Below are 57671 nucleotides of genomic sequence, written 5' to 3'. Positions count from 1 at the left end.
CGGTATCAGACGCTTGCGCGGCAGGCCGGGGGCGTTGCGACTACTGCCGTCGATGCCGCCAAGTCCGATCCTGCGCCGCCGTGGCTCGCGTTGCTCGATTCGTTGAAGTCGAATGGACGCATTTCGCTGGTGAAGGCGCCGCACGGCGTCGAGATCGGTATCGACGCGAAGATTCTGTTCAACGTCGGCGATGCGCGCTTGCTGCCCGATTCGTCGCCGGTGCTGAACCAGATTGCGCAGGCACTGAGCGAGTATGCGACGGGCGACATCCTCGTTGAAGGTCACACGGATAACGTGCCGATCGCGAACGCGAAATACGAATCGAACTGGGAGCTTTCGTCGGCGCGTGCGGGAAGTGTGGTGCGCTATCTGACCGAGCGCGGTGTCGCGCCGCATAGGCTGGCGGCGATCGGGCGGGCGGATACGCAGCCGCTTGTTGCGGGGGACGATGCTGCTTCGAGGGCGCGAAATCGGCGGGTTACGATTTTCGTTGCGTATTGATTGGATTGCTCGCGCTCACCCAAGATCTAAACCTGAGGGAATGTATAGATGTCGACCGAGAATAATGCCGGGGCCGCTGCCGATCGGGAGGACAAGCGAACTGCTCGTGGTGTCGTCAGGCTGTTGGTGCGTTTGCTGACAGCTGATTTGTCGCTTAGAAACCTGATCATCGAGACGATTGTGCTTTCCTTGGCGATTGCATTGGCCTGCCATTACTGGCTGGGGCCGTGGATGACCACCCATGGTGATTACGCATGGTTGAGCCAGTGGCGCTGGACGCCGTTGCCGGTGGCATTGGGGTATCTGGTGTTGATTGGAGTCATACGGCATCGGTCGCTGATGGCGGCGCATGCGGCATTTCGCGAGTTGCCGAAGGGCACGCCGGACGAGAAGAAAAGTCAGCTCAAGAACCGGGTCGAGAGAAAGCGCAGTCTGTACAAGATGATCGGTGAAGTATTCGCTGCGATGTCGGTACTCAGCGCCGTATTTTCGCTGATGGGTTCCTATACGTCGTTCGACGCGCGATTTTTGCGACCCGGCCACGCTGCTATTGCAGCGGATCTGGCACGGATCCGCGTATTGACTGAGCGGACGTGCCGCATGGGTGTGACGGCGGACATATGCACGACTCCACCTTCCGTAAGCCAGATGATTGGAATCATCGAGAAGGAAACCGACCCGATCGACCGCCGGGCTGCGGTAATGGAGATGCTGGAGCGTGTCCGTCCGTTGCTGGCCACGATTCAGGATGTCGGGCATGACGAGCTGGCGCGTCTGCTCGAGAAGGTCGATGCTGAAATCCCCGACGAGGCGGAGTTCTCGTTACTTCAGATGGCCATTGCATCGTTTCTGGTTTTGACGGTGACTATTGCGGTCGGTTTCAAGCTCGCTGTTGCCGTGTATGAGTACCGGCTCACGTTCTTAGCCATTGACGACGGTGCGAAGCAAGCGGTCATGCCCCATGTTTCACGGTGTACGAATGTGCCGCAGGTTGTCGAATCACAGGAGTCGTCAAAATAAACAGCACGAATGCCGCTGGGGCTGAGATATATCGAAGCTTGCATGACGAACATCTGAAGTCAGCGATGCGATTCTGCTCCCGCCTGCCGATAACCCAATCTGGCTCAGACCGAGCGGTTATCGAGGGTTCCCCATGCATTTCTGGCGCAAGCTTTCCATTCAGAACAAGCTGATTCTCAGCATGACGAGTTGCCTGCTCGTGTTCGTCGCGATTTCGAGCGGGCTCAGCGTCCGTCTGATCGGCGACGCGGTGCGCGATCGCGTCGTCCACGAAGAGCTGCCGACTGCCGTGAACGGCATTCGCGCCGACGTGCAGCGCCAGATGGCCGGCCCGATCGCCGCGTCGCGCATTCTGGCGCGCGATGCATTCCTGCTGCAATGGGAAGCCGACGGCGAACCCGATGCCGGTACGCGCAACTGGATTCAGCTCGCGAAGAACGTGAAGGACGAGCAGAAGGCCGCGTCCGTGCAGTGGGTCTCGGTGAAGAGCGGCAACTACTACAACGAAGCCGGCCTGCAGCGGAAGGTGACCGACAAGGATCAGTGGCTGACCAGCTTCCTGTCGTCTGGCAAGGCGTTCGACGTGAACATGGATCGCGAGGTGACCGTCGGCGGCTACATGATGTTCATCAACAGCCGCATCGAACTCGACGGCGTGCCGATCGGCGCGGCGAGCATGAGCCTGTCCGTCGATGCGCTTGCGAAGGGTATCTCGGCTTACCGGATCGGCGAGACCGGGTTTGCGTACCTCGTGCGTCCCGACGGCGCGATCATGATGCATCGCGATACGTCGCTGATCGATGGCAAGCATTTTCTGAAGGGTGAACCGGGGCTGCCGGGCGGTGCGTCGTCGACGCTGCTTGCCGGTAAGCCGTATGCGTACCTGAGCTACGAGGGGGATGGCGGCGCGCGCTTCATCGCGACGTCGTTCATTCCGGAGCTGAATGCGTATGTGGTCGTCCAGGTGCCGCAGGCCGAACTGCTCGGGCCGGTGACGCGTGCTATTCGTAGCGCGGCGCTGGTTGCGGCGGTGGTGGGGCTCGGGGTTGCGCTGCTCGTGATCTGGCTGGTGGGCCGCGCGATTGCCGCGCCGATCCGCCGCGCGGCGACGCTGCTGTCGGAGATCGCCAGCGGCCAGGGCGATTTGACGCGCCGGATGACGGTCGAGAGCCAGGACGAGATCGGGCAACTGTCGGATGCGTTCAACCGGTTCGTGTCGTCGCTGTCGACGCTCGTTCATCGGATTCGGGCGGCTTCGGCTTCGATTGCGACCGGGTCGGCGCAAATTGCTTCGGGGAATGCTGATCTGAGCGAACGCACCGAAGGGCAGTCGAGCAACCTGGAGCGGACGGCTTCGTCGATGGAAGAGATCACGGCCGTGGTGCGCAACAACACCGAGACGGCGACGACGGCCGCGAAGATGATCAACGGTACTTCCGATACGGCGGCGCGCGGTGGGCAGGTGGTGGGCGAGGTGGTGACGACGATGGAGCAGATCAGCGATGCGTCGCAACGGATCTCCGAGATCATCGTGATGATCGACAGTATTTCGTTTCAGACGAATATTCTGGCGCTGAATGCTGCGGTGGAGGCGGCGCGGGCGGGGGAGCAAGGGCGGGGGTTTGCTGTTGTCGCTTCGGAGGTGCGGAATCTGGCGCAGCGCAGTGCGCAGGCGGCGAAGGAGATTAAGGCGCTGATCGAGCATAGCGCGGGGACGGTGAGTGCCGGGTCGCGGCTCGTTAGTGAGGCGGGGAAGGTGATGAGCGATGTTGTGTCGCAGGTTCAAGGCGTTAGCGCGATGATGAGCGAGATTGCCGAGGCTAGCCTGGAACAGAGTGCCGGGATCGATCAGATCGGGGATGCGGTGCAGTCGCTCGATCAGATGACGCAGCAGAATGCTGCGCTGGTCGAGGAAAGTGCGGCGGCGGCGGAGAGTTTGAAGCAGCAGGCGGGGGAATTGACCAGGCTGGTTTCGGCTTTTAAGGTGGATGAGTAAGGGCTGGTTTGTGGTTTGGAATGGGGGACGGCTGCCGTGGGTTCACGGCAACCGTTTTTGCATGTCGGTGGGATCCGACGACGTTTATATAAATGAAACGCATTTCCAGATTGAACGTTGGGGTGGAGCAGTAGTGCTTGTCGCTGTCATTGGTGGAGCGAGGTGGAAGCTGGTCGGATCGCCAATGGATTCTTATCTTGGATGGCATTGTTCATAGGAAGCACTGTTTCGGTACGACCATTGTCTGTATTCGGCCAAACTCGGCGAGTCGTCAGCACCGAAATCTGAGCGCTCAGACGTAAGCGCTTGCCCTCGAAACGGTCATTCGATTCTCTGCATAGTGTCAAACTTGGGCCCGTCGCTAGTCCTCTAGCAACTATTCACTACGTGTTCGGGTGACTCTGCCGCCTTGTCTCGATACGACCCCCAGCTTGGAAAGCCGATGCTTGCCTCTCTGTCCGCACCAAATGAACCGTAAAACGCCAACGATGTGTCGATAGCAGTAGGCGTGATTGCAGTCGTATTTCGGCGAAGGGGAAAATTTGACGAGCGATGTCGGAGCCTGGGAATAATTTTGATGACAGTGACATTAGTTCTAGAGAACGCAGTATCATTGGGCAACTAACGGCTACGCGTACGGGGCGGGGCCGGCTTTCGAGAGCGCCACCAGAATTCTGGAGCCAGTTGGATTCGGGGGGCGCAGTGGATAGTCAGGAAAAGGACTGAGCATCGGACGTGGCCGAAGAAAAAACATTTACCGAGAAGACCAGCGCCGGGGACACAAGTATTGGTTTCGACTACCAACACTATTATTTCCTCTATCGCATCTTGAATCTGGGAACAGGTCAGTCCGTTGGTCTTGAAATCAAGGACGATGTCCACACCGAACTTGGCACCGATTTCAACGTCCTGTATCAGCTGAAGCACACCGTCCAGACAAACGCTTCCGGTGCGCCGATTGCACTGGCTGAACTGGATGCGGACCTATGGAAGACCCTCTATAACTGGTCACAGATAATTAGCGATAAGATCGACGGTCGTAAGGAGGTTGCTGCCCAGCTAGCATTTGTGGCAAGGACAGAGTTTCACCTCGTCTCGAATAAGTCGCTAAGTAAGAAAAATACATTTCTGCAACTACTTGTCGAATTTCAGGAAACCGGAAAATTTGAAGCGCTTGATGCGCATGTTAAATCTCTATCTAAAAAAACTGAGAATGAGGATATCAGGAAGTACATCCATTCAGTTAGAGGCCTCGATGAGCGTGTTCGGAAAAAATTTCTTGATCATGTGCGATTTGAACTGGATGTTGATAACATCATTGGTAAAGTCAAGAATTCAATTCGAGAAAAAATTATCGAGCCAGGGAAAATAGACGCTGTTTTTGAGCGATTGGATTCCCGCATAAGTAGTGAAAATTTCCTCGCTGTGAAAAACGGCTCGGCGCTTAGCATCAGTTTTGAGGAATTCGCTACGAGGTATGGAAAAATTTTCGAGGATGCCAGGAACAAGAAGCTTGTGCCACACCGCTTTCAGCCCGTACTGCCGGATGATATATTTGCGCAAAAATTCATCAAACGGTTGATCGAGATTGGGGCGCTCTCTGCTGCGGATGTCGAGCGAGCTGTGGACTATACGCGGCAGAAAATAAGATTGTCGACAAACCTAGAAAGGTGGGTTCAGGATGGAAATGTTGTCGGTGACGAGGTAGACGACTTTCACAATGAAGTTTTCAGTCGCTGGGACAACGAGTTTTACGGATTGTTCGATAAATGCTCCAGCATGGACGAAGTTATTGATTCCGCATTTGGGCTGCTAAGGCTGCTTAGGCGAGAACGCTTCAAGTTAAGCGACACCGAGCTTGATACTCAACTGAGCAATGGCGAACTCTACTACCTCTCGGACATCGGCCGTATCGGCTGGCATAGGGATTGGGCCGACAATGACTAGACGTTGGTCGGGGTACAACAATGCAGGTATTTGCGCGACAGCCATATTGGCGGTGCTCGCGCACTCGGAACGGTTGTCCGTCTCGAAAGCGCTATTGATCATGCCGCTTGTGATGCACGACGTGACAGTTCGATATCTAGGGAACGGGAACGTTGCTTTCAGAGAGGTTGCAAGTCTCGTTGCACACAGACCTGACTTGTTTGCGAATTTCAACTCGCGTTTTGAGGAGAGCGTTGCCGTGTCGGTGAATGCAATCCAATGGATTGTCGCGGCAGGCTACGCAAGCTTTGATGGAGCGCTTATTCTGCTGCGGTCACTGGAAATCGACGCAAGTTTCGGAAAACGGGGACAGCGAATCGCAAAGGCGTCCGGGCATATTGCAGCCATCCTGGCGGCTCCGGTTGACGAACTTTATTTGAACTTTAGGGTGCAGCTTTGAATTTCGGGTTCGATTCCATCACGCTGTGGTCCAGGGGCGGCGAGCGCCGCAGTCTGACTTTCGTTCGAAATAGGGTGAATGTGCTTTCGGGTGAAAGTCACACTGGCAAGAGCGCCCTCTTGGACGTTATCGACTACTGTTTCCTTGCAAGTTCACACAAGCTTCCCGATAGCGTCATCAACGAGAACGTTGAATGGTACGGGCTGAAGTTTTATGTGAACGACAAAACTTATGCGCTCGCTCGCAAAAGCCCGCGCGGGAATAATGTGTCGGATGAGTATTACTTCTCGTCGCTTGGTACTGTGCTGGATTTTCCAGTTGTGAATGCGCGCGAAGACGACATTAGGGAGATACTCGAAGCCGAGTTCAAAATCGACGAGAAGGTGACCATTCCCTATGGCGGTAGCGCACTACGAGCCAACTCGAAGGTGTCGTTCAGATATTTTTTCCTATTTAATACTATCTCAGAAGACATCATCACCAATAGCAAGGTGTTTTTTGATAAGCAGTCCGAGGACCGCTACCGCGAAGCATTGCCGCGAATCTTCGACATGGCATTGGGGATTGACGACCTTGCAAATATGGCGGCACGCGAACGCAAGGAAGCACTGGAAAAGGAGCTCGCTCGAGCCGAACGGAAGAACTCCCAGCTTCGCTCGGGACGCGACGACTTCGATAGTGAAGTTCGTGAGATTGCGGCTAAGGCGGCAGAGTACGGAATTTTCGACGGCAATCCTGAAGCAATCTCGCGCGAAGTAGTTAGGCAAGCTATTGACGATGCAGCCTCCGCCGAAACGGGGCGAGCCTTGGACCGCTACGCTGTGGTGAGCGCCGAGCTATTCTCCGTTGAGCGCCGACTCAGGAAGCTCAAGCAGTTCACATCGGAGTATCGTGCGTATAAGGAGACGCTGAAAGGAGCCGAAGACAGCCTACTTCCAATCGAGCAACTCATCAAACGGGCGCCGACGCTGGTGAAGTCGGAGATATTCGACGACCTCATAAGCAGCCTGAAAGCGGACCTGTTAGCGGTTAAGAAGTCCACAGCGACGAAGCAGCCAGTTGACGGTCAGATCGGTACGATGGTGCGTGCTCTCGAACTCCAGCGGGACGTGCTTGAGCGGGAACTTACTGGTCTGCCGCGAGAACCGCAATCTTTTGCTACTGAGCGGGAAAAGTGGTTGTTTGTAGGAGAGGCGAAGGGGCGCTTCAGCGCATATGAAGCGGTAGCTCCGGTCACCGTTTCCAGGGAGTTCACGGTTCCGACCGGTGGGCTCCAACAACAGATAGATGCTATTCATGTGCGCGACGTCGATGAGACTCGCGCGGCCGTCATCTCGATGATTAACGAGATTGCGCAGGGTTATTTGACCGACACCGGCAATGCGCTGGCGAACTATTCAACCTATCAGACAGATTTTGCATACGGGGAAAAGCGCCTCCGGCTTCGAAAACCGCGTTCAAGCCTCATCGAAAACGTTGGCAGCAGTTCAAACCACATGTTCCTGCACCTGCTGCAATTTCTCGCACTTCACGAGGTAGCGATCAGCCACAAATCGCCCTTTGTGCCCAGCTTCCTCGTCATCGATCAGCCGAGTCGACCTTACTACCCTGACGAAAAACCGAAAGACGACGTTGTTCTGAGCAACAGCGACAGTGAGAAGGTATCCATAGCATTCCGGCTTCTTAATGACTTCGTGGCGCACGTGAATGAAGAGTACCAGGCCGAATTTCAAATGATTGTGTTCGAACATGTGCCTAGGACGACGTTCGCGGGAATGGACTATGTGCATTTGCTACCGGAGTTCCGCAATGGCGAAGCATTGATTCCTCAATCCTGGCAAGCGGGTTAATTGCGCCGTCACCAGGTCGTCCGGTTCGGCGCGTGTGAGTTCCGCAGCGAAACAAGTAGCAAGCACGCCTCAGGCATGCAAACGACAGACACCCCATTGAGGAATAATGGCCGCAGTATCCGCACGCCATTAGGTCGGGTGACCGGCAAAAAGAGTCCCGTGACGAGCAGGCAGTTGGCGAGCAAGGCGGTTAGCGGACGCTTGTCGGCCAGCCATTGCGGTTGACGTTTGCTGGTATGTTGTCAGTTTGATGGTTGCTTCGCTCATACTGCGGCCCTTGTAACATTACCGGCCCGGCCAGCGGCAGCGGGCCGACTTCTGCCGGATGCAGTCGACTCGACGCCGAACATCTGGCCAGGAAGGAGACACATGAAATACGAACTTCCGGCCGATCACGGCCTGTCCAGTGTTATTGAGCAGCATCTTCTCTTCAGGGATGCGAGCGGTGGCCCTGCGATCAGCGACGTTCAATACGAAGCGCTTGCAGCTGGTGTGGCACGCGGGGAAAGTGTTCTTGTTGTCTCGCCGACATCCACCGGGAAGACGCAAATCGCGCTATGGGCAATCGCCGGTGGGCTCGAAAGAGGTTGTAATACCGTTTATCTGGTTACCCACCGCGCGCTGGCCAAGCAGAAGTTTGAAGACTTCAAGACGCAGTTGCTTGGCCCCTTCCTGGGCGGCAACGCCGCCTCGCTGGTAGTGGCGACAGGCGACTATGTCGAGGACGCCGAGGGCATCGTCCCCAGCGAGCCGCTTCGAGCACCGCTACTTGTTGCGACTTACGAAAAGTATTTGGCCCTGCTCTCAGCATCGGGCGTGCCGAGGGACATGAGCAATACGGTTGTCGTGTGCGATGAAATTCAACTGCTTGGCGACGTGTCCAGAGGCCAGAATGTCGAGATCTTGCTCACGCTGCTGCGCAATGCCGGGTGGAGGCAGCTTGTTGGGTTATCAGCAGTGCTTCAGCAACGAGATGCGAATGATCTCGCGAACTGGCTTAGCGTCAAATTGGTGGCACTGAACGTGAGGGAGAAGCACCTTCGCTACGAGTGTTGGACTGAAGGCCGAATGGTCGTGGCGAGTTCTGACAAGCCAGACCAGACCGAAGAAGCGGCCCTGCCGGCTGGCGTTACGCTCGATCCGATAGCCGCAGTGATGTCGCTTCTAGGTCAGAAGGACTCGCCACGCCCAGTCATTGTGTTTTGCATGAAAAAGCAGGACACGTATGACCTTGCAAGACGGTTCGTTGAAACGGCCTACAAAGGTCAGAAGGGGCAGATGTCCCTTGCCTTCGACGGTCTACCTGCAACATCGGCAAACGAGTTTCTTGCGGGCATCCTTGAGCGACGCGTAGCTTGCCACACCGCCGACCTGACGGACGAAGAGAGGCACGTCGTTGAGACACATCTTCTCGGCGATCGACTAGATGTCGTTTTCGCGACCAGCACTCTGGCGGCGGGCGTCAACTTTCCGCTTGGAGCAGCGGTATTCGCGGGATGGTCTCGTTGGGACAGTGATCTGCGAACCCGCGTTCCCATAGAGGCTAGCGACTTTCATAACATGGCGGGGCGAGTAGGCCGCATGGGTTTTGCGCACGACCGTGGCCGTGTCGTCTTCTTTGCATCTACGAAGCACGAGCTTGGGGTCGCCTCCAAGTATCTTGCGCTAGGCGAACTGCCGCCGATTGAACCGCGGGTTCAGCCTCAGCGCTTTAATCAGCTCGCGTTGCAACTAGTCGCATCCGGTCTTTGTGCAAGTCAGGATGAGGTTGAGCGCCTCGTATGTTCGTCCTTCAGCGCTCTGCGCGAGGAAGACCGTAACACGGAGGCATTCAAGCGCTGGCCTGAATTGCTAAGAGGTGCAGTTGCTGGCCTGATCGATATGGGGTTTGTCGTCGCCACGTCCACCCGCAGGCTGGCGGCCACGCCGCTTGGCAAGGCCATCGGCCACAGCGGATTGCTTCCCGAGACGGGGGTCTTTCTGCTTCGATATCTAGTCGATAAGGCCAACGCACTCGTTCAACTCCTGCCTACTGCTACATCAGCCGGCGATACACGCAGGTTGGCGTTCTTGCTGTTCTCAGCGTGTCTCGCCAGTCCAGAGTTTCGGCCACAAGGCGGCGTGAAACCCACCCGTATTTTGCCGTATCCGCTTGATGCCGTTCCCTTGGTGGACGCCGATGGATACAGAGCTGATTTGGCGGAACCGATGTGGAACGCCGACATCATGCCCATCAACGGAACCTGGCTTTCATGCGAGTGGCTGGATGGAGTGGCAATCCGAACGCTAGAAGGAACGCTCGAGAACCTAAGAGCAGGCATGTTGCACGAGCTGTTCCGCAACTTAGGTTGGGCGTTGCAAGGGATGGCAGAAATAGCTGCGGCTGCCTGTGACAAGCGCGTTCCGCCGTCGAACCGGCCGGTCTCTCTGCATGTTGACGATGGAATGCTGGATGTCCTAGCCCGTCTTCCCCGAGCCATTCGACGCCTCAGCTACCGCCTGACGGAGGGACTCCCTGATGATGTCTTATGGATGGCTGGCTTGTGCCCTCCTGGCTCGCCATATCAGCTCAGGAGAGAAGAGGTGCTCGCACTACGTGCAGTGGGGCTCACTACCCCCGAGGTTCTGATGCTCGGGTCGCAGGACGCGGACGCGGCTCGGGTCAAGGCGCTCGCCGGAGCAAAGCCGGACCCCCAAGCGAAGGCGAATTGGTTGCGCGATGCGTGCCGCTCCTGGAAGACCAATCAGCGGGTCAGAGCTGCGGAAAGGCAGGCTAGGCGGGCGAAGAAGTGTCCGCGTGCAGACTTCGTCGAGCGCTTCTATCAGGCCACAGGCAATGACTTCGAGCGAGTGTTCGAAGACGCGCTTGCCTACCTGAAGTTGGATTGCAAGCGACTGGATGACAAGACGAAAACGGGGGCTCCAGACTATCTTGTTCAGTTGCCAAGTTCGCCGCCGCTTGTCGTCGAACTTAAGTCCCGCGATGCGGGCAAACTCGTCGACTACAACCGCGCCGTTGAAGTGTTGGCTGCGTCTGAGGTCCACGGCTACAAGGACGTCTTCTGCGTGACGCTTTGTCAGCCTGGAGTTGATCCCAGCGTTCCGACCGTTATCGCATCATGTGGCCGACTATCCGTTATCGAGGCTGTAGACCTTGGCGAAGCGCTCTTACGATATTGCGAGGGGACTCTCTCGGGTGAGCAGTTGTATCGTTGGCTAGCTACTCCAGGGCAATCACTAGCTGCCGACCTTCCATATCGAGAATACGCGTAAGCATGCGAAGCCGGCTCGCTGGGACCGGAGGACCGCACCGCTGCTTAGCAGTCTTTCGCAAACAGACGTCGGTGACCGCTTCGGGGGGTAACGGTCAATCGTATCTGCTCCGTTCGGTTTTCGCGATTCGATGAACATCCAGGAGCGTAACCGGACGAATTCTCAGCATCCGTCTTGTGTTGCGCACACCTATGCCTAACGGCCAATCCCCTCATTTCCCCATTTCTGAGATGCCAGCCCGACTACACTGGTTATGAAGCTCATGCTTCTCGCCATCGTGGAATCGAGCCCCTTTCCCACCGATGGTCGAAAGAAAGCCGTCTTGCCCAACAAGACGTAGCGAAAGGGGAAAAAGACGGGGAAACCCAAGGCAACAAAAAAGCGCGGGCCGCATGGGCGGCAACCCATACGACCCGCTGACCACCACCAACTCGAACCAGGAGTCGGAAATGGCTGACACCAATACTAAGCCACGTCGCAGAAAGAACAAACCCGTCAACATGCAGAAGACGTTTGAGCTGGTCCTGCGCAACTACCCGGACCTTCCCAAGCGAGGCTGGCCGTACCTGCCGTGGATGAAGGCGATCGATATCAATTTCAAGATCTTCGGATTCAAGCCAGGCGACCGCGTGTACCTCAATGTCTGCGACGCCAATCGGACGATCACGATCACGCCGGACTACGGCCAGTTGGCGCTGCGAGAGCAGCCGTACCACGATCCTGACGGTGGACCGTCGCCGCTATAACGCTTGCAAGGGCTGCTTGATGCGGCTCTAGCGAGTGGAATGCAGGGCGTTGTCTGAACACGACGGACTGCCGGGGCGACACCGCCCCGGCCATTGCCGCGACCGCCGCGATTTACACCTCCAGCGACTTTCAACAACTGTCACGACCGCAAGGCCCGTGAGGCCGCACCGCGCCTGCCGAAATAGCCGAATGGCCTCACATCACCGCCTGTCAGTACGCCGCTTCACAACCGCTCCCCGCTGCAATACATACTCGACCCGCGCCCCTTCATCAACCACGACCCCGATATCCTCGAGCGGATTCCCGTCCAGCACGACGAGATCGGCGATCGCCCCAACGGCAACCACCCCAAGCTGCCCCGTCATATTGACGATCTCCGCCGCCACCGTCGTTGCCGCTCTGAGCGCTTCCAGATTCCCGAGCACCTCAGCCCGAATCCGAAACTCACCGGACTGAAACGTGTGCATTTCCCCGAGCAGATCCGAACCGAACCCCATCCTTACGCCGGCTCTCGCATAGATCTCCAGCGACTCGCGTCCCTTCTGCTGAACCGAAGCCACCTTCGCCACCGAATCCGGCGGCAACCCGAGTTGCGCGCCATGCTGCGCAAGCGCGTCATACGTCACGAGCGTCGGCACCACGAACGCCCCTCGCTCGTGCATGAGTGTCGCGGCCGCTTCATCCACGAGATTCCCGTGCTCGATCGTCCGCACGCCGCATCGCACGGCCCGCGCAATCGCTCGCCCCGTATACGCATGCGCCATCACATACGTATTCGCGGCCTCGGCCTCGTCGACGATCGCCCGAATCTCGTCCTCCGAATACTGCGTGTTCGCAATCGGATCGGTCGGCGATGCCACGCCGCCTGACGCCATGATCTTGATCTGCGTCGCGCCCTTTTGAATTTCTTCACGCGCCGCGAGCCGCACACCTTCAACTCCATCGACCACCCGAGCAATCGCCCCCGTTCGAAAGCAGCACGAACAAGGCTCCAGCAAATCCCCCCGAGGCCGGAAATCCCCATGCCCGCCGGTCTGCGACAGCGCTTTCCCCGACGGAAAAATCCGCGGCCCCGAAACCAGCCCCGTCTCGACCGCCTGCATCAGGCTCCAATCCGCGCCCCCGGCATCCCGCACGCTGGTAAATCCACGCGACAACATCGCATCGAGAATCGGCAGCGACCGAATCGCCGCGAGAATATTCGGCTGCGTCGCATTCGCGCCAAGGTTCGCATTCGACGCCAGCACATGTACATGGCAATCGATGAACCCGGGCATCACGGTCTTGCCGCGCACGTCGATCACCTGCGCATTCGGCAAATCCACCGGCCGATCGGTGACTTCGACGATCCGCTCGCCTTCGATCACGACATGATGATGTTCGAGCAACACGCCTCGTTCGAGGTCGAGCACGTTGCCGCCTTGAAGCACGGTAATGGTCATGGGGAAAAATCCTTATCGAGTCGTGGAGGCCGCACGCTTCGCATCCTTCACGAAGCGCGTGCCGACGAAGCTGACGGCCGCCGCGAGCATCACGTAGAACGCCGGCGCCATGTTGCTGCCGGTGCGGGCGATGAGCCACGTGATCAGGAACGGCGCGAACCCGCCGAAGATCGTCACCGCAAAGTTGTACGCAACGGATAACCCGGTCGACAGCACCTTAGTCGGAAACAGCTCCGCGAACGCCGCGAGGATCGGCCCCGTATAGGTCGCGATCAGCACGCCGAACACGGCCTGGAACACGATCATCGACGCGAACCCGGGCGCATGGTTGATCCACGAGAACATCGGCCACGCCAGCACGAGGATCGCGAGCGCCGAGCCGGACAGGAACACGCGCCGTCCCCACACGTCGGCGAGTCGCCCGACGATCGGTGAGCAGCACATGATCATCAGCCCGCCGACCATGCCGGCCGCGAAGCCGGTCGATTGCGGCAAATGCAGCGTGCGCACGGAATAGGTCGGCATGTAGAACAGCAGCACGTAGGTGCAGACGGTCCACAGGATGACCATCGAGAAACTCGCGAACGTCTCGCGCGGATACGTGTGCAGCACTTCCTTCAGCGGCGAGCTTTCCTTCGCCTGCGATTCGACGGCGCTGAACGCGGGCGTCTCGTCGATATGGCTGCGAATGTAGTAACCGACCGGCCCGACGATGATCCCGAGCAGGAACGGCAGCCGCCAGCCCCAGCTATGCAGCGCCTGCGTGTCGAGCGATGTCGTGACGAAGGTGCCCGTCGCCGCACCCAGCAGCACCGCGAAGCCGATGCTCGACTGGATCCAGCTCGAGTAATACGCGCGCTTCTCCGGCGGCGCGTATTCGGTGAGGAAGGCGGTGGCGCCGCCCATCTCGCCGCCGGCCGAGAAGCCTTGCAGCAGCCGCGCGACGACGATCAACAGCGGCGCGGCGATGCCGGCCTGTTCGTAGGTCGGCGCGATTCCGATCAGCGCGGTGCCGGCCGCCATCAGCAGGATCGTGAGCGACAGCGCGGCTTTGCGACCGACCTTGTCGGCATAGACGCCGAGCACGATGCCGCCCACCGGCCGCATGAAGAAGCCCACGCCGAACGTCGCGACGGTGAGCAGCACGGACGTCAGTTCGTTGCCGGTCGGGAAGAACAGTTTCGCGATGATCACCGCGAAAAAGCTGTAGACGGTGAAGTCGAACCATTCGAGGCCGTTGCCGATCACGGTCGCGACGATGGCGCGTCGGCGCTGTTGCACCGCCGCATCGACGGAAGGCGCGGCGCGCGGGGAAAGCGTTCCTTGCATGGTCTCTTCCTTTGTCAGGAGACGGGACGGCTGCCCCGCGTGAATTCCATGCTAAGGAACGCTGCAATTTTTTCTGAAACGAAAGATTCGCATGCAGGCATGCGCTGCACGCATGCGTCGCGCTCGGGGCATTCAGGCCCCGGTCTGTTGCTCCGCCTGTTCGAACAGCCAGCGGGTGAACAGGCGGGCGGCCTGGTTCTGCGCGCGGTCGTTCGGCGAGATCACGTAATAGCCGCCGCCGTGGCTCGCGGACGCTTCCGTCACGCGCACGAGCAGGCCGGCTTCGATGCATGCGTCGATCATGTAACGCCAGCCGAGCGACACGCCTTGACCGAGAATCGTCATCTGCACGATCTGCGGATAGGAGTTGATCGTGATGTCCTGCGGTTGCGCCTTCTGCCGGTCGACGTCGTTCATGTCGAACCATTCGGACCACGACATCCATTGGCGCTGGCCGTCCTCGAGGCGCAGCAGCGTTTCGTTCGCGAGATCGGCCGCGTCGAGCGTGCGGCCGGCCAGATAGCCGGGCGCGCAGACGGGGAACACTTCTTCGTCGAACAGCCGGCGTGCGGTGTATTCGGCCGGCGCCTGCTGGCGCACGTAGTAGACGCCGACGTCGAATTCCGCGGGCGACATCGATGCAAGGCTGTCGCGCACGATCAGGCGCAGCTTGATGTTGGGATACGTGGCGCGAAAGTTCGGTAGCCGTGGCGTGAGCCACAGCAGCGCGACGCCGGACGAGCACGCGATCGTCAGTTCGAGATCGCCGTACGGTTTCATCACGTCGTGCGTGGCTTGCGCGCATTGCGTGAGCAGATGGTGGACTTGTGCCGCGTATTGCTCGCCGGCGATCGTCAGCCGCAGCGAACGGTGTTCGCGAACGAACAGCGAGCGGCCGAGGAATTCCTCGAGTTGCTGGATCTGGCGGCTGATCGCGCTTTGGGTCAGGTGCAGTTCGGCGGCGGCTTTCGTGAAACTCGCGTGCCGCACGGCGGCTTCGAACGCGATGAGGCACTGAAGAGGCGGCAGAGGCGTGATGCGCATGGCGGGGAGGGGAGTCGATGGCGCTGCCGACATGATACGGGTGGACCGAAAGGAAATCACAAGGCGGAAAGGGCGCTGCCAGCCGCCGCATTCATGCGAAGATTGAACGCAACACGCGCCCGATTACGCCGCGTGGAATGCCCACCACCGCCATTTCACCCCACCAAACCACCATGGACCGTTTCGAGAGCGTGTCGGTGTTCGTCGAGATTGTCAGCACTGGCGGTTTGAGCACCGTGACCGAGCGGCTTGGTCTGTCACCGGGCATGGTCGATAAGCATCTGAACGCGCTCGAAATGCGTCTCGACGTGAAACTGCTTCACCGCACGACGGTGGCGACGTCATCTGGCAGAGGCCGGAGCGTTATATCTGGAGCTAAGCCTGATTATTGTCGAGCCCGTTACATCATTAACGGCGACAATCCGACAGGTTCGGGCCATCCAGGTAAGGCCGAAGAACATCAATTTTTTTGCAAAGAAGTCCAAGAGGCTTATCGGGGAAACAAAATGATTGCCAAATTTATCGTTGGAGTGAGCCTCGCATTGACATTGACGGCAAATGCAATGGCAGGTGGCTATGAAATTCCCGGTCTGGAGGTATGTGATGCCAACTCCGTTACAATTAATTGCCCCATCCGATTGGATGGCAATGGATTTTTCACTGATAGATTTAGTGGCGCGCGATTATATTATGGCGTCGATCTGAAAGGACTTTCGAGTGATGCCACGCTTTATGGAAGCATGACAAAGCTGATTCTGGAATACAGCAATGCCTCGTCATCAAAAAATTGGACCGTTTTGATTTTTTTCATACAAAAACGGTGTAATGCGGATGAAAAATTATATCTCGCTCTCAAGAGCGACACTGGAAAATGGTGAGCGTTGGGGTGGGCAAAGTTGTCGCGGTGATGTTGTGTTGCCCAAAGGAGAGGCAGTTCTGGAAAACGCTTTCAAGACTTTGTGTAATGGGAGTGTAAATAATAATTCTCTAACCTCACCCAACACGGCGGCAATCAGAGTTGCCAATCAGGTTGGCCTTGTTGTAACGGTACCGGCATACGATGCGGACACTAGAATCTGGTCGGAAGCAACATACGCGTTTCCTTCCAATAGCATGCCTGATGCAAGGGCATTGCTTTGTCTCGCGGGTTGCAAGGTGGATGCGGCATATCAGTATTTGGGTGGATGGATCGGAAAGAATTTCTGGATTAGCGCATTCTTTCCTGAAGATCGGAACGGTGCGGTCGATGGTACCTATATGTATCTGAAGAAGGAGACGCTCATCGACGTCAAGGGTTCGATAAAAAATGGGGAAATGAATTTAACGGAATATTCGGCGCAGGGGGATCGGCCTGTCGCGACGTTCAGGGGGAAGCAATTTGGTGATTCGTATGTTGGTACTTGGACGTCAAAGAACAAAAAATATGATTTTTTCCTGGCTACACAATTTTATTGATTACCCTGTCATGCGGCATCGCTTTTCCTGGGGCACTCGTCGCTATGTCATATTCATGCGAAGATTGAGCGCAAATCACACTCGCCCGAGAACGACGTGACCCGATCGAACCCTGAGAGCAAACCGGAAACGGCTCATCCGCCCTGGATGCCCGTCGCGCTGGCCGAACTCGGCATTCGCCGCCATCCGCCCGGCAGCATCAACCCGCGCATCGTCGAGTACAACAACCAGACGAACCTGGTTGGCTACGACGACAAAATTTCCTGGTGCTCATCGTTCGTAAACTGGTGCATGGCGCATGCCGGATTTCGCGGCACCGGCTCCGCGCTGGCGCGCTCGTGGCTCGAATGGGGCAAACCGCTGGAGCGCCCGGTCTACGGCTGCATCGCGATCCTGACGCGTGACGACCCGACGAGCTGGAAAGGGCACGTCGGTTTCTACCTGCGTCACGACGACGAACACGTGCACCTGTTCGGCGGCAATCAATTGGAAGAAGTGCGCGAACTCGCGTACCCGTTGAACGAAGTAATCGGCTATCGCTGGCCGGCCACCGAATGACCATGTAGTGGCAGCGCACACGAAACATCGAACAACACCTGTGCCGCCGCTGCTAATCTGTCGAACACGCCGCATTGATTCACCCGGAGCCCGTCGGCGCGCGAATCCGCAGTCGCCGACCTCCGCACCCACAAGGAGCCAGCAGTGCAAACCGGTAATCTCCGTCTCTACGTCGATGCGCAATACACGAGCCCTTATGCGATGTCGGTCTTCGTCGCGCTCGAGGAAAAATCGCTGCCGTACGAACTGGTGACCGTCGATCTCGGCAACCGCGCGCATTTCGCGCCGGACTATGCGGCGACGTCGCTGACGCAACGCGTGCCGACGCTCGTGCACGACGATTTTGCGCTGTCGGAATCGTCGGCGATTACCGAGTACCTCGACGAGACCTTCCCGGGCACTCGGATCTATCCGGCCGATCCTCGCCAGCGCGCGCGGGCGCGGCAGGTGCAAGCGTGGCTGCGCAGCGACCTGATGCCGATTCGCACGGAGCGGTCGACCGAAGTGTTGTTCTACGGGCCGTCGAGCGAGCCGCTGTCGAGTCTCGCGCAGGCCGCTGCGCAGAAGCTGTTCGCGGCTGCCGACAAGCTGCTCGCGCCGGGCGCGGCGAACCTGTTCGGCGAGTGGAGCATTGCCGACGTCGATCTGGCGGTGATGCTGAACCGTCTGGTGCTGAATGGGGATCCGGTGCCGCAGCGCCTCGCCGACTATGCGCGTGCGCAGTGGGAGCGGGCGTCGGTGCAGCGCTGGGTGAAGCTGAAGCGGCCGCCGTTGTAATTCGCGGAAGCACGAGGCATGTCGGCGGCGCGAAAAACGACGCAGCGCGCCGGCACGCCGTATGCACCGAAAATCGGCATGCTAGATTAAGTCGGCTTTTCCTTTTCACGACGAATTCACCCGAACCGCCATGAGCTATCTTCCCCAACTCGCCGCAGTCGGCGGCGTGATGTTGCTGGCGTGCGTCAGCCCCGGCCCCGACCTGATCGCCGTTTCATCCCATGCGCTCGGCAGTCGCCGCGCGGGCCTGCTGGCCGCGTTGGGCATTGCATCGTCGCATGCGGTCTGGGCGGCGATGGCGATTTTCGGGCTCGGGCTGATCGTCGCGAAGCTGGCCTGGCTATATGAGGCGATCCGCATTGCCGGTGCCGCGTATCTGATTTACCTCGGTATCAAGACGCTCTCAGGCTTGCGACAGTCGGCGCAGCAAGCGGAATCCCCGAGCCAGTCGGCCGTCCGCGGCGGCGTGTACGCGTATCGGAAAGGGCTGCTCGTCGGATTGACCAATCCGAAGGGCGCGGCATTCTTCGGCAGTCTGTTCGTCACGCTGTTGCCCGCACACGCGCCGGCATGGGTGCATGGCGCGACGCTGGCCGTGGTCGTCGCTGTCTCACTGACGTGGTTCTGCACGGTCGCCGTGCTGTTCTCGACGAACCGTGTGCAGACGGGTTACGCGAAGCTGCGCAAGCCGATCGACGCGGTGATGGGGACGATCCTTTTAGGGCTCGGCGCGAAGCTGGCGCTGGACCGGTAACGCAGCGATGAATCGATCCTCATCGTGCTCCTGCTGGCGGCAGGCGTGTTCGTTGCGACCCGATTCTGGCGCATGCTCATCACGCGGATCATCACCGTTATCGTGGGGCTGGCTATTGCGGTGATCGTGGATTACTCGATTGCGTTGATGACGGTCCAGTGTCTCGGATCGTGCGGCTGAATAGCGGGGCCGGCAAGTATCGAGGCCGGCGCTGCATCGCGATTCTCCTAGTTTTTCGCCACAGCCTGAGGGCCTGTCAGGAATTTTGTGTTTAAGGCATAACATGCTCCCAAGGAGAGTGTATGCCTCGCAAACCGAAAGCCCAGCCGGCAGTTCTGCCGGCGATTCCGGCCGAGCTGCTTGAACAGTTCGGCAACGGTCCGATGACGGCTGAAGCCATCAATGCCGCGACGCTGGCGCTCAAGAAGGCGCTAATCGAGCGTGCGTTGGGCGGCGAGATGAACCATCATCTCGGCTACCCTGCCGGAGCTGCCAGGCCGGCCAACGTCACGAATCAGCGCAACGGCAAAGGGGCCAAGACCGTTCTGACCGAAGACGGGCCGATCCGCATTGAGGTGCCGCGTGACCGCGACGGCAGCTTCGAACCCATCCTGATTCCCAAGCACGAACGGCGCTTCACCGGCTTCGACGACAAGATCGTCGCCATGTATGCCCGAGGCATGACCGTACGCGAGATCCAAGGCTTTCTGCTGGAACAGTACGGTACCGAGGTCTCGCCCGACTTCATCAGCTCCGTGACCGACGAGGTCATGGCCGAAGTGACGGCCTGGCAGGCCCGACCGCTCGAGCCGATGTATCCGGTCGTGTTTTTCGACGCACTGCGGGTCAAGATTCGCGAAGACGCCGTCGTGCGCAACAAGGCGGTGTACCTGGCGCTGGGCGTGCTGCCCGACGGCACCCGGGAGATCCTGGGCCTGTGGATCGAGAATACCGAGGGTGCCAAATTCTGGATGAAGGTGTTCAACGATCTGAAGACGCGCGGCGTTCACGACATCCTGATCGCGGTCACTGATGGTCTTAAGGGCATGCCCGAAGCGCTGGCGGTAGTGTTTCCGGCCACGACGCTGCAAACCTGCATCGTCCATCTAATCCGCAACAGCCTCGATTACGCCAGTTGGAAAGACCGCCGCGGATTGGCCGCCGCGATCAAACCGATCTACGCCGCTCCCAGCGCGGAAGCCGCTCAGGCCGAACTCGATGCGTTTGCGGATGGTCCGTGGGGTCAGAAATTCCCGACCGTCAGTAGCGCGTGGCGCAACGCCTGGGATCGCGTGATCCCGTTCTTTGCGTTTCCGCCGGGTGTGCGCAAGATTATCTACACGACGAACGCGATTGAAAATATCAACTCGCAACTGCGCAAGATCATCAAGACCCGTGGTCACTTCCCGACCGACGAGGCCGCCACCAAACTCATCTGGCTGGCCTTGCGCAACATCACCGCGAATTGGGGAAGCGCTGCTCATGACTGGAAGACGGCTATGAACCAATTCGCTATCCTTTACGCAGATCGATTCGTTCGGCCTTCCGTGTAATTACTCCACCCGCCTTGAACACGGAAATCCTGACACCCCCCAGCCTGAGTTTCCGGCTGCGTCCCACCCGCCCCATCATTCCTGCTCCACCCACCCCCCAGCGACCGATACAACGCAACCGCCGCCAGCGCGTGCTCGCGCTTGACCTGATTGAGCGAATCCGAATCGCGCAAATAAACCTCCTGCGCCGAAAGCACGTCGAGAAAATCCGTCGCGCCGCCCTTATAGAGCTGATTCGCCAACCCAAGCGCCTTATCGGAAGCCGCCAATGCATTACCCAGCCTCCGCGTCGCCTCATCGGAGCTAACGAGATTCGCCCGCGCATCCTCGACTTCCCGCAACGCTTGCAGCATCGTCTGCCGTAGCCCGAGTTCCGACTCGCGCATCCGGCTTTCGCTCTGCGAGATATCGGCGGTAATCCGACCCGCGTTGAAGATCGGGCTCGTCGCGCTCAGCGCCGCGCTGAACAGGTTATCGGTCAACGTCGGCAACCCGAGATAGGATGCCGCCAGAATCCCGTCCGTCAAATTCAACGAAAACTTCGGATAGCGTTCGGCCTTCGCCACGCCGACTTGCGCTGCACGCCGCTCGACCTGAGCGTAGGCCGTCAGCACATCCGGCCGCCGCAACAGCGCCTGCGAAGGCAACGTCCCCGGCGCGCCAACCGGCGGCGCCGGAATCTCCCCGGCCTGCGCCAACACGAGCCGATCGACCGATTCCGGCGTGCGCCCCGAATACACGGCAATGAGGTTGAGCTGATGCGATATCTGCGCCTGCGTCGGCGGAATCCGCGCTTCGAGCGCATCGAGCTGGTTCTGCGCGCGGGTCACGTCGAGTTCGGTCGACAGCCCGAATGCTTGCCGCTTGCGCGTGAGTTCGAGCGCATGCTGCCGGATCCTCGCGTTGTCCTGCAGGATCTTCAATTCCTGCTGCGCCCAGCGCAGATCGACATACGCGGATGCCGCATCGGCAGCAAGCGCGAGCCGCATCGCATCTTCCGCATGCTTCTGGCCAACCAGTTCGGCCTTTGCGGCCAGCAGATCGAGTCGCTCGCCGCCGAACACGTCGGGCGACCAGCTCAACGCGAGCCCCGCACCTGCCTGCCGCACATAGCCGAGTGGCGGCGGCGTGTTCTGCCGCGCGTCGGCCGCATGGGCGGTCGCGTCGAGTTCCGGCAGCAGCACCGAGCGTTTCTGCACGGTCAGCGCCTGCGCCTGCTTCACGCGCTCGGCGGCGGCTTGCAGATCGAGGTTGCCGTCGAGCACGGTCGCGATCAGCCGGTCGAGCGCGGGATCGCGGAATTGCGCCCACCATGCGGCGGCGTCGATGTCCGCGCGCGGCACGTCGGTATCCCAGGCGGTGGGCGCGAGCGTCTGAACGGAATCGTGCAGGGCGGGATGCTGCGCGGGCTGCACCGCACATCCTGCGGCGAACGCGCTGACGGCGAGGGCGACGAGTAGCTTTTTCATGACGAGGCCTCAGTGCGCGTCCGGCGGCGGCGCGTTCAATGTAATGGGTTTGGAAAACACGACGGCAAGCAGCGCGACGACGAAGCACAGCGACAGTGCGTAGTACGCATCCGCATAGGTGAGCGTCAGCGCCTCGCGATAGATCAGCCGATGCAGGTTCGCGAGGCCGGCCTGGGCGGTATTCAACGTATTGCCGGCCACCGATCCCCAGTACGCGGCCTGGCGATCGAGCAGCGATGCGACCTGCGGTTCGCCGGCGCTCACGTGCTCGTTCAGCCGCAGATAGTGAAAATTCAGCCGGTCGTTGAGCATCGTCGCGCTCACGGCGATACCGATCGCGCCGCCGAGGTTACGCATCAGGTTGAACAACCCGCTCGCCGATTTCAGCCGCGACTGCGGCAGCGAGCCGAGCGCCATCGTCACGATCGGCGGCACGCTGAACTGCTGGCCGATGCCGCGCAGCGCCTGCGGCAGCAGCAGTTCCCCCCAGCCCCAGTCGTGCGTGATCGGCGTGTACAGGTAGCAGCCGAGGCCGAAGCAGATCAACCCGAACACGAGCAGCGCACGCATGCTGACGTAGCGCGCGGCGAACGCATACGCGCACAGCGCGACCAACTGGAACGCGCCGACCGACAGCAGCGCGATGCCGATCTGCAGCGAACTGAACGCGCGCACCTGCGCGAGGAACAGCGGCGTCAGGAACACGGTCACGAAGATCCCGATGCCGGTCACGAACGACAGCAGGCTGCCGATTCCGAAGTTGCGCACGGCGAGCGCGCGCAGGTCGACGATCGGATCGTCGGCGGTCAGCGCGTGCACGATGAACAGGAAGCCGCAGATGCCGGAGATCCATGCGCAGATGACGATCGCGTCGTCGCCGAACCAGTTCTTGCGCGGGCCTTCCTCGAGCACGTATTCGAGGCAGCCGAGGAAGCCCGACATCAGCACGATGCCGAGATAGTCGCCGCGCTTGATGAGGCTGAGATCGGGCGCGTCGATATGCACGTAGCGCGGCACGAGCGCGGCCACCGCGATGCCCGGCACGAGGTTCAGGTAGAACAGCCAGTGCCACGACCATTGGTCGGTGATCCAGCCGCCGATCACGGGGCCGATCGCCGGGGCGAGCGACGCGAGCGCGCCGATGGTCGTCGATGCGATCAGCCGCTGCTTGCCGGGGAACAGCACGAACGCGGTGGTGAACACGGTCGGGATCATCGCGGCGCCGAGCGCGCCCTGCATCCCGCGGAACAGGATCATCGAGTTGATGTCCCACGCGAGCCCGCACAGCATGCTGGTGATCGTGAAACCGATGGCCGATGCGACGAACAGCCAGCGCGTCGACATCACCTTCGACAGCCAGCCCGACATCGGGATCACGATGATCTCGGCGATCAGGTAGGCGGTCTGCACCCACGACAATTCGTCCTGGCTCGCGGACAGCCCGCCGCCGATATCGCGCAGCGACGACGCGACGATCTGGATGTCGAGTGTCGCCATGAAGAAGCCGACGCACATCAGCGCGAACGCGAACACGCGCTGCCTGGTCGGTTGCGACGCCGGGTCGCCGGAAAACGCGGTGGTCATCGTCGGCTCCCGCTCAGTGCTTGCGGTCGGTATGCACGGTCACAACCGCGGACAGGCCGGGGCGCAGCACCTGCTCGATGCCGGGCTGCGGATCGAGATGTACGCGTACGGGCACGCGCTGGACGATCTTCGTGAAGTTGCCGGTCGCGTTCTCGGGCGGCAGGACGCTGAAGGTCGCGCCGGTCGCGGGTGCAAGGCTGTCGACGCGGCCATGCAGGCGCGTGCTCGACGCATCGAGCGCGACGTCGACGCGATCGCCCGCGCGCATCTTGCGCAACTGGTCTTCCTTGAAGTTCGCGTCGACCCACAGGCCGGCGGCCGGCACGACCGTCAGCAACGGCACGCCGACGTTCGCGAGCATCCCGACGCGGCCCGTGCGGTTGCCGACGTAACCGTCGACCGGCGAGCGGATCGTCGTGTATTCGACGTTGAGCGCCGCGACGCGCTGCGCGGCGAGCGCGGTGTTCACGCGGGCCCGCGCATCGGCGAGCTGGGCGCCGAGCACGTCGAGCTGCCGCTTCGAGGCGAGCAGCGCGGCGTCGCTGCGTTCGACGGCCGCGCCGGCCTTCGAATAATCGGCGTCCGCGCGCTCGACGATCTGGTTCGATACGGCGTCCGACTTAACGAGCTCGCGGTAACGCACGCGGTCCGATGCGGCGCGCGTCAGCTCGGCCGACGACGCGTTCTTGTCCGCCGCGTGCTGACCGATCACCGCGAATTGCAGTTGCTGCTTCGCCTCGAGTTCGGTCACGGCGGCGCGCGCGCTGTCGACTTCGGCGCCGGCCTGCGCGAGCTTCGCGTCGTAGTCGCGCGCATCGAGCTGCACGAGCACGTCGCCGGCCTTCACGCGCTGGTTGTCGGTCACGAGAATCTTGTCGACGAAGCCGTTGACCTTCGGCGCGAGCACCGTCACGTCGCCGCCGACATACGCATCGTCGGTGCTTTCCTGGAAGCGCAACACGAACAGCCAGTCGATCGCGGCGGCCGCGACCACGACGACGACGGCGCCCACCGCGATGCGCATCCACGGCACGCGGCGTTGCTGCTTCGCGGGCCGCTCGGTCGTGGCTGCTTCGCGTGACGAGGCAGCGGCTTGGGTCGTATCCATCGATTCACCTATGTATATGCACTGTTCAAAACGATCGACGGCACGGCATCGATCGGGGAAGGGGCTAGCGGTCCGGCAGGTTGTGCGTGATCCGGAACAATTCGTCTCTCAGTCGGGCCGCCTGCGTCGACCCGAAGCACCGCTCGAACGCCTCCTGCGCGGCGAGCCAGTGCACATGCGCGTCGGCGATCTTCGTTTCGCCGTGCGCGGTCAGCGCGAACGTCTGGCCGCGGCAGGGCGGCTCGATGCGCCCCGTCACCAGTGCCGCGCCGACGAGCGGCTTGAGCGCGCGCAGCAGCGCGGTGCGTTCGAGCACCAGCACGTTCGACAGTGTCGCCATCGTCAGGCCGGGCCGGTCGCGCAGCAGGGCGAGGATGCTGTACTGCGACGGCGTGACGCCCGCCCGCGACAGGTAACGCTCGTAGAACTGCGAGATCCGCCGGGCGGCTTGCCGGACCGCGAAGCAATCGTCGTCGTTGAGCGTGGTCTTGTGCATGTGCACATGTTAGGTGGCGAGACGACGCGAAGCGAGCGGCGCGGTGGGATCAGATTGGTGTCGTGGCTGTACCAATCGGCGCCGGAACGGCGCATTCGCGCGCCGGCTCAAGCCGCCGCCGGAACGCTCCAGCCTTCGCGGTCGCAATACGCGGCCGTGTAGTCGATGAACGCCTTCACCTTCGCGGGCAGCAGCGCGCGGTTCGCGTATGCGAGCTTGATTTCGACGAACGCATCGACGAGATCGGCGCCTTCCAGCAACTGCACGAGCGCGCCCGACGCGAGTTCGGCCTCGACGAGCGTTTTCGGGACGATGCCGATGCCGAAGTCGTGCATCACCATTTCGCGGTTGAACACGGGGCTGTTCGACGAGATGTCGAAGCGGTACGGCACGGTGAGCGTGTCGCCGTCGACCCGGAACGACAGCGCCGGGCGGCGCAGCGACGGCGAGATCGGCACGAACGGATGATCGGCGAGGTCGGCCGGCGTCTCGGGGCGCGCATGCGCTTCCAGATACGCGGGCGTCGCGACGATCACGACCGGAATGCGCTCGACCAGCCGCACGACGGTCGATTCGCTCGTCAGCATGTACGGCACGACGATGCCGATGTCGTAGCCTTCGCCGACCAGGTCGACCGGGCGCTCGGTCAGCGTGACGTCGAGGCGCACGTTCGGATGCGCGCGCTTGAAGCCGGCGATCAGCGGCACGAGCCGGTTCAGCGCGGCCGTCGTGTGCGCGACGAGGCGCAGCAGGCCCTCGGGCTCGCGCGTGTGCGTCTGCGCTTGCACTTCGAGTGCGTCGAGCTCGTCGAGCACGGCCGCGCAACGCTCGTAGATGCGCTCGGCCGTTTCGGTCAGCGATACCTGGCGCGTGGTCCGGTGCAGCAGCCGGCTGCCGAAGCGCGCCTCCAGATCCGCGACCGCGCGCGATACGACCGGCCGCGCGAGGCCGTGCATGTCGGCGGCGCGCGTGAAGCTGCGCATCTCCACCACCGACCGGAAGATGCGCAGCTTGTCGATGTAGTCCATGTCCGTCTCCTTGACGCGATGGCCGGCCGCCGGCCCCGTTACGGCGGAGTGTACATTGACTTTATGCATATGCACATATAGATTGCCGAACATGAACGACACCTCGATTGTCCATGCGTGCAACTGTCTCGCGCTGCGTCAGGCGGCGCGCTTCGTCACGCAACTGTACGAACGCCATCTGGCCCCGGTCGGCATCACGCCCGCCCAGTTCTCGATCATGGCGAATCTCACGCGCCAACCCGGCCTCCTGATGAGCGAACTGGCCGATATGCTCGTGATGGATCGCACGACGTTGCTGCGTGCGCTTAAACCGATGCAGCGCGACGGGTTTGTCTCGACGGCCGTGTCCGAGCACGATGCGCGCGCGCATGCGCTGCACCTCACGAAGCTCGGCGAGCGCACGTTCGCGCAGGCGAAAGTCGCGTGGCAGGCCGCACAGGACGAATTCGACACGCAGTTCGGCCGCGATCGCGCGAAGGCGTTGCGCGATGAGCTGTTCAGTTTGACGGCGGAGCGCTAGGCGAGGCTGGCGGTTCGGTGGGGCTGTGGTCAATTGGTGCGAAATTCTAGCCATTGGAGGCCGTCGGAGCTTTTGGTCGGGGCAATTGGTTTTATCGAGGCCCGGTTTTACCGTAATCTGGACAGTTTTTATTTTCCAGTTGTAAAGTCCACTGACGGATTTCACGGGCCGGCGCCGCCGGCACGCGTCAGAGGAGCAACCGATGCTGCAGTTGAGTGACCGCGACGACGCGATGTTGCGCGGGGATTTCGGCGACGGCGTCGCCCGCGCGATGCGGATCGTCGCGCGCACGGCGCACGTGATGTCCGCGCCGCACCTGATCGACATCACGTCGGCCCATATCGACGGCTGTCTTTACCACGGCCAGACCAGTCTGGATTTCGTCGACTATTTCGTCGAGACGGGCGCGAAGGTCGCGGTGCCGACCACGCTGAACGTCGGGTCGCTCGACCTGATCCATCCCGAGCTGTACCACGGCGACCGCACGATCCAGCGCGATGCGCAGCGCCTGATGGACGCGCATTTGCTGCTCGGCTGCGAATCGAGCTTCACGTGCGCGCCGTATCAGCTGAAGAATCGTCCCGCGATGGGCGAGCAGATCGCGTGGGCCGAATCGAACGCGATCGTGTTCGCGAACTCGGTGCTCGGCGCGCGCACGAGCCGCTACGGCGATTTTCTCGATCTGGCCGCCGCGATCACCGGGCGTGCGCCGTATGCGGGGCTGCATGTCGACGCGAACCGCGCCGCGCGGATCGTGTTCAATGCGCCGGATCTCACCGGCCTGCCGTCGCGCGACATCTATTTCGCCGCGCTCGGTTTGGCGGTCGGCAAGATCGCGGGCGCGGTCGTGCCGGCGATCGTCGGGCTGCCGGCGGATACCACCGAGGACGAACTCAAGGCGCTCGGCGCGGCCGCCGCGTCGAGCGGCGCCGTCGCGCTGTTCCATGCGGTCGGCGTGACGCCCGAGGCGCCGACGCTCGACGCCGCATTGCACGGGCACGCGGCGCAACGCACGGTCGATATCGCGATGGCCGATCTCGACGAGATTCGCCGCACGCTGAATCACGGCGCGGCCGGCGACGCGCTCGTCGCGGTCGCGCTCGGCACGCCGCATTTTTCACTGGCCGAATTCCGCACGCTCGATACGTTGCTCGACGCATTCGACGGCAAGCCGGCCTGCGATTTCTACGTGAACACGAGCCGTTTCATTCTGTGGGAGCTGGAGCAAGCCGGCCTCGCGGAGAAATTCGCCGCGCGCGGCATTCAGATCGTCGTCGATACCTGCACGTACATCACGCCGGTGATGAAGCAGTTGTCGGGGCTGGTGATGACCAACTCGGGGAAATGGGCGTCGTATGCGCCCGCGAACATCGGCGTGACGGTCGCCTACGGCAGCATGCGCGAATGCGTGCGGTCCGCGTACGAAGGCAAGGTGCGATTCGATGACTGAAGCGACGGGCAACTTCTTGACGGGCGACACGCTCGTGCCGGGCAGCGCGTGCGCGCGCCCGTTCATCCTCGACAAGCCGCTCAGCTTCTGGGGCGGCTACGACTCGGGCGCGGGCAGGATCGTCGATCGCGGGCATCCGCAGGCCGGCGCGAGCCTCGCGGGCAAGGTGATGGTGATGCCGCACGCGAAGGGTTCGAGTTCGAGCAGCAGCGTGCTCGCGGAAGCGGTGCGCAACGGCACGGGGCCGGTCGGGATCGTGCTGAAGGAGCGCGACCTGATCATCTCGATCGGCGCGATCGTCGCCGCCGAGCTGTACGCGATCGCGGTGCCGGTGGTGTGCGTGAGCGATGACGTGTACGACGCGATCGTCGCCGCCACGGGCAGCGTGCGGATCGAAGCGGGCGAGGGCGACGGCGGCGCGCGGATTTATCTGGGCGACGATGCGCGTTCCGGCGGTTCCGGTTTGACCTGAACGAGCGGCGCGCGTCGACGGCGAGTCGGGCGGTGGCTGCGGCGATGCGATTCCGGGCGTGCAGCGTCGTTCGCGCGCGCAGTGGCCGCGCGCGGCCCGATCAGATGAAGCGCACGTGCCGGGTTTCGTCCTGCGTGAACGAGAGTGCCTGCGTTGCCGCGTTCATTTCGCGTTTGCCGCCCGGCTGCGCCAGTCTTCTGATTTCGGGCCACAGGATCACGCCGAATAGGATGCGCAGGATCGCACTGAGCACGCAAAAACCGATTGCACTCGCGCTGATCAGCGCGAACACGTCGAACGTCGACTCCGTGCTGAGCGTCACCGCGGATACGATCCCGCTCATCACGGCGGCGGCGACCACGCAACCGAACATGACGACGAGATCGGTCCGGGCGCTGGCGACCTTGGCGGGGCGCAGCAGATAAGTCGAACCGTCGGTCATGTTGCGGATCCCGTAGACGATCGGGTGATCCTGGCCGTCGGCATAGGCGACGTTCAATCGATCGCCGGCGGCGATGAACAGGCGCGTCGTCCGGTTGGTCCTGAACACGAGCGGGGACGCGAGCGAATCGAGCTGAAGCGTGATTTCCTCGATACTTTGGGTGGTCGCGCCCAGGTTGTTGCTCCAGACCTTCGTCTCGATCGATTGCTGGCCGATTGCCGTCACGCGGCCGGATGCGGTCTGCATCGCATGGTTCGTCATGGGCGGCTCCGCGCCCCGTCGAAGCCGGACGGTTCGCATGACCAGCTATCCTGGGCTTCGCGTCGCTGTGGCTGGAAGATCAGGTCGGACAAGCCGCCGACGGCGAGCAGGCTGCCCGTCAGACTGACGATGGCGGCGACGGTGGACAGTGCCGAGACGAACGCCCAACCGGAATGAAGTGCCGCGGCAGCGATACCCAGGCTCAGCACGAGCAGGCACGACGCCCAGGCAAGAAGCGTCAGGTTCCGCCGTTTTTGCGCGATCACGTCGTACGGCGCGATGGCAAGGTTGCCGCTCCTGATCCAGGCGATCCGGCGACGGCCGCGATGCTCGAACGTGCAGGCGCGCACCGACATGCCGGGCCTCAGTTGCCCGATCTGCTTGAACGCTTCCGGGTCGAGGTCGTTGGCCGTGACGAAGTAGCAGACGTTCTGCATCGTCAGACGGTATGACGGGGTTTTCCTGACATCGGCCTTGACTCGGACGAGGTTGGTATCGACGCGGTCGATCGTGGCCTCGATCAGGGTGGTGCGATTGGGCATGGGTCGGGGAGGGCGCCGGTCCGTGCGGTGTCGTTTTGATGTGGCGCCCATCATACGCCAACGGCTTCGCCGACCCTCCGGTATTGCGGGCGACGGGTTGCGCGGCGTGCGACGCTGAAGACCGCGCGTAGCCGCAGCCGCCCCCCTTTCGTCGACGGCCCGGCGCTATTCGCGCACCCATGCTCCGGTTGCCGCCGACACGACTACGCCGGCCGCTGCTTCCCGATACGCGCTCGGCGTCTGCCCGGCCCAGCGTCGGAACGCGCGCGTGAAATTCGCCGGGTCGGTGAATTGCAGCCGTTCGGCGATCGTTTTCAGGTCGAGATCCGACGCGGCGAGCAACTGCTTTGCATCCCGAAACCGCGCTTCGTCGAGCAAGCGCCGATAGCTCGATCCGGCTTCCTCCAGCCGGCGCCGCAGCGTGCGCGTCGACACGAGCAGCGCGTCGGCGAGCGTGTCCGGCCCCGGATAATCGCCGGCTGCACGCGCCAGTTCCGCCCGCACGCGCTCGACCAGATCGCCTTCCTCCTGACGCACCTGCGCATATTCGTGCTCGACCTGCACGAGCGCCTGCCGGTGCGCGACTTCGTCGGCGAGCGGCAGCGGCCAGTCGAGCGCGTCGCGTGCGATCCACAGCGCATTCGCCGCGCAGCCGAATGCCACGGGCGGCAACTGGTGGCGATACCGCGCGAAATAAGCCGGCTCCGGCCACGCGAACCGCAGCTCGATCGGCGGCGCGTCGCGGCCGGACCATTGCGAGATGTTCTGCGCGAGCCCCGTCAGCACGAATTCGAACATCACGTGGTGCTGCAGCACGGGGTTCGCCTGCACGCCGTGCAGTTCGAGCGTCGCGCCGCGTTCGTCTTCCGCATAGGTCAGCCGGTATTGGCGATTGCGCATCCGGAAGTAGCGCTGCGTGACCGACAGCGCTTCGCGGATGTCCCGCGCGGTCAGCGTCGCGTAGCCGAGAAAGCCGTGCACGGTCGGCTTCAGCAGCAGCCCGAACGCGAGCCCGATGCCCGGATCGCCGCCGATTTCGATCGCGTTGAGCACGAGCCGCCCCCATTGCGACGGCGCGACGCGTGCGTCCGGTTCGGCCAGCACCGCGTCGCGCAGGCCCGTGCCGGCACGCACGGCGGCCAGATCGACGCCGCGTGCGGCCAGCGCCTGCAGCAGCAGGCGCGTATAGGCGACCGGAATCGTCGGCCGGCGCAGCCCGAGGCGGTCCTTGCGAGACGGGGAAGTCATGTCGATTTGGCCGGAAATGACAAGCATTATGGCTGTTTGCCCCCTCACGTTCAAGGCGGCGCGCGCCTACGATGGCAGGCATCGCTTATTGGCCGACATCATGACGACTCCCTTTCCCCACCTGCTCGCACCGCTCGATCTCGGCTTCACGACGCTGAAGAATCGCGTGCTGATGGGCTCGATGCATACGGGCCTCGAGGACAGCCGCAAGACGCTGCCGCGCCTCGCCGAATATTTCGCCGAGCGTGCGCGCGGCGGCGTCGGCCTGATCGTGACGGGCGGCTTCGCGCCGAACGTGGCCGGCTGGACCAAGCCGTTCGGCGGCACGCTGATGACGTCGGCCGCCGCGCGCCGGCATCGCGAGATCACCGGCGCCGTGCATGCGGAGGACGGCAAGATCGCGCTGCAGATCCTGCATACGGGCCGCTACGGTTATCACCCGTTCGCGGTCGCGCCGTCGAAGATCAAATCGCCGATCTCGCCGTTCGCGCCGCACGAACTGAGCGCGCGCGGCGTCGAGCGGCAGATCCGCGCGTTCGTGCGCTGCGCGAAGCTGGCACGCGAAGCTGGTTACGACGGCGTCGAGATCATGGGCTCCGAGGGCTACCTGATCAACCAGTTCATCTCGATGCACACGAACAAGCGCGCCGACCAGTGGGGCGGTTCGTACGAGAACCGCATTCGCTTGCCGATCGAGATCATCGAGCGCACGCGCGAAGCGGTCGGCCGCGATTTCATCCTGATCTACCGGCTGTCGATGCTCGACCTGATTCCGGACGGCAGCGACTGGAGCGAAACCGTGCAGCTCGCAAAGGCGGTCGAGCGGGCGGGCGCGACCCTCATCAACACGGGGATCGGCTGGCATGAGGCGCGCGTGCCGACGATCGCGACGTCGGTGCCGCGTGGCGCGTTCGCGTGGGTGACGAAGAAGATGAAGGGCGAGGTCGGCATCCCGCTCGTGACGACCAACCGGATCAACCGGCCCGAAGTGGCCGAGCAGATTCTCGCGGACGGCTGCGCGGACATGGTGTCGATGGCGCGCCCGCTGCTCGCGGATGCCGAGTTCGTCGTCAAGGCCGCACAGGGCCGTGCCGACGAGATCAACACCTGCATCGGCTGCAACCAGGCGTGCCTCGATCACGCGTTCAAGAACCGAATCGCGTCGTGCCTGCTGAACCCGCGCGCGTGCCACGAGACGGAGCTGAAATACACGCCCGCGCCGCAGCCGAAGCGCATCGCGGTGGTCGGCGCGGGGCCGGCCGGGCTTGCATGCTCGACGGTACTCGCGCAGCGCGGCCATCAGGTCGACCTGTTCGACGGCGCCGCCGAGATCGGCGGCCAGTTCAACATGGCGAAGCGGATTCCGGGCAAGGAGGAGTTTCGCGAAGCACTGAGCTACTTCGGCAGGCAGGTCGAGCTGACCGGCGTGAAGCTGCACCTGAACCGCCGCGTCGACGCGAGCGACCTGATCGCGGGCGGCTACGACGAGATCGTGCTCGCGACCGGCGTCGCGCCGCGCGACCCGAAGATTCCGGGGCAGGACGGGCCGAACGTGCTCAGCTATATCGACGTGCTCGCAGGCAGGCAGCCGGTGGGCCGGCGCGTCGCGGTGGTGGGCGCGGGCGGAATCGGCTTCGACGTCGCCGAATATCTGGTGCAGGACGGCGAATCGCCGGCGCTCGATCTCGAAGCATGGAAAGCGGAGTGGGGCGTGACCGACCCGGCCGCGACGCGCGGCGGCGTGACGCGTGCACAGGTGTCGGCGCCGGCGCGTGAAGTGACGCTGCTGCAGCGCAAGGCCGCCCCGCTCGGCAAGGGGCTCGGCAAGACGACCGGCTGGATTCACCGTGCGACGCTGAAAATGAAGCAGGTGAAGATGATCGGCGGCGTGAACTACGAGCTGATCGATGCGCGCGGGCTGCATGTGTCGTACGGCGAGCAGCGCACCGATCACGAACTGATCGAAGCCGACACGATCGTGCTCTGCACGGGGCAGGAGCCGCAACGTGCGTTGCTCGCGCCGTTGCAGGCCGCCGGGCGCTCGGTGCATCTGATCGGCGGCGCGGAACTGGCCGCCGAACTCGATGCGAAGCGCGCGATCGATCAGGGCTCACGGCTCGCGGCGCGGCTCTGACGGGGCGGATGCCCGATGATGCGATGACGCGGCGGCGCGTGGCCGCGATGGCGTGTGCTGCCCCGGGAATCCGCGTTTGCACCGGCGTGGCCCTGACCGGAAGGGAAGGCCGCGCCGGCCGTCGTTACTCCATCTCGACGCGTTGCGTCTCGGTCTCTTCCGCTTCGAGCATTGCCTTGACGATCAGATAGACGGCCGGCAGATCGTCGTCGTCGCGTTTCCAGTCGACGGCTTCCTCGATGTCCGCCGCGACCATCCGGCTGTCGCGCAGCCGGATGAACGCGTCGACGACGGTCGGATCGTTGCGGTTCAGGAAACCGGCGTTCGAGAACGCCAGCTCCTCGACATTCAACAGCGCCTGCCAGCTCATCGTGCGGACCGCCGCCGGATGGCTGCGCCGCCGCAGGCCGAGCGCCCGCTGGGCGGGCGCGCCGACGACGCGCTGAAGATCGACGACCGCCTGCCGCGCGGCGCGCTCGAAGTGGCTCGGGTTGAAGCCGGGTTGCTCGGGATCGAATGCGGATGACTGGAACATGGTCGCCTCACAAAAGTCCGTCCGTCGATGGGTGACGGAATTCGGGTCAAATGGTTCAAAAGCACTGTAAATATATACAGTGTTCGAGGCGGTTTCAAGTCGCCGATGAAGAATCGCATCGAAGGGCGACGCGGTCATGACGAAGCCGATCGACGCCGGCCGCCGGGCGCCGTCCAGCATGCCCGTTCCTTGCCGCGCCGGATCCGGCCGCCGGATTCGATCTACACCGCCGCCGCGATGGTTTCGCGCAGCCATCGATGCGCCGGATCGCGATGCACGCGCTCGTGCCACAGCATCGACATTTCATAGCCGGGCACCTCGACCGGTGCGTCCACCACGCGCAGCGCGGGCACGTCGCGCACCAGCCGCTCGGGCAGCATCGCGACGAGGTCGGTGCTCGCGACGGCCGACATCACGAACAGGAAGTGCGGCACCGACAGCACGACGCGCCGCGCGGCACCCACCTTCGCGAGCGCTTCGTCCGTCACGCCGAGGAAGCCGCCGCCGTCCGGCGACACGATCACGTGCTCGAGCGCGCCGAACTGCGCGAGCGTGGGGCGCCGCTTCAGCTTCGGATGACCGGCACGGCCGATCAGCACGTAACGCTCGACGAACAGCGGCAGGCGCCGCATGCCCGGCGGCGACGCTTCGGTCATATGGAACGCGAGGTCGATGCCGTTTCGTTCGGTATCCTGCTCGATGCGCGGCGGCACGAGCTCGATGACGGCCAGCCGCGTGCCGGGCGCGATCGAACGCAGCGTGCGCAGCGCGGGCAGCACGATCGTCGATTCGCCGTAGTCGGTCGCGGCCACGCGCCATGTGTTCGTCGCGGTCGCGGGATCGAACGGCGCGGCCGGGAGCACCATGCGCTCGACCGCTTCGAGCACGTCGCGCAACGGCTCGCGCAGCGCTTCCGCACGTGCGGTCGGCCGCATCCCGCGCGGCCCCGGCAGCAGCAGCGGATCGCCGAACACGTCGCGCAGTTTCTGCAACTGCACGCTGACCGATGGCTGCGACATGTTCAACTTCTCGGCCGCGCGCGTGACGTTGTGCTCGGCGAGCAGCACGTCCAGCGTGACGAGCAGGTTCAGATCGAGCCTTCTGAGATTATTCATGGCTATACCTGGAATATCGGAAATTCATTTCCAATATACCTGCGGCAACGGCATCCTGCAGTCAGTCAATTCAATCCACGGAGTACCGAACATGAATGTGCTGATCGTCTATGCCCATCCGGAGCCGCGTTCGCTGAACGGCGCGCTGCGCGACTTCGCCGTCGGTCATCTCGAAGCGGCCGGCCACGCGGTGCAGGTGACCGACCTGTATGCGATGAACTGGAAGGCGGCATTCGATGCGAACGACGTGACCGATCGTGCGCCCGACACACGCTTCGATCCGGCGCTCGATTCGAAGCGCGCGTTCGCGGCGGGCACGCAGAGCGAAGACATCGCGCGCGAGCAGGACAAGCTGAAGTGGGCCGACGCGGTGATCCTGCAGTTTCCGCTGTGGTGGTTCTCGATGCCGGCGATCATGAAGGGCTGGTTCGAGCGCGTGTACGCGTACGGTTTTGCCTACGGCGTCGGCGAACATTCCGATACGCACTGGGGCGACCGCTACGGCGAAGGCTCGCTGGCCGGCAAGCGGGCGATGGTGGTCGTCACGACGGGCGGCTGGGAGTCGCACTACAGCCCGCGCGGCATCAACGGACCGATCGACGACGTGCTGTTCCCGATCCAGCACGGGGTGCTGTATTACCCGGGGTTCGACGTGCTGCCGCCGTTCGTGATCTATCAGACGGGCAAGATGAATGCCGCGCGCTTCGACGAAACGCGCGCGGCGCTCGGCCGGCGTCTCGACGATCTGTGGACCACGCCGCCGATTCCGTTCCGCCGGCAGAACGCGGGCGATTACGAGATTCCGGCGTTGACGCTGAAAGAGGAGATCGCGCCGGGGAAGGTGGGGTTCGCGGTGCATTTGACCGCCTGATGGTGACTGCGCCTCCTGATGCGGGGCGGCACGGATGACCGCCGCCGAACACAAAACGCCAAGCGCAAAACGCAAAAGACCCGGGCGGCCTGCGTGACATCGCTGGCCGCCCGGGTCGTGCATCTCATGGCATCGCGCGGCCGTGGGTCGCGGCCGCGATTCGTCGTTGCTTACCGATCGTCTTCCCGCACCGACGAAGGATGCCGGCACAGCGCCCGCACCTCCATCTCCATATACGGAAACAGCGGCAGCTGACTCAGCACGTCATGCAGCTGCTGCACGCTTTCGACGTCGAAGATACTGACGTTGGCATACTGCCCGGCGATCCGCCACAGATGACGCCAGGTCCCGTCGTTCATCAGCCGCTGGCACATCGCCTTTTCTTCCGCCTTCAGCGTGGCGGCCTTGACCGGATCCATGTCCGCCGGCAGGCGAACGGTCATTTCCACATGAAACAGCATCCTGCACTCCTTGCGTTGTCGATTCGTCGAACGGGACGGGCGCTCACGCCTGCGCGCGGGGCCGCTCCACTTCGCTCCCCGGCACGTCCTGCTTTTCCTTGAGCAGCGAGAAATCGAAGTCGATCAGCGCGAACTGGCCGTCGACGCCGTACGGCTTGCCTTCCGCGCCTTCCGCCTGCCTGACCGGCGGGATCAACCCGTCGCGCGTCGCGAACGCGAAGTCGTCCCACAGATGCGGATCGCCGTCGATGTTGATCTGCGTCGTCAGCTTACGATAACCGTCCGCGGAAACGAAGAAGTGAATGTGCGCCGGACGATGGCCGTGGCGGCCGAGCTGATCGAGCAGTTGCTCGGTCTTGCTGCCCGGCGGCACGCTGTAGCCGACCGGCAGCACGCTGCGGAAGCTGTAACGGCCTTCGGCATCGGTGCGGATCGAGCGGCGCAGGTTGAACGCGGGCTGCGACGGGTCGAAGTACGAGTAATTGCCCAGGTGGTTCGCATGCCACACCTCGACCAGCGCGTTCGCGAGCGGCGCGCCGTCCTGGCCGAGCACCCGGCCGCGCATGATCAGCGTCTGGCCCGGATCGGTGCCGTCGTCCAGACGCGCATGGCCGACCGATTCCGGCGCGCCGGCGACGTACAGCGGCCCTTCGATCGTGCGCGGCGTGCCGCCCTGGATGCCGGCCTTTTCCTCGGCCTCGTCCATCCGCACGTCGAGGAAGCGCTCGAGGCCGAGGCCCGCGGCGATCAATCCGAATTCGCGGCCGGCTTCGTTCAGGTAGTTCAGGGCCGTCCAGAATTCGCTCGGCTGCACGTCGAAATCCTCGATCGTGTAGCAGAGGTCCTTCACGATCCGGTTGACGATCGCGCGTACGCGCGGGTTGCCGGGCTTCTCGGCGGCGTCGTCGAAGGTCTTCAGCAGTGCGTCGATGGCTTGCTTGTTCATCTGTGTCTCCGGTTTCGGTTGTCGTGTGGGGATCAGCGGGCGTCGCGTCGCATTCGTTCGATGCGGGCCCAGTCGAAGGTGAGGCCGAGGCCGGGCGTCGCCGGCAGATGCAGCTTGAAATCCTGGTAGCGCAGCGGCTCGACGAGGATCTCCTCGGTGAGCAGCAGCGGGCCGAACAGTTCGGTGCCCCATTTCAGCGAGTCGAACGTGCTGAACAGTTGCGCGGACGCCATCGTGCCGGCCGCGCCTTCGAGCATCGTGCCGCCGTACAGTTCGATACCGGCCGCCGCGGCGATCGACGCGACGCTCGCCGCGCCCTGCAGGCCGCCCGATTGCGCGATCTTCACCGCGAACACGTCGGCCGCGCGATCCTGCGCGAGCGCGAACGCGTCGACGGGGCCGTGCAGCGCCTCGTCGGCCATGATCGGCACCTGCGCGAGCTGAGTGAGGCGTCTCAGCCCCGCGCGGTTGGTCGCGGCGATCGGCTGCTCGACGAGACTCACGCCGGCGTCGGCGAGCCGCGCGCCGGCCCAGATCGCATCGGTTTCGCTCCATGCCTGGTTCACGTCGACCCGCACGTCGCCGCGCTCGCCGAGCGCGCGCTTGATCGCGACCACGTGGGCCACGTCGTCGGCGACCGCGTTCGAGCCGATCTTCAGCTTGAACGCGCGATGGCGGCGGGCTTCGAGCATCGCTTCGGCTTCCGCGATGTCGCGCTGCGTGTCGCCGCTCGCGAGCGTCCACGCGACGTCGACCGCATCGGTCCGGCGCCCGCCGAACAGTTCGGACAGCGGTACGCCGAGACGCTGCGCCTGCGCGTCGAACAGCGCGGTCTCGATCGCGCACTTCGCGAAGCGGTTGCCCTGGAACAATTTGCGCGCACGCGCCATCGCGGCGCCCGGGCGCGTCGCGTCCATGCCTTGCAGCAGCGGTGCGAAGTAGGTGTCGAGGTTGACCTTGATGCTTTCCGGGCTCTCCTCGCCATAGGCGAGACCGCCGATGGTCGTCGCCTCCCCGACGCCTTCGATACCGTCCGTGCATCGAATTCGGACCAGCACGAGGGTCTGGCAATTCATCGTGGCGACCGACAGTTTGTGGGGCCTGATCGTCGGCACGTCGACCAATAATGTCTCGATGCGTTCGATGGTGGCGGCAGTTGCTATCATGCGATTCCTCCTGTTGGTGCACATGGTAGGAATTCCCGCCCCGCGTCGTCCAACACTCTTTCCGACTACTTCCATACCTTTGAGGCATGAAATGGAATTACGTCAGCTCCGTTACTTCATCGCCGTCGCCGAGGAAATGAACATCACGCGGGCAGCGGAGCGGCTGCACATGACGCAGCCGCCGCTGAGCCGCCAGATCCAGGCGATCGAGGACGAGATCGGGTTGCCGCTGTTCGAGCGCGGCGCGCGGCCGCTGAAACTGACCGATGCCGGGCGCGTGTTCCATGCCCAGGCGAAACGTCTGGTCGACCAGGCCGACGAGCTCGGGCCGCTGACGCGGCGGCTTGCGCAACTGTCGGAGCGGATCGTGATCGGTTTCGTGCCGTCGACGCTGTACGGCGCGCTACCGGACGTGATCCGCGCGTTTCGCGAGGCGGAGCCGGACGTCGAGCTGTCGCTGATCGAAATGTTCACGCTGGAACAGCTGGGCGCGCTGAAGGGCGGCCGGATCGACGTGGGATTCGGCCGCTTGCGCTTCGACGACGACCAACTGGTGCGCGAGGCGCTGATCGAGGAGAAGCTGATCGCGGCGCTGCCGGTCGGGCATCGGCTCGCCGATCCGGCCCGGCCGCTGACGCTCGCGGATCTCGCGAACGAGACGATGATCGTCTATCCGAGCACGCCGCGGCCGAGCTTCGCCGATCAGCAGTTGTCGGCGCTGCGCGACGGTGCGGTCGTGCCGGCGGCCGTGCACGAGGTGCGCGAACTGCAGACGGCGCTCGGGCTCGTCGCCGCGCAGGTGGGCGTGTCGCTGGTGCCGGAGAGCGTGGAGGGCGTGCGCGTGAAGGGCGTCGTCTATCGGCGGCTGCCGGAGCCGGGCGCGACGTCGCCGATCATCATGAGCCGCCGGCGGCACGGCGAAAGCGCCGCCACCGCGGCGTTCTGCGCGATTGCGCGGGAGATGATCGTGCCGGCGGCATAGCGGGACGTCGCTTCGGCCTTGCGGTGCAACTAACGGTCTAGCTGCGCTACGTCCGCGGATGGAAATTCGGCATGTCGCCGCAGCCTCGTGTCGTCGACCGAATGATGCCAGCTCCATTAATGAGATAGATTATTAATGAGAAAAAGGCGGCCTCTAATATATAGAGAGATTTGTTAATGAGATATCGATCGCCAAAAAGCGCGGTGGATATTCGAATTCTTGCCATTTTCGATTTTGATTATTTCGGATCGAGATACCTAAATCGGCTCGTTTTCCTTCCGTAAACCCCGGTCATGGAACGGCGCTTGCCATTCCTCATCGACCTGACAAGCCGGAGGAGCGTGAAAATGAGTCGATTTACCAAAAGCATAAAATTCAGGATTTTTATCACCCTTGCGTCGTGCGTCGCATTAATGATCGCGATCGGGGTGTTCGGCGTATTCGGTTTGTCCCGGCTGAATTCGAATCTGCATCGCGCTTATCAGGGCAATACATTGCCGATCTGTGAATTGACCGAAATTCGCGCCATCTCGCTCGGGATTCAGCTTCAGATGCGTCGGATCCAGGCGGAGCGCGACCCGGTACGCACGCGAAGCGGCGTCGACGAGATGCGTGCCGAGCAAAGCCGCCTCGATACGCTCTGGAACCGCTATTACACGGAATCGATCACGAGCGACAAGGAGCGCGCGATCGCCGAGCGCATCCACGCCGTGCTGCCGCGCTTCAGGGCAGGCGTCAATGACGTCGTCGCGGCGATGAGCGGCTCGGCCCCCGATGCGATCAACGCGGCGATCGACCGGCTGCCGGCCGCGGGCGAACTCAGGCAGGTGCTCGAAGACGACATCGCGCTGAACGCCGAGCAGGCGAAGTCGTTCGTCGACGACAGCGAGTCGACGTTCAGGACCATTCTGTGGATCGCGATCGGCTTGATCGGCGCCGGCGTGCTGATCGCGGCGTGGGCGTCCGTGCACCTGCTGCGACACATTTCGACGCCGCTCGGCCAGGCCGTACGCGTGGCCGACGAAATCGCGGGCGGCACGCTGGACAACCGGATCGACATCGATTTGCACGACGAATTCGGCCAGTTGCTCGGCGCGCTGGCGACGATGGACCGGCAGCTCGGCACGACGGTGCGCGGCATCAAGCGCAGCGCGGAGTCGGTCGCGATCGCGTCGCACCAGATCGCGAGCGGCAATGCGGATCTGTCGGCTCGCACGGAGGAGCAGGCCGCGTCGCTCGAGGAGACCGCATCGAGCATGACGCAACTGACGGAGACCGTGAAGCAGAACGCCGACAACGCGCAGCAGGCGAATACGCTCGCGACGCGTGCGACGGGCATCGCGAATGCGGGCCACGACGCCGTGCAGCACATGGTCGCGACGATCGAGCAGATCAGCGACCGCTCGAGCCAGGTGTCCGATATCACGGGCGTCATCGAGGGGATCGCGTTCCAGACCAACATTCTCGCGCTCAATGCGGCCGTGGAGGCGGCGCGCGCGGGCGAGCAGGGGCGCGGCTTCGCGGTAGTCGCGAGCGAAGTGCGCAACCTCGCGCAGCGTTCGGCGGCGGCGGCGAAGGAAATCAAGGAGCTGATCGGCGCGTCGGTGTCGATGATCCACGACAGCGCGCAGCAGGCCACGGACGTGGGCGCGACGATGGGCCAGGTGAAGCAGGCGATCAAGCAGGTGTCCGACATCGTCGCCGAAATCGCGGCCGCGTCGCGCGAGCAGAGCCAGGGGATCGAGCAGGTCAACGTGGCGATCGGGCAGATGGAGGGCGTGACGCAGCAGAATGCGGCGCTCGTCGAGCAGGCCGCCGCCGCCGCGCATTCGCTCGAAGAGCAGGCCGGCCATCTGCAGGCGGCGATGTCGGCGTTCAGGCTGGCGGGTGCCTTCCCGGACGCGCCCGCCGCGCCGGCGGTTGCGTCGCCGGCGCGGGCGTGGCCGCCCGCGGCAGTGCGGCCGCCGAGCGTGCCGGCAGCTGTGGCTCCAGTGGGTGGGTCCGCCGAATGGCATGCGCTTTGAACGCGACGCGATCCGCCCCTGTGGCGACGTGCATGCCGGTGCGCCAGACACGCCGGCGCGCGCGTTCGCCGTTCACGTTCACGATCCGTCCGCGGCGATGCGGGCGGTGGATCTGCCGATGACACCCATGACGAACCTGACTCAGGCAGTACTGACGCTCGACGCGCTCGTCGACATGTGCGCGCGTTTCGATCCGTCGGACGCGGATCAGCGGCTGATCGTGCGTACGATGGTCGTGCCGATGCTGGCGCGGCGGCTGAAATGGCTGGAACTGCTGCTACGCGCGTGCCCGCATAGTCCGGCCACGCGGGCGATGTTCGAACAGGTCGAACGCGCGCTGGCCTGCGCGTCGTCGCGACTGGATGGTCCGGGATTGCCGTCCGCGGGCGCTGCGGAAGCGGCGCAAACGGCACAGCCGACGCGAGCGGCACCGGCGTAAGCACAACCGGCGCAAACTGCTCACGCCGCTCACGCTGCTCGGGCCATCGCAACAACCCGTGCCGGGGGCGGCCCCGGCCACAGCAGCGGTCAGCAGCCGTGCTGTACCGCAGTGATCGTCGGCCCCGCCGGTCGTCGTGCGCGCCTGCCACGTAACGGGCAATTGCCTGCGCAGCCGCGGGCGAGTCCGCCCGGAAACGCACGGGCGTGCGCTCAACGCTTCGCGTCGAGCGTCTCCGACGGCGATTCGCCGAACCTTTCCCGATACGCGATCGCGAACCGCCCGAGATGGGTAAACCCGCAGTCGAGCGCGATATCGGCGATCCGCCGATCGGATGCCGCGCCGCGCAGCAGTTCGCGCGCGTGCGCGAGCCGCGTCGCGCGCAGGTATTGCATCGGGCTCATCCCGCGAAATTGCAGGAACGCGTCGCGCAGCGTCCGTTCGGGCACGTTGGCGGCCTGGACGATATCGGCGAGCTGCAGTGGCTGTGCGTAGTGCGCATCGACGAAATCCTGTGCGCGCCGTACGAAGCCCGGCGCCGGGTCGCGATGCGACGCCTGCAGCACGGACGGCGGATGGCCTTCGATCAGCAGGTCGATCAGCAGATGCTCGAGCTGCGACGCGACCCGCGGGTTCGCGTTCGCGCGTTCGAGCAGCTCGGGCGACCGCGCGACGAGCATCAGTTGCTGGTGCCACGCGGCGAGCGCGGCGTCGCTGATGTGCAGCACGGGGTCGAGCGTCGCGCGTGGGTCGCCGGTCAGCGAGCCGACGGTCGCCGCGTCGATGCGCAGCACGAACTGCTCGCAATCGGCCGACAGCACCGCGTCGAAGCGCTCGCCGGGCGCGCATAGCACGCCGGTCTGCCCGTCGACGCCGAGCTGCCGCCCCATCGCGCGCACTTCCGCCTGGCCCGACAGGCAAAACATCAGCAGGTAGTAGCCGTCGACCGCATCGACCTGCACGCGCATCGCGTCGCCGAACGCGATCGTGCCGATCCCGAGGCCGCCCAGCTTGACGAAATCCATGTGCGACGCCCCGTGCACGCGGCCGCTCGGCAGCAGCGCGTGCGGCTGCATCACGCGCGAGATCCGCTCGCGCGTCTCGTCGAGATCGCGGGATTCGAACAGCCGGTGCGCGCGTAGCGCGAGCGGCTCGAACGACGTTGGGGACATGGGCCTCAGCCTTGGTATGAACGACGTGCGCTTCGATCCGACGAATGGGTCGCGATCGTGCGCCGGGTCGCGTGTGCCGTCATGCTAGCGCAGAAATCCGCCGAAAGTGGATATTGCGCCGCCGCAATCGCACTTTCCGGATAGACGCCGAATATTAGCTTTTCAAAAATCGGCTCCATGCATTCAACGCAACGGATCGACAAGGAGTCCGACATGGAGCAGACAGAATCGCCCGTCGTTTTCGCCGCACGCGGCGACGCATCCGACGTGACCTTCCCGCACGACGACGGCTCGCGCGTGCCGTACAAGGTGTTCAGCTCGCAGGCGGTCTACGAACGCGAGCAGGAACGCATCTTCCGCGGGCCGACGTGGAATTTCGTCGCACTCGAAGCGGAAATCCCGAACGCCGGCGACTTCAAGAGTACGTTCGTCGGCGACACGCCGGTGGTCGTCACGCGTACCGAGGACGGCACGCTGTCCGCATGGGTGAACCGCTGCGCGCACCGTGGCGCGCAGGTGTGCCGCAAGTCGCGCGGCAACGCGAGCTCGCACACGTGCGTCTATCACCAGTGGAGCTTCGACAACCAGGGCAACCTGCTCGGCGTGCCGTTCCGGCGCGGCCAGAAGGGGATGACCGGGATGCCGGCCGATTTCGATCCGAAACAGCACGGGCTGCGCAAGCTGCGCGTCGACAGCTATCGCGGGCTCGTGTTCGCGACCTTCAGCGACGACGTGATGCCGCTGCCCGACTACCTCGGCGAGCAGATGCGCCCGTGGATCGACCGGATCTTCCACAAGCCGATCGAGTATCTCGGCTGCACGCGCCAGTATTCGAAGTCGAACTGGAAGCTGTACATGGAGAACGTGAAGGACCCGTATCACGCGAGCATGCTGCATCTGTTCCATACGACCTTCAACATCTTCCGCGTCGGGATGAAGGCGCGCTCGATTCCGGACGCGAACCACGGGCTGCACAGCATCATCACGGTGACGAAGACGGGCGACGATACGTCGGCCGCGTACAAGCAGCAGAACATCCGTTCGTTCGACGAGGGTTTCCATCTGGAAGACGAATCGATCCTCGATCTCGTGTCGGAATACGACGAGGACTGCACGAACCATATCCAACCGATCTTCCCGCAGCTCGTGATCCAGCAGATCCACAACACGCTGGTCGCGCGCCAGATCCTGCCGAAGGGGCCGGACAACTTCGAGCTGATCTTCCACTTCTTCGGTTATGCGGACGACACGCCCGAGCTGCGCGCGCTGCGCATCAAGCAGGCGAACCTCGTCGGGCCGGCCGGCTATATCTCGATGGAGGACACGGAAGCGACCGAGCTCGTGCAGCGCGGCACGGTGCGCGATGCCGACGCGACGTCGGTGATCGAGATGTCGCGCGGCAACCCGGAACAGCAGGACACGGTGATCACCGAGAGCCTGATCCGCAAGTTCTGGGTCGGCTACCAGAAGCTGATGGGCTATTGAGGCAGGAGCAAGAAAATGACGGAAGACATGAAGACGTGGTTCGAGATTTACATGCTCCAGAACCGCTACATCGGGCACCTCGACAACGACCGGCTCGAACACTGGCCGGAAATGTTCACCGAGGACTGCACGTACGAAATCGTGCCGAAGGAAAACGCCGATCTCGGGCTGCCGGTCGGGATCGTTCACTGCACGAACCAGCGGATGCTGCGCGATCGCGTGGTGTCGTTGCGGCACGCGAACATCTACGAAGAGCATACGTACCGGCACATGACGTCGGGCCTGACGATCGTCGCCGAACGCGACGGCGAAATCGACACCGAGAGCAACTACGTGGTCGTGCAGACCCGTAGCAACGGCGAATCGAACGTGTATCAGGCCGGGAAGTACTACGACACGGTCGTGCGCACGCCCGACGGGCTGCGCTACAAGACCAAGCGCGTGATCTACGACACGTCGCGCGTGCAGACGCTGCTCGCGACGCCGATCTGACCGATCTGACGAAGCAAGGAATCGACATGACAGAAGCAACGCTGGCCGAGTGGCATCCGCTCGGCGCTTTCGACGAATTCTCCGAGGACGAACCGGCCGCGCGCGTCGCCGGCCAGAAGCCGATCGCCGTGTTCCGGATCGGCGACGAACTGTTCGCGATGCACGACCTCTGCACGCACGGGCATGCGCGGCTGTCAGAAGGCTATGTGGAGGACGGCTGCGTCGAGTGCCCGCTGCACCAGGGGCTGATCGACATTCGCACCGGTGCGCCGAAATGCGCGCCGATCACCGAGCCGGTGCGGACCTATCCGATCCGGATCGTCGACGGGCAGGTGGAAGTCAATGTCGGCTGATCCGTTCGTGATCGTCGGCGCCGGCCACGCGGCGCGGCGCACGGCCGAGGCGCTGCGCGAACGCGACGCGGCCGCGCGCATCGTGATGATCGGCGCGGAGCGCGAGTTGCCGTACGACCGGCCGGCGCTGTCGAAGGATGCGCTGCTGAGCGATGGCGGCGAGCAGCGTGCGTTCATCCGCGATGCCGCGTGGTATGACGCGCAGCGCATCGAACTGCGGCTCGGCACGCGTGTCGATGCGATCGAGCGCGATGCACGGCGTGTGCGGCTCGACGGCGGTGCGACGTTGCCGTACGCGAAGCTCGTGCTCGCCACGGGCTCGCGCGTGCGGATGTTCGGCGGTCCGGTCGACGAAGGTATCGTTCCGCATTACGTGCGTACCGTTGCGGATGCGCGTGCGTTGCGTGCGCAACTTGTGCCCGGGCGCCGCGTGGCGGTGCTCGGCGGCGGCTTCATCGGCCTCGAGGTCGCGGCGGCCGCACGCCAGCTCGGCTGCGACGTGACGGTGATCGACCCGGCGGCGCGCTTGCTGCAGCGTGCGTTGCCGGAAGTCGTCGGCGCGTATGCGCGGCAATTGCACGACGCGCGCGGTGTGGTTTTTCAGATGGCGACGCTGCCGCGCGCGATCCGTCGTGCGCCGGCCGGTGGAGCGATCGTCGAGACCGACCGTGGCGACGTGCAGGCGGACATCGTCGTGGTCGGTATCGGCGTGATGCCCAACGTCGAGCTGGCGCAGGCGGCCGGGCTCGACGTCGACAACGGGATACGCGTCGACGCAGGTTGTCGCACGGCCGATGCCGCGATCTTCGCGGCGGGCGAGGTGACGATGCACTTCAATCCGCTGCTCGGGCGTCATGTGCGGATCGAATCGTGGCAGGTGGCCGAAAACCAGCCGGCCGTCGCGGCCGCGAACGTGCTCGGCGCCGACGAGACCTATGCCGAGTTGCCCTGGCTGTGGTCGGATCAGTACGACTGCAACCTGCAGATGCTCGGGCTGTTCGGCAGCGAACGCACGATCGTCGTGCGCGGCGATCCGGCGAGCGGGCCGTTCACGGTGTTCGGGCTCGGCGACGACGGCAGGATCGTCGCGGTGGCCGCGGCGAACCTCGGGCGCGACATCGGCGCGTCGCGGCGGTTGATCGCGGCAGGCGCGGTGCCCGATCCGGTGAAGCTGGCCGATCCGGCGGTCAGTCTGAAGACGTTCATGTAGCGTCGGCACGCACGGCGCGTGTGCGCCGCGCGTGCCGACGCCGTCGGCGGGTTTGTCGGTTGCGGCGAAATCGGGGATATTAACGACATCGCCGATCCGCCCGTCCCTCATGACGCCAGACAAAGCCCTCGAACTGAAACGAAGCAAGCGCCGCGCGCTGTGGCTGCTGCTGGCCGCGGTCGCGGTATTCGTCACGACCATCCTGCTGCCGCGCGGCCCGTGGGTCGACGGCTTCAAGGCGGTGGCCGAAGCCGCGATGGTCGGCGCGCTCGCCGACTGGTTCGCGGTCGTCGCGCTGTTTCGCCGCGTGCCGATCCCGTTCGTGTCGCGCCACACCGAGATCATTCCGAAGAACAAGGACAAGATCGCCGACAACCTCGCGGTGTTCGTGCGCGAGAAATTCCTCGGCCCCGACGCGCTCGCCGCGCAGATCCGCCAGCACGATCCCGCGCAGAAGCTCGGCGCGTGGCTCGGCGAGCCGGCGAACACCGACGCGCTCGGCGGCTACGTGACGAAGCTGATGAGCTTCGCGCTCGACATGACCGACGACGCGCGGATCCAGTCGTTCGTCCACGATGCGTTCCGCGCGGTGATCGACCGGGTCGACCTGTCGCAATCGGCCGGGGCGATCCTCGACACGCTGACGAAGGACGGCCGCCACCAGGCGCTGCTCGACGACGCGATCGACCAGGTGGTCGACGTGCTCGACAAGGAAGAGAACCGCGAGGTGATCGCGGGCTTCATCGTCGAATGGCTGAAGACGCAATACCCGAAGGTCGAGAAGATCATGCCGACGCAGTGGTTCGGCGAGAACGGCGCGCGGATGCTCGCGAGCGCGGTGAGCCGCGTGCTGGAGGGTGTGGCGGCCGACCCCGAGCACGAGCTGCGGCAACGCTTCGACCGGACGGTCGTGCGGCTGACCGAGCGGCTGAAGCACGACCCCGCGTTCATCGCGAAGGGCGAGGAGATCAAGCGCTATATTCGCGACGGCGATGCGTTCAACGAGTATGTGCGCGACTTGTGGGACCAGTTGCGCGCGTGGCTGAAGGCCGATCTCGCGCGCCCCGATTCGGCGCTGCACCGGCAGGCCGCGACGCTCGGCGGCTGGCTCGGCGCGCGGCTCGCCGAGAGCCCGGCGCTGCGTGCGTCGCTGAACGAGCACGTCGAGAAGGCCGTGCACGAGATGGCGCCCGATTTCGCCGATTTCCTGATGCGTCATATTCGCGACACGGTGCGCAACTGGGATGCGCGCGAGATGTCGCGGCAGATCGAACTGAACATCGGCAAGGATCTGCAGTACATCCGCATCAACGGCACGCTGGTCGGCGGGCTGATCGGGCTCGGGTTGTATCTGGTGTCGCTCGCGCCGCGCTGGGCGGCCGGGTGGCTGCACTGACGCGGCCACGCGAACGAACGGCGGACCGCGTGCCTACGCGTGCGTGCGCTCGCGCGGTTCGACCTTGCGGTCGATCTCGCTGCGCGTCGGCAGCGTCTTGAGGTCGTACGCGGCTTGCAGGTTCAGCCAGAATTCCGGCGACGTATCGAAGTAGCGCGCGAGCCGATAGGCCGTATCGGCCGTGATGCCGCGCCGTTCCTTGACGATTTCGTGCAACCGCGTCGCCGGCACGTTCAATGCGAGCGCCAGCGCGTTGACGCTCAGTTCCAGCGGAACGAGGAATTCTTCCCGCAGGATTTCGCCCGGATGAATCGGGCGCATTCCATTCTCGAGCATGCGAAGCTCCAGTCAGTGATAGTCGACGATCTCGACCTGGGCGGGGCCATCGTCGCTCCATTCGAAACAAATCCGCCATCGCTCGTTGATGCGGATGCTGTGCCGGGTGGCTGCACTGACGCGGCCGCCGGCATCGCAAAGGGCGCGATGCCGTGCACCCGCACGTCACGCGTGCGCTTTCGCGCCGTGCAGTTGCAGGCCGAGCGCCTTGATGACCTTCAGGATCGTGCCGAAGCTCGGGTTGCCGTCGTGCGACAGCGCCTTGTACAGCCCTTCGCGCGACAGGCCCGTGTCGCGCGCGACCTGCGACATGCCGTGTGCGCGGGCGATGACGCCGAGCGCGTGCGCGATGAAGGCCGGATCGTCGCCGGCTTCCTGCAGACACGCTTCGAAGTAATCGGCCATGTCGTCCGCGGTTTTCAGGTGTTCGGCCGAATCCCACGGCCGGGTTCTGATCTTGTCCATCGATTACTCCATGTCGAGATGCGCGAGCATCGCGTGCGCGGCGCGTATGTCGGCCTGTTGCGTCGATTTATCGCCGCCGCAGAGCAGGATGACCCAGATCGTTCCGCGCCGGACGTAGTAGACGCGATAGCCGGGGCCATGGTCGATACGCATTTCGACGACCGGCGAGCCGGCGGACTTCCAGTCGCCCGGATTGCCCATCGAGAGACGGTCGATGCGTGCCTGGATGCGGCGCTTTGCGACGCGATCCGGCAGGCCGGCAAACCATGCGTCGAAGACGTCGGTGGTTCGGATACTGAATGCTGGAGCACTGTATGTCATCGATAGCGGCTTGTCAACCATGGTTCACAGTCGTCGGGCGGTTTCCATGGCGCTCACCATAAGGCCGCGCGCGTCATTTGTCGGCTCAATGGCCGTCAGGCCGATGCATGCCCGGCGCGCGAGCCTGGCGGTCAATGAAAGTCGGTATTTCCCGAATCCGTCTACAATCAAAAACGTCTTTGCCGCCCGTGTGTGCCCGCCGCATGCGGGCGGATCCGTTCGTCCTCCCGTATCGGGAGGCGGCACCGTGCATCGCGCGGTGAGCAGTGCCGTGGTCTGTGTCCAGTAGGTAAGGCGTCCGCGTGCCGTAGGCCGGCGCGCGTCCTGAACGCCGCGTGTCCGTAGGCCGGGCAGGCGGCATAACCGAGAGTCCCCATGAAAGCATCGGATCTGTTCGTGAAGGCGCTGGAAGCCGAAGGCGTCGAGTACGTGTTCGGCATTCCAGGCGAAGAAAACCTCGATCTGCTCGAATCGCTGCGGCGCTCGAAGATCAAGCTCGTGCTGACCCGGCACGAGCAGGCGGCCGGGTTCATGGCCGCCACCTACGGCCGCCTTACGGGCCGCACCGGCGTGTGTCTCGCGACGCTCGGGCCGGGCGCGACCAATTTCGTGACGGCCGCCGCGTATGCGCAGCTCGGCGGGATGCCGATGCTGATGATCACCGGGCAGAAGCCGATCAAGTCCAGCAAGCAGGGTCACTTCCAGATCGTCGACGTGGTCGACATGATGCAGCCGCTCACGAAGTTCACGCGGCAAATCGTGTCGATCGGCAACATCCCGTCGGCCGTGCGCGAAGCGTTCCGCCGCGCGGAGGAGGAGCGCCCGGGCGCCGCGCACCTCGAACTGCCCGAAGACATCGCGCACGAGGAGGGTGACGGCAAGCCGATCCCGCGCAGCTACAGCCGTCGGCCGGTCGCGGAGGAGAAGGCGGTCGCGCACGCGGTCGACGCGATCCAGGCCGCGCGTCATCCGCTCCTGATGATCGGCGCGGGCGGCAACCGCAAGACCACCTGCAAGATGCTGCTCGAATTCGTCGACAAGACGGGCATCCCGTTCTTCACGACGCAGATGGGCAAGGGCGTGATCGACGAGACGCACCCGCTGTGGCTCGGCAACGCGACGCTGTCCGACGGCGACTTCGTGCATCGCGCGATCGAGCATGCGGATTGCATCATCAACGTCGGTCACGATGTGATCGAGAAGCCGCCGTTCTTCATGCGCACCGACGACAAGACCGTGATCCACGTGAACTTCCTCGGCGCGCAGGTCGACCCCGTCTATTTCCCGCAGATCGAGGTGGTCGGCGACATCGCGAACGCGGTGTGGCAGATGAAGGAGGCCATGTCGCCGCAGCCGCACTGGGATTTCACGCGCTTCACGATGATCAAGTCGCATTTCGACGCGCATCTGGAAAAGGGCCAGCACGATCCGCGCTTCCCGATGTATCCGGTGCGGATCGTGAACGACCTGTACAACGCGCTGCCGCTCGACGGCATCGTCTGTCTCGACAACGGGATGTACAAGATCTGGTTCGCGCGTTACTGGCGTGCGCACGAGCCGAATTCGCTGCTGCTCGACAACGCGCTCGCGTCGATGGGCGCGGGCCTGCCGTCGGCGATCGCGACGAAGATCGTGCATCCGCAGCGCAAGGTGATCGCCGTGTGCGGCGACGGCGGCTTCATGATGAATTCGCAGGAGCTCGAAACGGCCGTGCGGTTGAAGCTCGACATCGTCGTGATGATCCTGCGCGACGATGCGTTCGGGATGATCCGCTGGAAGCAGGAAAACATGAATTTCCCCGATTTCGCGATGACGCTGCAGAACCCCGATTTCGTGTCGTACGCGCAAAGCTACGGCGCGCACGGGCATCGCGTCGAATCGGCCGACGATCTCGAGCCGTTGCTGCGCGAGTGCTTCTCGTCGCCGGGCGTGCACGTGATCGACGTGCCGATCGACTACTCGGACAACGAGCGCGTGCTGAACCGCGAGATCAAGCGCCTGTCGGCGCAACTCTGACATCCCCGTTCACAGGAAGGAGTCGTTCCATGTTGAAGGAAACCTATCCGTACTACCTCGCCAACGAAGCCGTCTACGCGAACACCGATCTGGAAGTGACCGACAAGTTCAGCGGCAAGGTCGCCACGCGCGTCGCGCTGGCCGATGCGAAGGCGATCGATGCGGCGATCGCCGCGGCAGTCGACGCCGCGAAGCCGATGCGCGAGATGCCGGCCTACAAGCGGCAGGCCGTGCTCGATCATTGCGTCGCGCGGTTTCGCGAACGTTTCGACGAGCTGGCCGAGGCGCTGTGCATCGAGGCCGGCAAGCCGATCAACGATTCGAAGGGCGAAGTCACGCGGCTGATCGATACGTTCCGCGTCGCATCCGAGGAATCGGTGCGCATCGACGGCGAGATCGTCAACCTCGAGATCTCCGCGCGTGCGCAGGGCTATACGGGCTACACGAAGCGCGTGCCGATCGGCCCGTGCTCGTTCATCTCCCCATTCAACTTCCCGTTGAACCTGGCCGCGCACAAGGTCGCGCCCGCGCTCGCGGCCGGCTGTCCGTTCGTGCTGAAGCCGGCGAGCCGCACGCCGATCGGCGCGCTGATCATCGGCGAGGTGCTCGCGGAAACCGACCTGCCGAAGGGCGCGTTCTCGGTGCTGCCCGCGCATCGCGACGGCGCCGACCTGTTCACGACCGACGAGCGCTTCAAGCTGCTGTCGTTCACCGGTTCGCCCGCCGTCGGCTGGGCGCTGAAGGAGAAGGCCGGCAAGAAGAAAGTCGTGCTGGAGCTCGGCGGCAACGCGGCCGCGATCGTCGACGCCGACCAGCGCGAGCGGCTCGACTACGTGGTCGAGCGGCTCGCGTTCGGCGCGTACTACCAGTCGGGCCAGAGCTGCATCGGCGTGCAGCGGATCCTCGTCCATGCCGGTCTTTACGACGCGCTGCGCGAGAAGCTGATCGCGAAGACGCGTTCGCTGAAGATGGGCGATCCGAAGGATCCGTCGACGTTCGTCGGCCCGATGATCTCCGAATCCGAGTCGCGCCGGCTGTCGGGCTGGATGGGCGCGGCCGTCGCGGCGGGGGCGAAGATCGTCGCGGGCGGCAAGGTCGACGGCGCGATGTTCGAGGCGACGCTGCTGGAAAACGTCGGGCGCGAGCAGGACCTGTACCGGAAGGAGGCGTTCGGCCCGGTCGCGATCCTCGAGAAGTTCGACCGCTTCGACGACGCGCTCGCGCGCGTGAACGACAGCGACTTCGGGCTGCAGGCCGGCGTGTTCACCGATTCGCTCACGCATGCGCAGCGCGCGTGGGAGGAACTGGAGGTCGGCGGCGTCGTGATCAACGACGTGCCGTCGTTCCGCGTCGACAACATGCCGTACGGCGGCGTGAAGGATTCGGGCCTCGGCCGCGAAGGCGTCCGCTACGCGATCGAGGACATGACCGAGCCGCGGCTGATGGTGGTGCGGCGTCGGTAACGCGCGACGGGCGGTGCGGTGCGGTGCCGCGACGGCACGCGGGCGGGCGATCGGGCCGGCCCGCGTGCCGTTTTTTCATGGTGGCGCAGAGCGGCACGGCACCACACCGCACGCGTCCTGCGCAGCCGCCCGGAAACAGGCTCGACTATGGGCCTCGCCTCGTGATGTAATCGCGCGAAACTGCCGACCGGGGTACGACGCCGGAAAGCGCGAATTCATTCTCCACGAGGTCGATTCATGTCCCCCGTCTCGGCATTCAAGCTGGTTCTGTTGTCATTCCTCGCGATCGTCGCGCTCGAATACATCGCCAAGCGGCTGCGGCTGCCGCCCGCGGCCGCGCTGCTGATCGGCGGCATCGGCATCGCATTCATCCCCGGTCTGCCGCCGGTCAACCTCGATCCCGAGCTGGTGCTGCTGGTATTCCTGCCGCCGCTGTTGATGGACGGTGCGTACTTCTCCGTGTGGGAAGAATTCAAGCGCAACGTCGGCGGCATTCTGATGCTGGCGATCGGCGCGGTCGTGTTCACGACGTTCGCGGTCGGCTTCGCCGTGCACTGGGTCGTGCCGGCGCTGCCGTGGGCCGCGTGCTTCGCGCTCGGCGCGATCGTGTCGCCGCCCGATGCGGTCGCCGCGAAGGCCGTGCTCGAACGCGTCGCGCTGCCGCGCCGGCTGATGGTGCTGCTCGAAGGCGAGAGCCTGCTGAACGACGCGGCCGGCCTCGTGCTGTTCCGCTTCGCGGTCGCGGCCGCGCTCACCGGTGCGTTCAGCCTGGAGCACGCGGTCGTGCGCTTCGCGGAGCTCGGGCTCGGCGGCGTGGTGGTCGGCTTCGTGGTCGGCAAGCTCGTCGTGTGGTTCCTGAAGCTGCTCGACGACGACTACCTCGTGATCACCGTCGCGGTGATTGCCGGATGGATCGCGTACATCGCGGGCGAAATGGTCGAGGTGTCGGGCGTGATCGCGACGGTCACGGCCGGCATGATCGTCGGCTGGCATCAGCACGAGGTGTTCTCGGCGGCCGTGCGCACGCGCGGCACCGCGTTCTGGCAGGTCATCGTGTTCCTGCTCGAGGCGATGGTGTTCGTGCTGATCGGGCTGTCGCTGCGCGGCGCGATCCACCGGCTCGGCGGCTTTGAGCAGGTGCTCGGCACGATGGTGCCGCCCGTGCTCGCGGTGCTGGCGGCGGTGATCGTGTCGCGCTTCGTGTGGATCTACGCCGTCGAGGCGCTGAAGTGGCCGGTGCGCGGCCTCGCGCGGCGCGGGCCGGCGCCCGACTGGAAGGCCGCGACGATCATGAGCTGGGCCGGCATGCGCGGCGTGGTGACGCTGGCGATCGCGTTGTCGTTGCCCGAGGCGCTGCCCGGCCGCGACGTGATCCTGGTCGCGTCGTTCGCGGTGATTCTCGTCACCGTGCTGCTGCAGGGTACGACGATCGGGCCGCTGATCCGGCTGCTGCGCCTGCCGCAGCGCGACGAGCGCGCCGCGCACCACCTGACCGAGCCGCAGACGTGGGCGTACGTCGAGGCCGCGCAGCTCGCCGCGATCCAGCCGCTCGTGCATGACGAGAACGGCGTCGTGATCCATCCGCGCCTGCTCGAGCAATACACGTATCGCGCCCAGTTGACCGAACGGACGAAGAACGAGCCCGCGTATCCGGCGGAAGTGCGCGTCGCGCACTACGACGTGGTGCTGGCCGCGATCCGGGCCGGGCGCGCCGAACTGTTGCGCCTGCACCGGTCCGGGCGCATCCACGACGAGATGCTGCATACGCTCGAACGCGACCTCGACCTGCAGGAAGTATCCGCGCAGCACGCGCGCGGCTAGCCGGCTGTCGAAAAGCGCCTCGTTTCGACAGCCGGCACGGTGTTCGAGAGGATTTCGTCTGCGATTGGCCGCCGAGGGGCAGACGTATCGTGCCGGATGCCCGGATGCCCGGATGCCCGGATGCCCGGATGCCCGGATGCCCCGATGCCCCGCTGGCGGGCCGGCGCGTTGCCACGTGACGATTGCGCTCGGCGTCATCGCGCCGCTCCGTGCAGCACTGCTGCCGGTATTCGGCCATTCGAGTCGGATGGTTCGCAAGCGTCGTCGGATCGAGGTGCGGGCCGACCTGTCGGGCATCCGAATCCGGCCCCAATAGGACGCTGGATGCCAGCCTTGCAGCGCATGCAAACCTCATCGCGGCGGTCCCGCAAACGTTATCGTCTTTCGAATCCGGAAATGATCTGATTTATCTGTTTCCGTCTCTTTCCGCATATTCGGCAAAACTAAACCGGAAGGAGATAGATGCTGTGTTCTAATTTCATTTAGAATCAGCCGGTTATGTTTATTGAGAGAAAGAATGCGGAGGTAATGCGGTCGTCGACGGGGAAACAAGCGGCGTCCGAAGCCCTGCAAGGCAGTGCCGACAGGCCAAATCGGCGAAATCAGGCGGGTTTTACAACTGCCAATATAAGATAGTGTCCAAGTCGGATAAACAACTCCTATGAAAGAATCGATTGGAGATTCGGCGTTTGAAACTGTATTTATGAAAGAATCGAGCAGTGATAATGCCTCGGATTGCCTCGAACCGGGGTTATCGGTCCTCCTCGTCGACGACCAGCCGTTCGTCGGCGAGGTGATCCGCCGCGCGTTGCGCAGCGAGCACGACATCGACCTGCACGTGTGCACCGACGCGCATCGGGCGATGGCGGTCGCGCGCGACGTGAAGCCGACGGTCATCCTGCAGGATCTCGTGATGCCGGAAATCGACGGCCTCGATCTCGTGCGCGCGTGGCGCGCCGACGCCGGCACCGCACGCGTGCCGATCATCGTGCTGTCCGCGAAGGAGGAGCCGATCGTCAAGCGCGAGGCGTTCATCGCCGGCGCGAACGACTATCTGGTGAAGCTTCCCGACGCGATGGAGCTGACCGCGCGCATCCGCTATCACTCGAGTTCGTACCTGATGTCGCGGCAGCGCGACGAGGCGCTCGATTTCCTGTCGCACGACATGCGCTCGCCGCAGACGTCGATTCTCGCGCTGCTCGACGTCTACCGGACCGAACACGGCGACATGCCGGCGATCATGGAGCGCATCGCCGGCCATGCGCGGCGCGCGCTCGCGCTCGCCGACGGCTTCATCCACCTGACCCGCGCGCAGTCCGAGCGCCGCGCGCACGAGGTCCTGAGTCTCAACGAGATCGTGCTCGACGCCGTCGACCAGCTGTGGGAGAAGGCGGCCGGGCTCGGCTGCCGGGTGATCGCGCACGTGCCCGATACCGAGTGCGTGACGATGGGCGACCGCATGATGCTGACACGCGCGGTCGCGAACCTGATCGACAACGGGCTGAAGTACGGCCCGGCCGGGATGGACGTACATTGCACGCTGAGCGGCGACGACGGCGCCTGGCTGATCGGCGTCGAGGATGCCGGCGCCGGCATCGCGCCGGAACAGCGCACGGCCGCGACCGAGTCGTTCGTGCAGCTCGAATCCGCGCACGGCGCGGCGCGCGGCGGTTTCGGCCTCGGCCTCGCGTTCGTCCGCGCGACGGCGGCGCGGCATCGCGGCAAGATCCTGATGCGCAATACGGCGCGCGGCTTCATGGTCGCGCTTCGGCTGCCGGCGCAAGCGGAGCAGTGATGTCGCGGCGCGGCCTGCCGGCGCCGCGCCGCCCGCGAGACCCCGATGCGCTCGTGGCGCGCCACCCGGCGCGCACGCGGGCGCGGATTTTTTCAACGCTGAATCTAGAAAGCCCATAACGAACATGGCCACCGTGACGCCCCGCGCGACCAATGAAAGCCTGCATCCGACGATCGGCGCTGCCCGGCTGACGCTCGGCAATCGCATCCTGCTCAGCTTCGGCGTGCTGTTCGTGCTGATGCTGGTGACAGCCGGCGTGTCGTACGAGCGCCTGCGCGCGATCAACGCCGAAGCCGTCAGCATCGAGCGCGACTCGTTGCCCGGCGTCTATCTCGCGTCGTCGCTGCGCGGCTCGGTCAACGAATCGTTCATGCTGCTGCAGCAGGCGACCTTCGTCGACACCGGGCCAGAAGCCGTGCAGCGCGATCTCGCGAAGATCGCCGACGCGCTGAAGGAAACCGAATCGCTGTCGGTGGACTACCAGAACACGACGTTCCGCGACGACGACCGGCAGCGCTTCATGGCGTTCCGCGGCGCCTACGATCACTACGTGCCGTTGCTCAACGACGCGATGCAGAAGAGCCGCGCATCGCACGACGAGGCAGTCGCCGCGTACGCGAAAGCGCTGCCCGCATGGACCGAGGTCGTGCGCAACGCGAACGTGCTGGTGCAGGAGAACCGCAAGTTCGCGGAGCAGTCCGCGAAGCTGATCCGCGAATCCGTGCAGGACACCGAGATCGTGCTGGCGACCGCGCTGGCGTTCATGCTGCTGTCCGCGCTGGGGCTCGGCTACATGCTGTACCGCTCGGTCACCGTGCCGATGGCGCGGCTCGTCGAGGTGCACGACGTGATGCGCACCGGCAACCTGACGCGTCGCCTCGACCTGCGCCGCCGCGACGAATTCGGCACGCTCGAGACGGGCTTCAACCGGATGGCCGACGAACTGACCGAGCTGGTCTCGCGCGCGCAGCAGTCGTCGCTGCAGGTGACGACGTCGGTGGCCGAGATCGCGGCGACGTCGCGCGAACAGCAGGCCACCGCGAACGAGACCGCGGCGACGACGACCGAGATCGGCGCGACCTCGCGCGAGATCTTCGCCACGTCGCGCGACCTGCTGCGCACGATGAACGAGGTGGCCGGCGTGGCCGAGCAGTCGGCGACGCTCGCGGGCGTGAGCCAGAGCGGGCTCACGCGGATGGGCGAGACGATGCGCAGCGTGATGGACGCGGCCGGCTCGGTGAACGCGAAGCTCGCGATCCTCAACGAGAAGGCGCTGAACATCAACCAGGTGGTGGCGACGATCACGAAGGTGGCCGACCAGACCAACCTGTTGTCGCTGAACGCGGCGATCGAGGCCGAGAAGGCCGG

At 63.7% G+C, this 57671-nt stretch carries 53 protein-coding genes (2 of these 53 cut by a window edge); 33 read left to right on the top strand and 20 right to left on the bottom strand.

The features are described 5' to 3' along the window. From HWX09_RS07545 to HWX09_RS07510, 8 genes are all read left to right on the top strand, one after another. Positions 1-501, top strand: the 3' portion of a protein-coding gene (locus HWX09_RS07545; RefSeq protein ID WP_027782430.1) for an OmpA family protein. 171 nt of this gene lie to the left of the window's left edge; 501 of the gene's 672 nt are visible here — the last part of the coding sequence; its start codon lies beyond the left edge, outside the window; it ends in the stop codon at positions 499-501. Positions 502-549: 48 nt separating this feature from the next. Next, positions 550-1521 (top strand): hypothetical protein, encoded by a 972-nt coding sequence (locus tag HWX09_RS07540; RefSeq protein WP_027782431.1) that lies wholly within the window; start codon positions 550-552, stop codon positions 1519-1521. A gap of 133 nt (positions 1522-1654) precedes the next feature. Continuing rightward, positions 1655-3517: a methyl-accepting chemotaxis protein gene (locus HWX09_RS07535; protein ID WP_027782432.1), complete on the top strand. Its 1863-nt coding sequence runs from the start codon at positions 1655-1657 to the stop codon at positions 3515-3517. A 735-nt stretch (positions 3518-4252) separates the two neighbouring features. Continuing rightward, positions 4253-5464: an ABC-three component system protein gene (locus HWX09_RS07530; protein WP_027782433.1), complete on the top strand. Its 1212-nt coding sequence runs from the start codon at positions 4253-4255 to the stop codon at positions 5462-5464. Further along, positions 5394-5903: a three component ABC system middle component gene (locus HWX09_RS33545; RefSeq protein WP_347879647.1), complete on the top strand. Its 510-nt coding sequence runs from the start codon at positions 5394-5396 to the stop codon at positions 5901-5903. The genes HWX09_RS07530 and HWX09_RS33545 overlap by 71 nt, the downstream gene beginning before the upstream one ends. Before the next feature lie 119 nt (positions 5904-6022). Beyond that, positions 6023-7753 carry a DUF3732 domain-containing protein gene (locus tag HWX09_RS07520; RefSeq protein WP_230469069.1) on the top strand — a complete coding sequence of 577 codons (1731 nt, stop codon included), beginning with the start codon at positions 6023-6025 and terminating at the stop codon, positions 7751-7753. Positions 7754-8122: 369 nt separating this feature from the next. Beyond that, positions 8123-11026 (top strand): DEAD/DEAH box helicase, encoded by a 2904-nt coding sequence (locus HWX09_RS33540; RefSeq protein WP_027782435.1) that lies wholly within the window; start codon positions 8123-8125, stop codon positions 11024-11026. A 449-nt stretch (positions 11027-11475) separates the two neighbouring features. Beyond that, positions 11476-11772, top strand: coding sequence for a hypothetical protein (locus tag HWX09_RS07510; protein ID WP_027782436.1), 297 nt, complete (start codon positions 11476-11478; stop codon positions 11770-11772). A 201-nt stretch (positions 11773-11973) separates the two neighbouring features. On the opposite strand, the gene HWX09_RS07505 is transcribed toward HWX09_RS07510, so the two are convergent. From HWX09_RS07505 to HWX09_RS07495, 3 genes are all read right to left on the bottom strand, one after another. Continuing rightward, positions 11974-13215 carry an amidohydrolase family protein gene (locus HWX09_RS07505; protein ID WP_027782437.1) on the bottom strand — a complete coding sequence of 414 codons (1242 nt, stop codon included), beginning with the start codon at positions 13213-13215 and terminating at the stop codon, positions 11974-11976. A 12-nt stretch (positions 13216-13227) separates the two neighbouring features. Next, a complete protein-coding gene (locus HWX09_RS07500; RefSeq protein WP_027782438.1) occupies positions 13228-14544 on the bottom strand; it encodes an MFS transporter in 1317 nt (438 codons plus the stop codon). 132 nt (positions 14545-14676) lie between these two features. Beyond that, positions 14677-15588: a LysR substrate-binding domain-containing protein gene (locus HWX09_RS07495; protein WP_027782439.1), complete on the bottom strand. Its 912-nt coding sequence runs from the start codon at positions 15586-15588 to the stop codon at positions 14677-14679. 173 nt (positions 15589-15761) lie between these two features. Here HWX09_RS07495 and HWX09_RS07490 point away from each other — a divergent pair, with 173 nt between their 5' ends. From HWX09_RS07490 to HWX09_RS07460, 7 genes are all read left to right on the top strand, one after another. Beyond that, on the top strand, positions 15762-16466 hold the full coding sequence (locus HWX09_RS07490) for a LysR family transcriptional regulator (RefSeq protein ID WP_155257307.1): 705 nt from the start codon (positions 15762-15764) through the stop codon (positions 16464-16466). Continuing rightward, positions 16420-17043, top strand: a complete 624-nt coding sequence (locus HWX09_RS07485) for a hypothetical protein (RefSeq protein WP_155257308.1) — start codon at positions 16420-16422, stop codon at positions 17041-17043. Before HWX09_RS07490 ends, HWX09_RS07485 begins: the two co-directional genes overlap by 47 nt. Positions 17044-17190: 147 nt before the next feature. Next, the gene (locus HWX09_RS07480; RefSeq protein ID WP_027782440.1) at positions 17191-17601 is read left to right on the top strand and encodes a TIGR02594 family protein; all 411 of its coding nucleotides are present in this window, start codon (positions 17191-17193) and stop codon (positions 17599-17601) included. Positions 17602-17745: 144 nt separating this feature from the next. Next, positions 17746-18378 (top strand): glutathione transferase, encoded by a 633-nt coding sequence (gene yfcF / locus HWX09_RS07475; RefSeq protein WP_027782441.1) that lies wholly within the window; start codon positions 17746-17748, stop codon positions 18376-18378. 130 nt (positions 18379-18508) lie between these two features. Next, positions 18509-19132, top strand: a complete 624-nt coding sequence (locus HWX09_RS07470; RefSeq protein ID WP_027782442.1) for a LysE family transporter — start codon at positions 18509-18511, stop codon at positions 19130-19132. A 24-nt stretch (positions 19133-19156) separates the two neighbouring features. Next, positions 19157-19312: a hypothetical protein gene (locus tag HWX09_RS07465; protein ID WP_155257309.1), complete on the top strand. Its 156-nt coding sequence runs from the start codon at positions 19157-19159 to the stop codon at positions 19310-19312. Between the two features lie 122 nt (positions 19313-19434). Further along, entirely contained in the window at positions 19435-20685 is a 1251-nt protein-coding gene (locus HWX09_RS07460; RefSeq protein ID WP_027782403.1) for an IS256 family transposase, read from the top strand. Here the strand turns inward: HWX09_RS07460 and HWX09_RS07455 are convergent. From HWX09_RS07455 to HWX09_RS07435, 5 genes are all read right to left on the bottom strand, one after another. Further along, positions 20652-22154, bottom strand: a complete 1503-nt coding sequence (locus HWX09_RS07455) for an efflux transporter outer membrane subunit (RefSeq protein ID WP_230469070.1) — start codon at positions 22152-22154, stop codon at positions 20652-20654. The two genes, HWX09_RS07460 and HWX09_RS07455, sit on opposite strands and share 34 nt — an antisense overlap. A gap of 9 nt (positions 22155-22163) precedes the next feature. Next, positions 22164-23738, bottom strand: coding sequence for a DHA2 family efflux MFS transporter permease subunit (locus tag HWX09_RS07450; protein WP_027782443.1), 1575 nt, complete (start codon positions 23736-23738; stop codon positions 22164-22166). A gap of 13 nt (positions 23739-23751) precedes the next feature. After that, positions 23752-24846 carry an HlyD family secretion protein gene (locus HWX09_RS07445; RefSeq protein ID WP_027782444.1) on the bottom strand — a complete coding sequence of 365 codons (1095 nt, stop codon included), beginning with the start codon at positions 24844-24846 and terminating at the stop codon, positions 23752-23754. 64 nt (positions 24847-24910) lie between these two features. Next, positions 24911-25342, bottom strand: coding sequence for a MarR family winged helix-turn-helix transcriptional regulator (locus HWX09_RS07440; protein WP_027782445.1), 432 nt, complete (start codon positions 25340-25342; stop codon positions 24911-24913). A 107-nt stretch (positions 25343-25449) separates the two neighbouring features. Then, entirely contained in the window at positions 25450-26370 is a 921-nt protein-coding gene (locus tag HWX09_RS07435) for a LysR family transcriptional regulator (protein WP_027782446.1), read from the bottom strand. Positions 26371-26461: 91 nt separating this feature from the next. Here HWX09_RS07435 and HWX09_RS07430 point away from each other — a divergent pair, with 91 nt between their 5' ends. From HWX09_RS07430 to HWX09_RS07420, 3 genes are all read left to right on the top strand, one after another. Beyond that, positions 26462-26890, top strand: coding sequence for a MarR family winged helix-turn-helix transcriptional regulator (locus HWX09_RS07430; protein WP_027782447.1), 429 nt, complete (start codon positions 26462-26464; stop codon positions 26888-26890). A gap of 202 nt (positions 26891-27092) precedes the next feature. After that, a complete protein-coding gene (locus HWX09_RS07425; RefSeq protein WP_027782448.1) occupies positions 27093-28340 on the top strand; it encodes an aconitase X in 1248 nt (415 codons plus the stop codon). Beyond that, entirely contained in the window at positions 28333-28812 is a 480-nt protein-coding gene (locus HWX09_RS07420) for a DUF126 domain-containing protein (RefSeq protein WP_027782449.1), read from the top strand. Before HWX09_RS07425 ends, HWX09_RS07420 begins: the two co-directional genes overlap by 8 nt. A 100-nt stretch (positions 28813-28912) precedes the next feature. Here HWX09_RS07420 and HWX09_RS07415 read toward each other — a convergent pair whose 3' ends face one another. From HWX09_RS07415 to HWX09_RS07405, 3 genes are all read right to left on the bottom strand, one after another. Further along, complete coding sequence (locus HWX09_RS07415; protein WP_027782450.1) at positions 28913-29515, bottom strand: hypothetical protein; 603 nt, start codon at positions 29513-29515, stop codon at positions 28913-28915. Continuing rightward, positions 29512-30057 (bottom strand): hypothetical protein, encoded by a 546-nt coding sequence (locus tag HWX09_RS07410; protein ID WP_230469071.1) that lies wholly within the window; start codon positions 30055-30057, stop codon positions 29512-29514. The genes HWX09_RS07415 and HWX09_RS07410 overlap by 4 nt, the downstream gene beginning before the upstream one ends. Before the next feature lie 165 nt (positions 30058-30222). Continuing rightward, complete coding sequence (locus HWX09_RS07405) at positions 30223-31332, bottom strand: AraC family transcriptional regulator (RefSeq protein WP_051421342.1); 1110 nt, start codon at positions 31330-31332, stop codon at positions 30223-30225. A 73-nt stretch (positions 31333-31405) separates the two neighbouring features. Here HWX09_RS07405 and HWX09_RS07400 point away from each other — a divergent pair, with 73 nt between their 5' ends. Further along, on the top strand, positions 31406-33439 hold the full coding sequence (locus HWX09_RS07400; RefSeq protein WP_027782452.1) for an NADPH-dependent 2,4-dienoyl-CoA reductase: 2034 nt from the start codon (positions 31406-31408) through the stop codon (positions 33437-33439). Positions 33440-33563: 124 nt separating this feature from the next. Here the strand turns inward: HWX09_RS07400 and HWX09_RS07395 are convergent, their stop codons facing one another. Next, complete coding sequence (locus HWX09_RS07395; protein WP_027782453.1) at positions 33564-33974, bottom strand: DUF2471 family protein; 411 nt, start codon at positions 33972-33974, stop codon at positions 33564-33566. A gap of 221 nt (positions 33975-34195) precedes the next feature. Then, positions 34196-35089, bottom strand: a complete 894-nt coding sequence (locus HWX09_RS07390) for a LysR family transcriptional regulator (RefSeq protein ID WP_027782454.1) — start codon at positions 35087-35089, stop codon at positions 34196-34198. Between the two features lie 91 nt (positions 35090-35180). Between HWX09_RS07390 and HWX09_RS07385 the strand changes: the two genes are divergently transcribed. After that, entirely contained in the window at positions 35181-35960 is a 780-nt protein-coding gene (locus tag HWX09_RS07385; RefSeq protein ID WP_027782455.1) for an NAD(P)H-dependent oxidoreductase, read from the top strand. 170 nt (positions 35961-36130) lie between these two features. Here the strand turns inward: HWX09_RS07385 and catC are convergent, their stop codons facing one another. Genes catC through HWX09_RS07370 form a run of 3 tightly spaced genes read right to left on the bottom strand, consistent with a single transcriptional unit; the run spans position 36131 to position 38533 of the window. Beyond that, on the bottom strand, positions 36131-36421 hold the full coding sequence (catC, locus tag HWX09_RS07380) for a muconolactone Delta-isomerase (protein ID WP_027782456.1): 291 nt from the start codon (positions 36419-36421) through the stop codon (positions 36131-36133). Positions 36422-36464: 43 nt separating this feature from the next. Then, positions 36465-37367 (bottom strand): catechol 1,2-dioxygenase, encoded by a 903-nt coding sequence (gene catA / locus HWX09_RS07375; protein ID WP_027782457.1) that lies wholly within the window; start codon positions 37365-37367, stop codon positions 36465-36467. Between the two features lie 32 nt (positions 37368-37399). After that, positions 37400-38533: a muconate/chloromuconate family cycloisomerase gene (locus tag HWX09_RS07370; protein WP_027782458.1), complete on the bottom strand. Its 1134-nt coding sequence runs from the start codon at positions 38531-38533 to the stop codon at positions 37400-37402. Positions 38534-38624: 91 nt separating this feature from the next. On the opposite strand from HWX09_RS07370, the gene HWX09_RS07365 reads away from it, so the two are divergent. The 3 genes from HWX09_RS07365 (at position 38625) to HWX09_RS07355 (ending at position 41978) form a co-directional block, all read left to right on the top strand. Beyond that, the gene (locus HWX09_RS07365; protein ID WP_027782459.1) at positions 38625-39515 is read left to right on the top strand and encodes a LysR family transcriptional regulator; all 891 of its coding nucleotides are present in this window, start codon (positions 38625-38627) and stop codon (positions 39513-39515) included. Between the two features lie 347 nt (positions 39516-39862). Then, positions 39863-41539 (top strand): methyl-accepting chemotaxis protein, encoded by a 1677-nt coding sequence (locus HWX09_RS07360; RefSeq protein ID WP_027782460.1) that lies wholly within the window; start codon positions 39863-39865, stop codon positions 41537-41539. 127 nt (positions 41540-41666) lie between these two features. After that, positions 41667-41978, top strand: a complete 312-nt coding sequence (locus tag HWX09_RS07355; protein WP_027782461.1) for a hypothetical protein — start codon at positions 41667-41669, stop codon at positions 41976-41978. Positions 41979-42190: 212 nt separating this feature from the next. Here the strand turns inward: HWX09_RS07355 and andR are convergent, their stop codons facing one another. Further along, the gene (gene andR, locus HWX09_RS07350) at positions 42191-43150 is read right to left on the bottom strand and encodes an anthranilate 1,2-dioxygenase regulatory protein AndR (RefSeq protein WP_027782462.1); all 960 of its coding nucleotides are present in this window, start codon (positions 43148-43150) and stop codon (positions 42191-42193) included. A 213-nt stretch (positions 43151-43363) separates the two neighbouring features. Between andR and andAc the strand changes: the two genes are divergently transcribed. The 5 genes from andAc to HWX09_RS07325 all read left to right on the top strand — a co-directional run bounded on the left by andAc (position 43364) and on the right by HWX09_RS07325 (position 48086). Then, the gene (gene andAc / locus HWX09_RS07345) at positions 43364-44635 is read left to right on the top strand and encodes an anthranilate 1,2-dioxygenase large subunit AndAc (protein ID WP_027782463.1); all 1272 of its coding nucleotides are present in this window, start codon (positions 43364-43366) and stop codon (positions 44633-44635) included. Positions 44636-44650: 15 nt separating this feature from the next. Further along, on the top strand, positions 44651-45127 hold the full coding sequence (andAd, locus tag HWX09_RS07340; RefSeq protein WP_006490977.1) for an anthranilate 1,2-dioxygenase small subunit AndAd: 477 nt from the start codon (positions 44651-44653) through the stop codon (positions 45125-45127). Positions 45128-45153: 26 nt separating this feature from the next. Beyond that, entirely contained in the window at positions 45154-45480 is a 327-nt protein-coding gene (andAb, locus tag HWX09_RS07335) for an anthranilate 1,2-dioxygenase ferredoxin subunit AndAb (protein WP_006479527.1), read from the top strand. Continuing rightward, complete coding sequence (gene andAa, locus HWX09_RS07330) at positions 45470-46690, top strand: anthranilate 1,2-dioxygenase system ferredoxin--NAD(+) reductase (protein WP_027782464.1); 1221 nt, start codon at positions 45470-45472, stop codon at positions 46688-46690. The genes andAb and andAa overlap by 11 nt, the downstream gene beginning before the upstream one ends. Before the next feature lie 109 nt (positions 46691-46799). Further along, the gene (locus tag HWX09_RS07325; protein ID WP_027782465.1) at positions 46800-48086 is read left to right on the top strand and encodes a DUF445 domain-containing protein; all 1287 of its coding nucleotides are present in this window, start codon (positions 46800-46802) and stop codon (positions 48084-48086) included. 33 nt (positions 48087-48119) lie between these two features. On the opposite strand, the gene HWX09_RS07320 is transcribed toward HWX09_RS07325, so the two are convergent. From HWX09_RS07320 to HWX09_RS07310, 3 genes are all read right to left on the bottom strand, one after another. Further along, complete coding sequence (locus HWX09_RS07320) at positions 48120-48422, bottom strand: HigA family addiction module antitoxin (protein WP_027782466.1); 303 nt, start codon at positions 48420-48422, stop codon at positions 48120-48122. A gap of 165 nt (positions 48423-48587) precedes the next feature. Beyond that, positions 48588-48887 (bottom strand): addiction module antidote protein, encoded by a 300-nt coding sequence (locus tag HWX09_RS07315; RefSeq protein ID WP_027782467.1) that lies wholly within the window; start codon positions 48885-48887, stop codon positions 48588-48590. Between the two features lie 3 nt (positions 48888-48890). Next, positions 48891-49208 (bottom strand): type II toxin-antitoxin system RelE/ParE family toxin, encoded by a 318-nt coding sequence (locus HWX09_RS07310; RefSeq protein WP_051421365.1) that lies wholly within the window; start codon positions 49206-49208, stop codon positions 48891-48893. A 375-nt stretch (positions 49209-49583) separates the two neighbouring features. On the opposite strand from HWX09_RS07310, the gene HWX09_RS07305 reads away from it, so the two are divergent. The 5 genes from HWX09_RS07305 to HWX09_RS07285 all read left to right on the top strand — a co-directional run. Beyond that, positions 49584-51224, top strand: a complete 1641-nt coding sequence (locus tag HWX09_RS07305; RefSeq protein ID WP_027782469.1) for an acetolactate synthase large subunit — start codon at positions 49584-49586, stop codon at positions 51222-51224. Between the two features lie 29 nt (positions 51225-51253). Then, complete coding sequence (locus HWX09_RS07300) at positions 51254-52687, top strand: aldehyde dehydrogenase family protein (protein ID WP_027782470.1); 1434 nt, start codon at positions 51254-51256, stop codon at positions 52685-52687. 237 nt (positions 52688-52924) lie between these two features. Further along, complete coding sequence (locus HWX09_RS07295; RefSeq protein WP_027782471.1) at positions 52925-54508, top strand: Na+/H+ antiporter; 1584 nt, start codon at positions 52925-52927, stop codon at positions 54506-54508. Positions 54509-55169: 661 nt separating this feature from the next. Beyond that, on the top strand, positions 55170-56303 hold the full coding sequence (locus HWX09_RS07290; RefSeq protein WP_027782472.1) for a hybrid sensor histidine kinase/response regulator: 1134 nt from the start codon (positions 55170-55172) through the stop codon (positions 56301-56303). Between the two features lie 124 nt (positions 56304-56427). After that, a protein-coding gene (locus HWX09_RS07285) for a methyl-accepting chemotaxis protein (RefSeq protein ID WP_027782473.1) crosses the window boundary here: on the top strand, positions 56428-57671 show its 5' portion. It continues 433 nt past the right edge of the window; 1244 of the gene's 1677 nt are visible here — the first part of the coding sequence; it begins with the start codon at positions 56428-56430; the stop codon falls past the right edge of the window.

The organism is Burkholderia sp. BCC1208, from assembly GCF_902833095.1.
GTDB lineage: Bacteria > Pseudomonadota > Gammaproteobacteria > Burkholderiales > Burkholderiaceae > Burkholderia.
The sequence above is the reverse complement of the archived record's forward strand: the minus strand, read 5'-3'. Positions and strand labels throughout refer to the sequence as shown.

Coding starts and splice junctions, on each gene's coding strand:
- HWX09_RS07370 (WP_027782458.1), bottom strand. CDS start 38,533: ATGATAGCAACTGCCGCCACCATCGAACGCATCGAGACATTATTGGTC.
- HWX09_RS07400 (WP_027782452.1), top strand. CDS start 31,406: ATGACGACTCCCTTTCCCCACCTGCTCGCACCGCTCGATCTCGGCTTC.
- HWX09_RS07295 (WP_027782471.1), top strand. CDS start 52,925: ATGTCCCCCGTCTCGGCATTCAAGCTGGTTCTGTTGTCATTCCTCGCG.
- HWX09_RS07445 (WP_027782444.1), bottom strand. CDS start 24,846: ATGGATACGACCCAAGCCGCTGCCTCGTCACGCGAAGCAGCCACGACC.
- HWX09_RS07390 (WP_027782454.1), bottom strand. CDS start 35,089: ATGAATAATCTCAGAAGGCTCGATCTGAACCTGCTCGTCACGCTGGAC.
- HWX09_RS07395 (WP_027782453.1), bottom strand. CDS start 33,974: ATGTTCCAGTCATCCGCATTCGATCCCGAGCAACCCGGCTTCAACCCG.
- HWX09_RS07495 (WP_027782439.1), bottom strand. CDS start 15,588: ATGCGCATCACGCCTCTGCCGCCTCTTCAGTGCCTCATCGCGTTCGAA.
- HWX09_RS07320 (WP_027782466.1), bottom strand. CDS start 48,422: ATGCTCGAGAATGGAATGCGCCCGATTCATCCGGGCGAAATCCTGCGG.
- HWX09_RS07540 (WP_027782431.1), top strand. CDS start 550: ATGTCGACCGAGAATAATGCCGGGGCCGCTGCCGATCGGGAGGACAAG.
- HWX09_RS07355 (WP_027782461.1), top strand. CDS start 41,667: ATGACGAACCTGACTCAGGCAGTACTGACGCTCGACGCGCTCGTCGAC.
- andR (WP_027782462.1), bottom strand. CDS start 43,150: ATGTCCCCAACGTCGTTCGAGCCGCTCGCGCTACGCGCGCACCGGCTG.
- HWX09_RS07405 (WP_051421342.1), bottom strand. CDS start 31,332: ATGCTTGTCATTTCCGGCCAAATCGACATGACTTCCCCGTCTCGCAAG.
- HWX09_RS07490 (WP_155257307.1), top strand. CDS start 15,762: ATGGACCGTTTCGAGAGCGTGTCGGTGTTCGTCGAGATTGTCAGCACT.
- HWX09_RS07500 (WP_027782438.1), bottom strand. CDS start 14,544: ATGCAAGGAACGCTTTCCCCGCGCGCCGCGCCTTCCGTCGATGCGGCG.
- HWX09_RS07360 (WP_027782460.1), top strand. CDS start 39,863: ATGAGTCGATTTACCAAAAGCATAAAATTCAGGATTTTTATCACCCTT.
- HWX09_RS07510 (WP_027782436.1), top strand. CDS start 11,476: ATGGCTGACACCAATACTAAGCCACGTCGCAGAAAGAACAAACCCGTC.
- HWX09_RS07505 (WP_027782437.1), bottom strand. CDS start 13,215: ATGACCATTACCGTGCTTCAAGGCGGCAACGTGCTCGACCTCGAACGA.
- HWX09_RS07310 (WP_051421365.1), bottom strand. CDS start 49,208: ATGACATACAGTGCTCCAGCATTCAGTATCCGAACCACCGACGTCTTC.
- HWX09_RS07485 (WP_155257308.1), top strand. CDS start 16,420: ATGAAAAATTATATCTCGCTCTCAAGAGCGACACTGGAAAATGGTGAG.
- HWX09_RS07325 (WP_027782465.1), top strand. CDS start 46,800: ATGACGCCAGACAAAGCCCTCGAACTGAAACGAAGCAAGCGCCGCGCG.
- HWX09_RS07435 (WP_027782446.1), bottom strand. CDS start 26,370: ATGGACTACATCGACAAGCTGCGCATCTTCCGGTCGGTGGTGGAGATG.
- HWX09_RS07460 (WP_027782403.1), top strand. CDS start 19,435: ATGCCTCGCAAACCGAAAGCCCAGCCGGCAGTTCTGCCGGCGATTCCG.
- catC (WP_027782456.1), bottom strand. CDS start 36,421: ATGCTGTTTCATGTGGAAATGACCGTTCGCCTGCCGGCGGACATGGAT.
- HWX09_RS33540 (WP_027782435.1), top strand. CDS start 8,123: ATGAAATACGAACTTCCGGCCGATCACGGCCTGTCCAGTGTTATTGAG.
- andAb (WP_006479527.1), top strand. CDS start 45,154: ATGACAGAAGCAACGCTGGCCGAGTGGCATCCGCTCGGCGCTTTCGAC.
- HWX09_RS07415 (WP_027782450.1), bottom strand. CDS start 29,515: ATGACGAACCATGCGATGCAGACCGCATCCGGCCGCGTGACGGCAATC.
- HWX09_RS07300 (WP_027782470.1), top strand. CDS start 51,254: ATGTTGAAGGAAACCTATCCGTACTACCTCGCCAACGAAGCCGTCTAC.
- HWX09_RS07430 (WP_027782447.1), top strand. CDS start 26,462: ATGAACGACACCTCGATTGTCCATGCGTGCAACTGTCTCGCGCTGCGT.
- HWX09_RS07410 (WP_230469071.1), bottom strand. CDS start 30,057: ATGCCCAATCGCACCACCCTGATCGAGGCCACGATCGACCGCGTCGAT.
- HWX09_RS07290 (WP_027782472.1), top strand. CDS start 55,170: ATGAAAGAATCGATTGGAGATTCGGCGTTTGAAACTGTATTTATGAAA.
- andAc (WP_027782463.1), top strand. CDS start 43,364: ATGGAGCAGACAGAATCGCCCGTCGTTTTCGCCGCACGCGGCGACGCA.
- HWX09_RS07425 (WP_027782448.1), top strand. CDS start 27,093: ATGCTGCAGTTGAGTGACCGCGACGACGCGATGTTGCGCGGGGATTTC.
- HWX09_RS07455 (WP_230469070.1), bottom strand. CDS start 22,154: ATGAAAAAGCTACTCGTCGCCCTCGCCGTCAGCGCGTTCGCCGCAGGA.
- HWX09_RS07420 (WP_027782449.1), top strand. CDS start 28,333: ATGACTGAAGCGACGGGCAACTTCTTGACGGGCGACACGCTCGTGCCG.
- andAa (WP_027782464.1), top strand. CDS start 45,470: ATGTCGGCTGATCCGTTCGTGATCGTCGGCGCCGGCCACGCGGCGCGG.
- HWX09_RS07450 (WP_027782443.1), bottom strand. CDS start 23,738: ATGACCACCGCGTTTTCCGGCGACCCGGCGTCGCAACCGACCAGGCAG.
- HWX09_RS07365 (WP_027782459.1), top strand. CDS start 38,625: ATGGAATTACGTCAGCTCCGTTACTTCATCGCCGTCGCCGAGGAAATG.
- HWX09_RS07470 (WP_027782442.1), top strand. CDS start 18,509: ATGAGCTATCTTCCCCAACTCGCCGCAGTCGGCGGCGTGATGTTGCTG.
- HWX09_RS07440 (WP_027782445.1), bottom strand. CDS start 25,342: ATGCACAAGACCACGCTCAACGACGACGATTGCTTCGCGGTCCGGCAA.
- HWX09_RS07480 (WP_027782440.1), top strand. CDS start 17,191: ATGCCCGTCGCGCTGGCCGAACTCGGCATTCGCCGCCATCCGCCCGGC.
- HWX09_RS07535 (WP_027782432.1), top strand. CDS start 1,655: ATGCATTTCTGGCGCAAGCTTTCCATTCAGAACAAGCTGATTCTCAGC.
- HWX09_RS33545 (WP_347879647.1), top strand. CDS start 5,394: ATGGCGAACTCTACTACCTCTCGGACATCGGCCGTATCGGCTGGCATA.
- HWX09_RS07385 (WP_027782455.1), top strand. CDS start 35,181: ATGAATGTGCTGATCGTCTATGCCCATCCGGAGCCGCGTTCGCTGAAC.
- HWX09_RS07305 (WP_027782469.1), top strand. CDS start 49,584: ATGAAAGCATCGGATCTGTTCGTGAAGGCGCTGGAAGCCGAAGGCGTC.
- HWX09_RS07315 (WP_027782467.1), bottom strand. CDS start 48,887: ATGGACAAGATCAGAACCCGGCCGTGGGATTCGGCCGAACACCTGAAA.
- andAd (WP_006490977.1), top strand. CDS start 44,651: ATGACGGAAGACATGAAGACGTGGTTCGAGATTTACATGCTCCAGAAC.
- catA (WP_027782457.1), bottom strand. CDS start 37,367: ATGAACAAGCAAGCCATCGACGCACTGCTGAAGACCTTCGACGACGCC.